42 protein-coding genes, 4 tRNA genes and 1 pseudogene (1 of these 47 running past the window's edge) are annotated in these 57,671 nt (G+C 39.3%); 22 read left to right on the top strand and 25 right to left on the bottom strand.

What is annotated here, in order from left to right; translation table 11 throughout:
* A pseudogene (locus AC1PJ9_RS09290) lies at positions 1 to 172 on the top strand (YybH family protein); it begins 302 nt to the left of the window's first position.
* Positions 173 to 251: 79 nt separating this feature from the next.
* On the opposite strand, the gene AC1PJ9_RS09285 reads toward AC1PJ9_RS09290, so the two are convergent.
* Positions 252 to 341, bottom strand: a tRNA-Ser gene (locus AC1PJ9_RS09285).
* Between the two features lie 350 nt (positions 342 to 691).
* Here AC1PJ9_RS09285 and greB point away from each other — a divergent pair.
* The 3 genes from greB (at position 692) to AC1PJ9_RS09270 (ending at position 3,979) form a co-directional block, all read left to right on the top strand.
* A complete protein-coding gene (greB, locus tag AC1PJ9_RS09280; protein WP_004699685.1) occupies positions 692 to 1,165 on the top strand; it encodes a transcription elongation factor GreB in 474 nt (157 codons plus the stop codon).
* Between the two features lie 194 nt (positions 1,166 to 1,359).
* The gene (locus tag AC1PJ9_RS09275) at positions 1,360 to 2,334 is read left to right on the top strand and encodes a 3-oxoacyl-[acyl-carrier-protein] synthase III C-terminal domain-containing protein (RefSeq protein ID WP_019456589.1); all 975 of its coding nucleotides are present in this window, start codon (positions 1,360 to 1,362) and stop codon (positions 2,332 to 2,334) included.
* Positions 2,335 to 2,866: 532 nt separating this feature from the next.
* Positions 2,867 to 3,979 (top strand): MltF family protein, encoded by a 1,113-nt coding sequence (locus AC1PJ9_RS09270; protein ID WP_263614432.1) that lies wholly within the window; start codon positions 2,867 to 2,869, stop codon positions 3,977 to 3,979.
* A 92-nt stretch (positions 3,980 to 4,071) separates the two neighbouring features.
* On the opposite strand, the gene AC1PJ9_RS09265 is transcribed toward AC1PJ9_RS09270, so the two are convergent.
* Both AC1PJ9_RS09265 and ttcA read right to left on the bottom strand, forming a co-directional pair.
* Positions 4,072 to 4,455 carry an SCP2 sterol-binding domain-containing protein gene (locus AC1PJ9_RS09265; RefSeq protein WP_001110719.1) on the bottom strand — a complete coding sequence of 128 codons (384 nt, stop codon included), beginning with the start codon at positions 4,453 to 4,455 and terminating at the stop codon, positions 4,072 to 4,074.
* Between the two features lie 208 nt (positions 4,456 to 4,663).
* The gene (ttcA, locus tag AC1PJ9_RS09260) at positions 4,664 to 5,569 is read right to left on the bottom strand and encodes a tRNA 2-thiocytidine(32) synthetase TtcA (RefSeq protein WP_107972573.1); all 906 of its coding nucleotides are present in this window, start codon (positions 5,567 to 5,569) and stop codon (positions 4,664 to 4,666) included.
* Between the two features lie 504 nt (positions 5,570 to 6,073).
* Between ttcA and AC1PJ9_RS09255 the strand changes: the two genes are divergently transcribed.
* Both AC1PJ9_RS09255 and htpX read left to right on the top strand, forming a co-directional pair.
* Positions 6,074 to 6,940 (top strand): lytic transglycosylase domain-containing protein, encoded by an 867-nt coding sequence (locus AC1PJ9_RS09255; RefSeq protein WP_311086742.1) that lies wholly within the window; start codon positions 6,074 to 6,076, stop codon positions 6,938 to 6,940.
* A gap of 257 nt (positions 6,941 to 7,197) precedes the next feature.
* Positions 7,198 to 8,103, top strand: coding sequence for a protease HtpX (gene htpX / locus AC1PJ9_RS09250; protein ID WP_002048489.1), 906 nt, complete (start codon positions 7,198 to 7,200; stop codon positions 8,101 to 8,103).
* Between the two features lie 39 nt (positions 8,104 to 8,142).
* Here htpX and AC1PJ9_RS09245 read toward each other — a convergent pair whose 3' ends face one another.
* The gene (locus AC1PJ9_RS09245; RefSeq protein ID WP_311086741.1) at positions 8,143 to 8,718 is read right to left on the bottom strand and encodes a DUF4112 domain-containing protein; all 576 of its coding nucleotides are present in this window, start codon (positions 8,716 to 8,718) and stop codon (positions 8,143 to 8,145) included.
* 72 nt (positions 8,719 to 8,790) lie between these two features.
* Positions 8,791 to 11,886 carry a multidrug efflux RND transporter permease subunit gene (locus AC1PJ9_RS09240; RefSeq protein WP_311086740.1) on the bottom strand — a complete coding sequence of 1,032 codons (3,096 nt, stop codon included), beginning with the start codon at positions 11,884 to 11,886 and terminating at the stop codon, positions 8,791 to 8,793.
* A gap of 264 nt (positions 11,887 to 12,150) precedes the next feature.
* Between AC1PJ9_RS09240 and AC1PJ9_RS09235 the strand changes: the two genes are divergently transcribed.
* On the top strand, positions 12,151 to 13,290 hold the full coding sequence (locus AC1PJ9_RS09235) for a glycerophosphodiester phosphodiesterase (RefSeq protein WP_263614436.1): 1,140 nt from the start codon (positions 12,151 to 12,153) through the stop codon (positions 13,288 to 13,290).
* Positions 13,291 to 13,334: 44 nt separating this feature from the next.
* On the opposite strand, the gene AC1PJ9_RS09230 is transcribed toward AC1PJ9_RS09235, so the two are convergent.
* Positions 13,335 to 14,297 (bottom strand): MBL fold metallo-hydrolase, encoded by a 963-nt coding sequence (locus AC1PJ9_RS09230; protein WP_263614438.1) that lies wholly within the window; start codon positions 14,295 to 14,297, stop codon positions 13,335 to 13,337.
* 108 nt (positions 14,298 to 14,405) lie between these two features.
* Here AC1PJ9_RS09230 and AC1PJ9_RS09225 point away from each other — a divergent pair, with 108 nt between their 5' ends.
* Complete coding sequence (locus AC1PJ9_RS09225; protein WP_004699662.1) at positions 14,406 to 14,780, top strand: diacylglycerol kinase; 375 nt, start codon at positions 14,406 to 14,408, stop codon at positions 14,778 to 14,780.
* 171 nt (positions 14,781 to 14,951) lie between these two features.
* Here AC1PJ9_RS09225 and groL read toward each other — a convergent pair whose 3' ends face one another.
* The 4 genes from groL to AC1PJ9_RS09205 form a co-directional block, all read right to left on the bottom strand.
* Positions 14,952 to 16,586 (bottom strand): chaperonin GroEL, encoded by a 1,635-nt coding sequence (gene groL / locus AC1PJ9_RS09220; protein ID WP_134263511.1) that lies wholly within the window; start codon positions 16,584 to 16,586, stop codon positions 14,952 to 14,954.
* Between the two features lie 58 nt (positions 16,587 to 16,644).
* The gene (locus AC1PJ9_RS09215) at positions 16,645 to 16,935 is read right to left on the bottom strand and encodes a co-chaperone GroES (RefSeq protein ID WP_000065579.1); all 291 of its coding nucleotides are present in this window, start codon (positions 16,933 to 16,935) and stop codon (positions 16,645 to 16,647) included.
* 185 nt (positions 16,936 to 17,120) lie between these two features.
* Positions 17,121 to 17,879: a metallophosphoesterase family protein gene (locus tag AC1PJ9_RS09210; RefSeq protein ID WP_263614439.1), complete on the bottom strand. Its 759-nt coding sequence runs from the start codon at positions 17,877 to 17,879 to the stop codon at positions 17,121 to 17,123.
* Positions 17,860 to 18,798 (bottom strand): diacylglycerol/lipid kinase family protein, encoded by a 939-nt coding sequence (locus AC1PJ9_RS09205; RefSeq protein ID WP_311086739.1) that lies wholly within the window; start codon positions 18,796 to 18,798, stop codon positions 17,860 to 17,862. The genes AC1PJ9_RS09210 and AC1PJ9_RS09205 overlap by 20 nt, the downstream gene beginning before the upstream one ends.
* Positions 18,799 to 19,189: 391 nt before the next feature.
* Between AC1PJ9_RS09205 and AC1PJ9_RS09200 the strand changes: the two genes are divergently transcribed.
* Positions 19,190 to 21,022, top strand: coding sequence for a phosphoenolpyruvate carboxykinase (GTP) (locus tag AC1PJ9_RS09200; protein ID WP_263614441.1), 1,833 nt, complete (start codon positions 19,190 to 19,192; stop codon positions 21,020 to 21,022).
* Positions 21,023 to 21,063: 41 nt separating this feature from the next.
* Here AC1PJ9_RS09200 and glpD read toward each other — a convergent pair whose 3' ends face one another.
* Together glpD and glpK are read right to left on the bottom strand one after the other, a co-directional pair.
* On the bottom strand, positions 21,064 to 22,581 hold the full coding sequence (gene glpD / locus AC1PJ9_RS09195; RefSeq protein ID WP_263614442.1) for a glycerol-3-phosphate dehydrogenase: 1,518 nt from the start codon (positions 22,579 to 22,581) through the stop codon (positions 21,064 to 21,066).
* Positions 22,582 to 22,734: 153 nt separating this feature from the next.
* Positions 22,735 to 24,243, bottom strand: coding sequence for a glycerol kinase GlpK (gene glpK / locus AC1PJ9_RS09190; protein ID WP_263614443.1), 1,509 nt, complete (start codon positions 24,241 to 24,243; stop codon positions 22,735 to 22,737).
* 372 nt (positions 24,244 to 24,615) lie between these two features.
* On the opposite strand from glpK, the gene AC1PJ9_RS09185 reads away from it, so the two are divergent.
* Together AC1PJ9_RS09185 and AC1PJ9_RS09180 are read left to right on the top strand one after the other, a co-directional pair.
* A complete protein-coding gene (locus AC1PJ9_RS09185) occupies positions 24,616 to 25,947 on the top strand; it encodes an MFS transporter (RefSeq protein WP_311086738.1) in 1,332 nt (443 codons plus the stop codon).
* A 116-nt stretch (positions 25,948 to 26,063) separates the two neighbouring features.
* Positions 26,064 to 26,486, top strand: a complete 423-nt coding sequence (locus AC1PJ9_RS09180; protein WP_263614445.1) for a hypothetical protein — start codon at positions 26,064 to 26,066, stop codon at positions 26,484 to 26,486.
* Positions 26,487 to 26,507: 21 nt separating this feature from the next.
* Here the strand turns inward: AC1PJ9_RS09180 and AC1PJ9_RS09175 are convergent, their stop codons facing one another.
* Positions 26,508 to 27,176 carry a class I SAM-dependent methyltransferase gene (locus tag AC1PJ9_RS09175; RefSeq protein WP_311086737.1) on the bottom strand — a complete coding sequence of 223 codons (669 nt, stop codon included), beginning with the start codon at positions 27,174 to 27,176 and terminating at the stop codon, positions 26,508 to 26,510.
* Between the two features lie 233 nt (positions 27,177 to 27,409).
* Positions 27,410 to 28,258, bottom strand: a complete 849-nt coding sequence (folD, locus tag AC1PJ9_RS09170; RefSeq protein ID WP_001229846.1) for a bifunctional methylenetetrahydrofolate dehydrogenase/methenyltetrahydrofolate cyclohydrolase FolD — start codon at positions 28,256 to 28,258, stop codon at positions 27,410 to 27,412.
* 152 nt (positions 28,259 to 28,410) lie between these two features.
* On the opposite strand from folD, the gene AC1PJ9_RS09165 reads away from it, so the two are divergent.
* Positions 28,411 to 28,484, top strand: a tRNA-Cys gene (locus AC1PJ9_RS09165).
* A gap of 11 nt (positions 28,485 to 28,495) precedes the next feature.
* Positions 28,496 to 28,581, top strand: a tRNA-Leu gene (locus AC1PJ9_RS09160).
* A gap of 100 nt (positions 28,582 to 28,681) precedes the next feature.
* On the opposite strand, the gene AC1PJ9_RS09155 is transcribed toward AC1PJ9_RS09160, so the two are convergent.
* The gene (locus AC1PJ9_RS09155; RefSeq protein WP_311086736.1) at positions 28,682 to 30,445 is read right to left on the bottom strand and encodes an alkaline phosphatase D family protein; all 1,764 of its coding nucleotides are present in this window, start codon (positions 30,443 to 30,445) and stop codon (positions 28,682 to 28,684) included.
* Between the two features lie 196 nt (positions 30,446 to 30,641).
* On the opposite strand from AC1PJ9_RS09155, the gene AC1PJ9_RS09150 reads away from it, so the two are divergent.
* Positions 30,642 to 30,727, top strand: a tRNA-Leu gene (locus AC1PJ9_RS09150).
* Positions 30,728 to 31,144: 417 nt separating this feature from the next.
* On the opposite strand, the gene AC1PJ9_RS09145 is transcribed toward AC1PJ9_RS09150, so the two are convergent.
* From AC1PJ9_RS09145 to rlmE, 4 genes are all read right to left on the bottom strand, one after another.
* A complete protein-coding gene (locus tag AC1PJ9_RS09145; RefSeq protein ID WP_004699637.1) occupies positions 31,145 to 31,459 on the bottom strand; it encodes a DUF5713 family protein in 315 nt (104 codons plus the stop codon).
* Positions 31,460 to 31,593: 134 nt separating this feature from the next.
* Entirely contained in the window at positions 31,594 to 32,445 is an 852-nt protein-coding gene (gene folP, locus AC1PJ9_RS09140) for a dihydropteroate synthase (RefSeq protein ID WP_263614447.1), read from the bottom strand.
* 134 nt (positions 32,446 to 32,579) lie between these two features.
* Positions 32,580 to 34,475, bottom strand: coding sequence for an ATP-dependent zinc metalloprotease FtsH (ftsH, locus tag AC1PJ9_RS09135; protein WP_263614916.1), 1,896 nt, complete (start codon positions 34,473 to 34,475; stop codon positions 32,580 to 32,582).
* Positions 34,476 to 34,609: 134 nt separating this feature from the next.
* Complete coding sequence (gene rlmE / locus AC1PJ9_RS09130; RefSeq protein ID WP_000235573.1) at positions 34,610 to 35,260, bottom strand: 23S rRNA (uridine(2552)-2'-O)-methyltransferase RlmE; 651 nt, start codon at positions 35,258 to 35,260, stop codon at positions 34,610 to 34,612.
* 199 nt (positions 35,261 to 35,459) lie between these two features.
* Between rlmE and yhbY the strand changes: the two genes are divergently transcribed.
* Both yhbY and AC1PJ9_RS09120 read left to right on the top strand, forming a co-directional pair.
* Positions 35,460 to 35,783, top strand: a complete 324-nt coding sequence (gene yhbY, locus AC1PJ9_RS09125) for a ribosome assembly RNA-binding protein YhbY (protein ID WP_000729551.1) — start codon at positions 35,460 to 35,462, stop codon at positions 35,781 to 35,783.
* Between the two features lie 14 nt (positions 35,784 to 35,797).
* Positions 35,798 to 36,334 carry a DOMON-like domain-containing protein gene (locus AC1PJ9_RS09120; protein WP_263614449.1) on the top strand — a complete coding sequence of 179 codons (537 nt, stop codon included), beginning with the start codon at positions 35,798 to 35,800 and terminating at the stop codon, positions 36,332 to 36,334.
* 58 nt (positions 36,335 to 36,392) lie between these two features.
* Here AC1PJ9_RS09120 and AC1PJ9_RS09115 read toward each other — a convergent pair whose 3' ends face one another.
* Positions 36,393 to 36,980 (bottom strand): hypothetical protein, encoded by a 588-nt coding sequence (locus tag AC1PJ9_RS09115; RefSeq protein ID WP_263614450.1) that lies wholly within the window; start codon positions 36,978 to 36,980, stop codon positions 36,393 to 36,395.
* A 313-nt stretch (positions 36,981 to 37,293) separates the two neighbouring features.
* On the opposite strand from AC1PJ9_RS09115, the gene carA reads away from it, so the two are divergent.
* The 5 genes from carA to AC1PJ9_RS09090 all read left to right on the top strand — a co-directional run bounded on the left by carA (position 37,294) and on the right by AC1PJ9_RS09090 (position 43,513).
* The gene (gene carA, locus AC1PJ9_RS09110; protein ID WP_191010362.1) at positions 37,294 to 38,433 is read left to right on the top strand and encodes a glutamine-hydrolyzing carbamoyl-phosphate synthase small subunit; all 1,140 of its coding nucleotides are present in this window, start codon (positions 37,294 to 37,296) and stop codon (positions 38,431 to 38,433) included.
* Between the two features lie 14 nt (positions 38,434 to 38,447).
* On the top strand, positions 38,448 to 41,678 hold the full coding sequence (gene carB, locus AC1PJ9_RS09105) for a carbamoyl-phosphate synthase large subunit (RefSeq protein WP_311086735.1): 3,231 nt from the start codon (positions 38,448 to 38,450) through the stop codon (positions 41,676 to 41,678).
* An 87-nt stretch (positions 41,679 to 41,765) separates the two neighbouring features.
* Positions 41,766 to 42,242, top strand: a complete 477-nt coding sequence (greA, locus tag AC1PJ9_RS09100; RefSeq protein WP_191010364.1) for a transcription elongation factor GreA — start codon at positions 41,766 to 41,768, stop codon at positions 42,240 to 42,242.
* Between the two features lie 80 nt (positions 42,243 to 42,322).
* Entirely contained in the window at positions 42,323 to 42,955 is a 633-nt protein-coding gene (locus tag AC1PJ9_RS09095; protein ID WP_311086734.1) for a CatB-related O-acetyltransferase, read from the top strand.
* Positions 42,956 to 43,075: 120 nt separating this feature from the next.
* The gene (locus AC1PJ9_RS09090) at positions 43,076 to 43,513 is read left to right on the top strand and encodes a universal stress protein (protein ID WP_311086733.1); all 438 of its coding nucleotides are present in this window, start codon (positions 43,076 to 43,078) and stop codon (positions 43,511 to 43,513) included.
* A gap of 37 nt (positions 43,514 to 43,550) precedes the next feature.
* On the opposite strand, the gene AC1PJ9_RS09085 is transcribed toward AC1PJ9_RS09090, so the two are convergent.
* A complete protein-coding gene (locus AC1PJ9_RS09085) occupies positions 43,551 to 44,297 on the bottom strand; it encodes a hypothetical protein (protein ID WP_311086732.1) in 747 nt (248 codons plus the stop codon).
* Positions 44,298 to 44,321: 24 nt separating this feature from the next.
* On the bottom strand, positions 44,322 to 44,651 hold the full coding sequence (locus AC1PJ9_RS09080) for an MGMT family protein (RefSeq protein WP_311086919.1): 330 nt from the start codon (positions 44,649 to 44,651) through the stop codon (positions 44,322 to 44,324).
* Between the two features lie 79 nt (positions 44,652 to 44,730).
* Here AC1PJ9_RS09080 and AC1PJ9_RS09075 point away from each other — a divergent pair, with 79 nt between their 5' ends.
* A complete protein-coding gene (locus tag AC1PJ9_RS09075; RefSeq protein ID WP_311086731.1) occupies positions 44,731 to 45,447 on the top strand; it encodes a zinc metalloprotease in 717 nt (238 codons plus the stop codon).
* Here AC1PJ9_RS09075 and AC1PJ9_RS09070 read toward each other — a convergent pair.
* From AC1PJ9_RS09070 to AC1PJ9_RS09060, 3 genes are all read right to left on the bottom strand, one after another.
* Positions 45,444 to 47,168, bottom strand: a complete 1,725-nt coding sequence (locus AC1PJ9_RS09070; RefSeq protein ID WP_311086730.1) for a CapA family protein — start codon at positions 47,166 to 47,168, stop codon at positions 45,444 to 45,446. The genes AC1PJ9_RS09075 and AC1PJ9_RS09070 overlap by 4 nt on opposite strands.
* The gene (locus tag AC1PJ9_RS09065) at positions 47,165 to 48,820 is read right to left on the bottom strand and encodes a poly alpha-glucosyltransferase (protein ID WP_311086729.1); all 1,656 of its coding nucleotides are present in this window, start codon (positions 48,818 to 48,820) and stop codon (positions 47,165 to 47,167) included. Before AC1PJ9_RS09065 ends, AC1PJ9_RS09070 begins: the two co-directional genes overlap by 4 nt.
* A 146-nt stretch (positions 48,821 to 48,966) precedes the next feature.
* Positions 48,967 to 57,671 (bottom strand): BapA/Bap/LapF family large adhesin (locus AC1PJ9_RS09060; protein WP_479762734.1); only part of this gene is annotated, 8,705 nt, incomplete at its 5' end.

The raw sequence follows: 57,671 nt of genomic DNA, 5'->3' as shown, positions 1-57,671 counted from the left end.
CTTTTGGAGTCGCTTAACTGCGGGCGTAGCTCACCCTCAGGGTCCCCATCAAATCGATACTCTCATTCTTACTGTACTCACCAAGAAGAACAATTCTTGGTACATTCAGGCGCTTGAAAATGTGACTTTAACAAACCCACGAACGGGAGAGACTATACTTAGAAATATATAAAAGAGCGTAAGATTATTCTTTAGTAATTTATAAGCATAAAAAAAAGCCCTTGTCATTAACAAGGGCTTTTTAAGAATTTTGGCGGAAGCGGTGAGATTCGAACTCACGGAGGACTCACACCCTCGTCGGTTTTCAAGACCGGTGCATTAAACCGCTCTGCCACGCTTCCAACGAGCGCTATAATATAAACAAAAATGCAAGTTGGCAAATCTTTTTATTTAAGTTTCTATCTGAATGCTCAAAATAAAAACAAAAAACCTTTAATTTTGAATTTTTATCTACCTATTACTACTTTTATGCCTAAACTTATTTTTATTTGGGAAGTGTTAATTGTCTTTAACTATCCTTCATGCTTCACATAACTATATGATACTGGTCTATCTTTTTGATAACATAGTCACAAAGATAAAAAAGCTTTACGCTTTACTCAGGGTATTCTTCCCTTTTCAATTAACGATAAGTTTTAATTCCTGATGTGGTTTCTAACGAAACTATCTATATGAAGAAAGTTTGAGCTATATGACGAACCGCAAACTATTAACGGCTGAAGGCTATCAACGATTACAAGATGAGTTAAACGATCTTGTAAGAAAAGAACGCCCAGAAATTACCAAAATTGTGTCTTGGGCAGCCAGTCTTGGCGATCGCTCAGAAAATGCAGATTATCACTACAACAAAAGAAAGCTACGTGAAATTGATCGTAGGATTAGATACCTCACCAAACTTTTTGAAGTTGCCCAAAAAGTAGAATATCGGCCGGAACAAGATGGTAAAGCCTATTTTGGAGCTTGGGTTGAATTAGAAAATGATGAAGGCGAAACTACTAAATTCCGTATCGTCGGCGATGAAGAAATTTATGGTCGCAAAGACTATATTTCTTTGCAGTCACCTATGGCAAAAGCTTGTTTAGGTAAAGCCGTAGATGATGAAATACAAGTTCAAACACCTAAAGGTAAAATGATTTGGTACATAACAAAAATAAGTTATCAGTAATTAATTCAGAGTATTCATTTTATTTTTATTACAACCAAAATTATAATATTAAAAATATATTAATATGCAAATTTATACATATTATTTTATATAAAATTAGAAACAATTAAATCTAAAAAAGTAAATAAAATGCCATCGATAATTGATCAAAATTAAAACACAATTATTTTTTATATAAAAAGAGATTATTAATCATGAAAGGTATAAAAATTTCTGCAATATCTACTTATCATCCAAGAACAATTAGAAATAATGAATATTTTTTAAATAAATTTGAAGATAAAGACAGTTTAAATAGAATTTTTGAAAAAGTAGGAAGAAATAAAAGACATGTCATTATTAACGATGAAGAAAATGCGCTCACAATGGCAGTTAATGCATCAAAACAATTATTAAAAGATTATAACATTTCACATGACAGCATTGATATTATTATATTTTCTTCTACAACATTAGAATATCTATCTCCAACTAATGCTTTACTGATTCATTCAGAATTAAATATTAAAACTGACTGTATATGCTTTGATATAAATGCTAATTGTTTAGGAATGTTCGTTGCTCTTGAACAAGCATCCGTTTTGCTCGCATCAAAAGAAAGTTATAAACGCGCACTGGTGATTGGGTCTGATCATCTAACAATGCTTGGAGATGAAAAACAGGTGATTCCTTCAACAATTGTCGGAGATGCAGCAGCAGCAATAATACTAGAAAAAAATACCGATGATTCGGGCATTATTGACAGGATGTACCAAACAGATAGTAGTTTTTGTAAAACTATTGTTTTTCCTCCTCATGGCCTAACGAATTATCACAGTAAGGAACAAAAAATTCATTGGGCACCATTTACTGGTTTAGAAAGTGTGGAATTCGCGGCAGATGCACTAGATAAATTATTGAAGAAAAATAATTTAAACATTGAAGATATTTCTTGTTTTTTACTATCCCAATTTACGAAGTCAAATATTGATATTCTTCAAGATAAAATCAATATTCCCTCTGAAAAAATTGAATACATTGGAGATCAATATGGATATACAGGAGTAAGTAGTTTTTTTATTGCCTACAAAAAAAGGTTAGAAAAATCACTTATAAATAAAGGTGATATTATTGTTTTTTGGTCTTTAGGAGCAGGTTACCAAACTGGTGTAATGCTATGGAAGATTTAATAAGATATAACTGATAAAATTATTACTTTAGCTAAAAGATACTTTTTCTAATGGTATCTTTTAGCTCTAATTTAAATGTAAACAAATTAAATAGAACTAAAAATCACTAAATTATTTTATTTTTTCAGTTATTTAATCTATATCAGTTACCTAGTATATAAATCAAATTTCACGTTGTAATAACATGATGGCTACAAAATGTAGCATTTCATACCCGATTTTCTCACACCATAAGTGTATAAATTTTCTTCCTTAATAAATTCATGGTGTTATGTTGATATATCCGATATTTAATTGTTCAAAATTTGACAAACTTTTTTTTGAATATTATGATGCGCGCATCTTAAATGTTGAGTATTTTTTAACCCAACCCAAAACTATGTAGATTTTCTACACAGTCTATTTTTTTCATTTCATGTCATTTTGAATGACGTCATGACTGCCCACCCCTTATTGAATTTATCAACTTTTAGAAGTTATGGCAGCTTTTTGTCTGGCTTTTAGGGCATAAATTATCTGTAGCGGAGACAACATGCACAGTAATTCAAGTTCTGGGTCGAGGCTTTGCCTTAACTCTTTATTTTCTTCTCTCCCATTGAAAGTTCTTGCACTCAGCACTATGTTTTTTCCCTTTCATAGTATCAATGCAGGAAAAACCCTACAGTACAATACTGTAGTTAACACAAACACATTAACCGTAGTTGCTGTAGAAAGCCCAACTACTGTTTTTAAAGAAGATCAATTTTTACATGGCTTCGGTTATGACTTGGCTCGTAACTATGCGCAAAGCTTAAATGTAAAGTTGGACTTCAAAATCGTGGCAGATAACGCCACCGCACTCAAATGGGTCCAGCAAGGTAAAGCAAATCTTGCCATGACGACCGCGAGCTTAAGCTCAATCGAGAACAAAGGTTTAATGTCTTTTTCTGCAAGTTGTGGTGACATCGTAAATTTGCAAAAAAATGGATTAAATCCCGATTTAAGCTGGGCGTTTAAACAAGCAGATGATCCTCTTACACAAACTGCCAGTGGTTTTGTTTGTCAAAGCAAGCAAAATGGTCTGACTCAACAACTGGCTTCATTTTACAACCGTAACGTTGTAAAACCTGAGTCTTGGTCTACGATTCAACGTGACATAAGTACACGTTTACCTATTTACAAAGCCAGCTTTAAACAAAGCGCGGCGAAGTACGATTTAGATTGGCATTTGCTTGCAGCAATGAGCTATCAAGAATCATATCTCAAGCCAGAGTCTGTTTCACCAACAGGCGTACGCGGGTTAATGATGTTAACCAACAGTACAGCTCGGGCAATGGGTGTAAGTAACCGTAGCGATCCAGCGCAAAGCATTCAGGGCGGTGCGAAATATTATGATCTCATGCTAAGTGAGTATGGTGATATTCCCTTCCCAGATCGTAACTGGTATGCCCTTGTGGCCTACAATATGGGTCCAGGCGCAGTCAACCAGATCCAGAAGCGCTTACAAACCCAAGGGAAAGACCCAAACCAGTGGGTAAATCTCTATGACTATTTACAGCGCAATCAAATGCGAAATGGTCGATACAAACAAGCGGTGCAGTACGTGACTCGTATTCGTGCTTATCTTGAGCATATTAAAACGGCGCAAACGCGAATCAATATCTAGTTTTATTGTTTTTAAAAGTTGATAAATTCATTGTTTGTACCAATAAAAAGCTTACCTCTTGGGGTAAGCTTTTTATATCAATTCTTTTAGACTTAAGCTGTTTGTTCTAATACTTTCTTGAACAAATCTTTTTGTTCTTGGCTTGGTTTAGCTGTTTGTAAAGCCATTAACTGAGACATGTCGCCTTGAACTTTAATTTTACCAGTCATGAATGCTTGCATAGCTGCTGCCATATCAAACTCAAGGAATACTTTACGTAAAGTTTCAGCATCCATGTTCAAAGTTGTTTTGGCATTTGAAGACAAACCTTTTTGGATTTTACCCCCATCTAACGCTAATTCGGTATTTCCAGAAGCATCTGTAACTACTAAATTAATTGCCAAATTCGCAAGAGCTGGTGGCAAATTAAGATCACCTGCTTCAGCAGTTAATTTTTCGACAGTCGCAAACCAATCATCAGTTAAAAATGCAGGCATGATTCTTCCTCAAATTTATTTGTTCAATTTCTCTAGTTAGTTGCCTATCCAGACAACATCATATGAAGCACTTCTGCTTGTGCGTTGTTATAGCATGTAATTTTAAGGTTGGGCTATGACTTTTTGTACGGAACATTCATTTTTTAGTATTTTGATACATTAAAGGCACTTGTTTATAAAGTGCCTTTAATTGACTTACTTAATCGTTTTATTCAGCAGCAAAACTTAAGTTCACTACATCTAAACGTTTTTTAAGTTCTTCAGGGTCTTTAAAGTCGATCTCACGCTGAGAATCTAGCGCTTCAAAATCAAACAAATCACGGTCCGCTAACTGAGACGGAGAAACGTTTTGTAAAGCACCAAAAATGCTGTGTAAACGTTTCGGATATTGTTTATCCCACTCACGTAGCATTTCATTAAGCATGGCACGTTGTAAGTTCTCTTGTGAACCACAAAGGTTACACGGAATAATTGGGAACTTACGTAATTCGGCATATTTGATAATGTCTTTTTCTTCAACATAAGCCAAAGGACGAATCAAAATATTCTTCTTATCTGACGACAAAAGCTTAGGTGGCATTGCCTTTAAGCTACCGCCATGGAACAAGTTCAAGAAGAACGTTGCAATGATGTCATCACGATGATGGCCTAAGGCAACTTTAGTGGCACCAATTTCTTGAGCAAAGCCATAAAGCGAACCACGGCGTAAACGTGAACACACTGCACAGTATGTTTTACCTTCAGGTGTTAAACGCTTGGTAATGGTATAAGTGTCTTTTTCCAAAATGTAATATGGAATGTTATTTTCTTCCATATAACGGGGTAAGACATCTTCAGGAAAGCCCGGCTGCTTTTGGTCAAGGTTAACCGCAACAATGTCAAAGTTGATCGGTGCAATACGTTTGAACTGCAACAAAATGTCCAGCAAGGTATAACTGTCTTTACCACCAGACACACACACCATGACCTTGTCACCATCTTCAATCATATTGAAGTCACGAATGGCATGTCCAACTTGACGGCGAAGCTTCTTAAGCAAACGATAATAGACCGAGCTTGTTGGAAGTTCAGGCTTAAAATTAAATCCTTCGTTGGACTCAACTGGCGCGTACATAGACGAGATATACCCATAAATAAAAATACCGCGCAATTTTATATGATTCGGACGGGAATCGCATCAAAAGAATAGTTTCAATTCTTGAAGTCGTCATAATGCTCAGGCATGATGCAAAAGCAGTGCTCCATTTTGACCAATGAGTTCATTTTTTGCGCAAAATGCTTACTTTTTGGACTTTTCCACAGTTTTCCACAAAACCTGTGGATAAAATTGTGGATTTCTTCGTGCTTGACAAACTGTTTTCACCTTCTGTTAAGGGTTTTATTTAAATTGATCATTTTTTAACCAATGATTTTTACCCTTACTTTTCAATTAGTTATTCAAGTCAATAGAATCATTTTAAAAATTTTTTTTAATTTTTTTTGATGATCATTCGAACAAAACAGCTTGATTTTTTAAAACAGCCAAAATAAAAAAAATTACACAAAACTTCTTTCTGTAATATTTTTTGATAAACTCTTTGACAAGTTTCGAATACCTTAAAATTGTGAATAACATAAAATGAAAAATTCGGTTCAATATCTTTTTTCTTGTTTGCTGGGGATGACCACTTTTTCGGTAGGTATAACGCCGACTTTTGCGGGTCAGATGTACGTTTATCAAGACAAAAATGGCAGTACTTTACTGACTAACCGTAAAAGCTATGACAATTCACTCAAGAAAGTAAAAGTGACTTACTATCCAGATAGTAATATTCATAGTTATACAAACTGGGGCGCTTCAGAAGCTTCTGTTCTACCGAGCTATAGCAGAAATAAAAATGCGTTTGACCATATTATTAAACAGGCCGCACAACAGCACGGTGTATCCGAAGGTTTAATTAAGGCGGTCATGCATACCGAATCCGGTTTTAATGTGAATGCTCACTCACCAGTAGGTGCTCAAGGCCTCATGCAGCTGATGCCTGCAACTGCTCGCCGTTTTAATGTATCTAACGCCTATGATCCTCAGCAAAATATCTTTGCTGGTGCGAAATATCTAGGTTGGTTGCTCAAGCGTTTTAATGGCAATACGCAAATGGCGCTTGCTGCCTATAATGCTGGTGAAGGTAACGTAGATAAGTATGGTGGTATCCCTCCATTTCGTGAAACCCAAGATTATGTTCGCCGTGTAACTAGTCGATATCAAAACTTATATTCTTCTGGGGTAAGCCTTTCATCGTTTAGTAACTCAAATATTTCTGCTCAAGCAGTAAATCCCCCTGTTTCGCCACAAGCCACCACACCTCAACAAGTATCGGCTAAGCCTGTTAAATATTCTTCTGGACGCCAAATTGTGACTTTGGCTGATGGTACCTATACCGACGCACCGACAGGAACTTATGTCACCAATAACGCAACAGCAATTGCGCATATTAGAATCGAGTAGATTTAAACAACTCATGCATTGCAGTTAATCTTTTAACGAGGCCCATTGTCTAAAAATTGTAATGATCTATTACCCACACCTCTGTGTTTAGATGGGCCGTATAAATAACTTGTTTAATTTAAATACATTCTTATCCACTAAAGAATGTATTGATTCCTTATTTTTTTCTTGAATTTTTCCCCTAAGCGCCGCATATTAGCTGAGTGATTTATAATTTATAAATCAGATAATATTTTATTTATAAGAGGATTTTCTCAATGATGCGGATTGGTTTGTTTTTGCTTACCAACCTCGCGGTACTGGTTGTAGCTGGCATTATTTTGTCACTCTTCGGTGTCGGTAGTTACCATGGCGCGGGTGGCTTGAATCTAGGCAACCTTTTAGTCATCTGTTTTGTGTTTGGTATGGTGGGCTCTTTAGTCTCTCTATTTATGTCCAAATGGATGGCTAAGAAAACTACTGGTACAGAACTGATTGACCCAAATGCTCCTCGTAACCAAGCTGAAAGCTGGTTATTGCAAACAGTCGCTGAACTTTCTCAACGTGCTGGTATTAATATGCCAGAAGTTGGTATCTTCCCTTCATATCAGTCTAATGCCTTCGCAACAGGCTGGAATAAAAATGATGCCTTAGTTGCCGTTTCAAGCGGTCTACTTGAGCGTATGAACAAAGATGAGCTACGTGCAGTACTTGCGCACGAGATCGGCCACGTTGCAAATGGTGACATGGTTACTCTCGCACTCATCCAAGGTGTGGTAAACGCCTTTGTGATGTTCTTTGCTCGTGTAGTAGGTGACTTTATCGACCGTAATGTTTTTGGTCGTCAAGACAACGAAGCCCCTGGTATGGGTTATTTCCTCATTACGATGGTTCTAGATATCGTGTTCGGTATTCTAGCTTCAGCTATTGTGATGTGGTTCTCTCGTTACCGTGAATACCGTGCTGATGAAGCTGGTGCACGTTTAGCTGGTAAACAAGCAATGATTTCTGCTTTATTACGTTTGCAAGCTGAAACAGAGTTACCTGACCAAATGCCAAAAGAAATGAAAGCGTTCGCTATTGCGGAAGGTAAAGAACAAGGCTTTAGTTTAGCTGCTTTGTTCCAAACCCACCCAACAATTGAACAACGTGTGGCAGCTCTACATCAGTTAGATTGCCCATAACACAGTAAATAAAAAAGCCTCCTTTTGGAGGCTTTTTTATTAGGTTGAATGAGCAAGTCCCCAAAGAAAACTGATTCCCCACCACATCGCGAAACCAATCAGAATAAGCACAAATACCCCTAATAAATCGGGTATATGTAACCATAGCCAACTCACAACAGGGTTACGCCAGAAAGCTGACTGTTGCTGCTTCTTTTCAAGCTTTTCGTGTAAATACGGATGAACAACATGCATATCACTTTGAATTGCATATTCTTCGCGTATGTGGGTATGAACCACATCTAATGCTTTTCTACTAGGGCGTATAAAAATATCGAAAATAGTCCCTGCAACTGGAACACAACCCACCACAGCATCGACTACAGCCAATTTTATGACTGGAGTGAGCTTATGCTGCGGTACACCAATTTGCTTGGCTTTATATATGGCATAACAAGTCAGAACAAAACCCGCTACATCACCCGCAATAGGAATAGTACTTAGCGCCGCATCGGCACCAATACCCTGCTTTGTAAAAGGGATACGGACGGCGCTATCCATAATCGTTGCGAATTTAGCCAGATCTCGTTCTAATGCAATGACCTGTTGCTGTGTTAGTTTTTTTTCTTGAGGCATCTAAATCAAATATATGAAGAGAAGTTAAACTTAATATACTTGATTTAATACCTGTTTTTAAATTGTTTGCTTTTAACTCGAAGCTTTCGATTTAAACAGTGAGCGTAATAACACGTACATAACTGGAATAAAGAATAAAACCAACACAGTACCAAACATCACACCACCTAAAATACTAATACCAATTTCTTGACGACTCACCGCACCAGCGCCCTGTGCAAACACAAGTGGAATCACACCAGCACCGAAGGCTAAAGAAGTCATTAGAATCGGTCTTAAACGCAAACTCGCGCCTTCTAAAGCGGCCTGAATAGCATTCTTTCCTTTCTCTTGAGCTAATGCAGCAAACTCAACAATTAAAATTGCGTTTTTACATGACAACCCAATCGTAGTTAGAAGTGCAATTTGGAAATACACATCATTTGGCAAACCAAAGATATAAGAGAAAATAACACTTCCCCCTACACCTAGCGGAATAGAGGTCATCACGGCAGCAGGAATGCTCAAGCTTTCATATAACGCCGCTAAACATAAGAAAATAAAACCTGCCGAAATCAGATATAACCACACCGCCTGATTTGTCGACTTCTGTTCTTCAAAAGACAAGCCTGTCCAAGCCAAGCCAATATCTTTTTGCTGGTTGACGAGTTGCTCAACATCTTTCATAGCCTGACCAGAACTGCTATTACTTGCAACATCAGCCTGTAACTGTAAAGCACTATATCCCATATAGCGTTTTACAATTTCCGGTGCCCCGCCCCAGCTAAAGTTCGCAAATGAGCTAAAAGGCACCATTTCATTTTGGCTATTACGCACAGACCAATTATATAAATCTTCAGGTTTAGATCTGTACTCGGCATCACCTTGAATCATGACACGTTTAATACGGCCCCGATCAATAAAGTCATTTACGTAAGTTCCGCCCCATGCGCTCGACAACGTATTATTAATTGCAGAGAGTTCCAAACCATTTGCCAAAGCCTGTTTCTGGTCAATCTTGATATTCAGATTCGCTTTACTATTAGTAGACTGCTTATCAAAGTTTTCGAAAGTTGAATAGTTTTTACTTTGAGCCTGTAACTGACGGAACATACCATCTAAGAAGTTTTGCCCTTGACCATTTAAATCTTGAATCCAAAAATCCAGACCATCGGTTTGACCCAAACCATTTACCGAAGGTGGTAAGGTCACGTTAATTTGAGCATTATTAAAATTTCTGAAATATTTCATTGCACGCTTTTGTATAGCGTCAGCCGAATCCTCTTTAGCCGTACGTACATCCCAAGGTTTTAAAGCAATAAAGCCTTGTGCTAAGTTTTGCCCTGTACCGGCATTATTTCGACCATAACGAATTAAAACCAGATCAACATTCTTATCTTCTTGAGTCAGAAAATACTGGCGAACTTGTTCTCCAATTTTTTTACTCTCAGACATTGGAGCGCTATCTACTAGCTTAATTTGAACACTTAAAATGCCTTGGTCTTCTTTAGGAATAAATCCGCTTTTCAAACCACTATAGAACAGTGCAAAAACAGCAATCAGCGCCACAAAAATCACAATAACCGATTTACTGTAGTGAATACTCGTTTGAACAAGCTTGATATATTTATTTTTAAGTTGATCAATTTTTTGGTTAAACCACACTGCCCAACGCATAGGTTGAGGGTTCGGTTTTAAAATTAATGCACACAATGCAGGCGTTAAAATAAGTGCAACCGTAAGCGATAACGCCATAGCGGCAACTAAAGTAATGGAAAACTGACGGTAAATCACGCCAATTGAGCCACCTAAAAAAGACATTGGAATAAAAACAGCAGTTAAAACCAATGTAATGCCGACTAAGGCACCACTAATTTCACCCATTGACTCAATTGCAGCTTCTTTAGGGCTTAAGTGCTGTTCATGCATGAGCCGCTCAACGTTTTCGACCACCACAATCGCATCATCGACCAACAAACCAATGGCGAGTACCAGTGCAAATAACGTTAATGTGTTAATACTAAACCCAAGCACGTATAAAACTGCAAAAGTACCCAAAATCACAACCGGAACGGTGATACTCGGAATAAGTGTGGCGCGCCAGCTTTGCAGAAACAGGAACATCACCAAAATTACTAAAATAATGGCTTCTACAAGGGTCTTTACAACTTCCTTAATTGACTCTTGAACGAACGGCGTATTATCTCGCGGATAAACGATCTTATAGCCTGCCGGTAGTTTCGTTGAAAGCTGATCTAAGGTTTGATGGATGAGCTTAGAGGTTTGAATCGCATTCGCACCTGAAGATAAAGAAATACTTACCCCTGCGGCAGGATAGCCGTTAATCGTATTCAAAAATTGATAGTTTTCTGCACCAAGCTCTACTTTTGCAATATCTTTTAAATAAACATAACCTGCCGATTTATTCGATTTTACGACAATATTTTTAAAGTCCTCGACTGTTTTTAGTCGAGACCCTGCGGTGACTTTCGTATTTAAATATTGACCGTCAATGACTGGTAAATCGCCAATCGCACCTGCAGCAACTTGGGTGTTTTGGGCAGTGATTGCGCTCGCAACATCACTTGGCATTAAATTATATTGCTTTAACTTCTCTGGATTTAACCAGATACGCATCGCATATTGTGAACCAAATATATCTGTTTCACCCACCCCCTCAATACGGTTCAGGTTATCGACGACATGCGTAGTTAAATAATCCGACAGCTCAATATTTCCGGTTTTACCAGTTGAGTCATATAAGCCAATCACCATAAAAGTATCGCCTAAAGACTTGGTAACGGTAACACCTTGGCGCTGAACTTCATCGGGTAAACGGCGTATGACACCACTAATGCTATTTTGAACTTGTACCTGAGCAGTATCCGGGTTGGTTCCATTATCGAAACTAATGGTAATTCGGCTACGCCCAGATGAATCACTTGATGAGCTAAAATAGAGTAAGTGATCAATCCCTTGTATTTGTTGTTCTAAAATTTGGGTAACGCTTTGCTCAACCGTTTGTGCATCTGCCCCGCTATAACTTGCCGACACTGTAATTTTCGGAGGTGCAATATCGGGATACCGTTCTACGGGCAAATGCATCACCGAAAAAATACCAAAAGCCATAACAATGATCGCCAGTACATTGGCAAAAATGGGGCGCTGAATAAAAAATTTAGATAGCATGGCTGCTCGGTATGGTGTCGTTAATTAACAGGAGAAAATGCCGCTTTGAGACCTTGTGATCATCAACGAGCGGTGTAAAAAAGACAAGTGGAATTAAAACAATAAATGTAATTAAGACAAAAACAAAGCGTGTTTCACTATTTCCAACAAAGCAATAAAGAACCAGTTAAATAGTGTCACTTAAAATTCATGAATTCTTCATCATCACGTCAAACTAAATCCCAATACTTGAGTCGTTTCAATTAAAACAATATGAGTAGAATTATGTTTAGAAAAGCACTTTTATGCTTAAGTTTAATTAGCTTGGTCGGTTGTAATGACGATGATAAAACCGAAACGACCCCAACCACACCAGAATATCAACTTCCTAAAATTTTAGTCATCGGACACCGTGGCGCAAGCGCTTTACGTCCTGAACATACTTTGGCTTCATATCAAAAAGCCATTGATGATGGTGCAGACTTTATTGAACCCGACTTAGTGTCAACAAAAGATGGTGTATTGGTTACGCGTCATGAAAATGAAATTGGTGGGACTACCAATATCAGTACCCTTGCCCAATTTGCAGACCGTAAAACCACCAAAAATATTGATGGTGTAAATTTAACGGGTTGGTTTACGGAAGACCTCACCTTAAATGAATTACAACAAGTTAAAGCACGTGAGCGTATTCCTGAGTTCCGACCAGCAAATACGGCTTACAATGACCTCTATTCAATTCCGACACTCGAACAAGTCATTGAACTTGCCGAAGCAAATTATAAAAAAACTGGCAAGATTATTGGTTTATATATCGAAACCAAGCATCCAACTTATTTTAAAAATAAAAATTTGGCTATGGAAGACACACTTCTTAAAACTCTTGCCAAATATCAATATACACGTGATATCGCACCTATCTATTTGCAATCGTTTGAAGTCAGCAATTTAAAATATTTAAAAGATCAACTTGATCTTCATAAGACGCTTAAACATGCACAAATCATTCAGTTATATGATGCAAAAACATCTCGACCAGCCGACTTTGTTGAATCTGGCGTGTCTAAAACATATGGTGATTTAGCCACAGCACAAAGCTTAAAAGATGTTGCTCAATATGCAAATGGCGTAGGTCCAAGCAAAAACTATATTCTCAGTTTCAATAATGATGGTTCAGTACAAACCACTTCATTTATTACAGATGCGCATGCCGCTGGTTTAAAAGTACATCCTTATACTTTCCGCCCAGAAAATAACTTCTTACCACAGCCTTTAAAATGTAGCGATAAACCTGCTGAACGTTGTCCAACAGGTGCTCTAAAAGAGTTTGAAGCATATTTCAAAGCAGGTGTGGATGGTGTCTTTACAGATGATCCAGCACTCGGCCGTGAAGCAGTCAATAATTTTGAGAAAGCAACTAAATAGTTAAATGCTTAATAAAAAACAGGGCATTCAATGCCCTGTTTTTTTTACTTATCAAGACTGTTATTAAAATATAAAGGAATCCACTGGTATTGTTCTGCATTCACTTTATACACATGGCCAATGCCTGGGAATGGCAAATGTGGAGCAGCTACCCATTGCTGTTTATTTGAAATTTCAGCAAACATTTTCAAACGAGTGTTAATTGCCTGCTCAGAATTTACATCAAAATCTACACCAGTTTTTGGAGCATCAAACTGTAAAGAATGTGAGTGGACAATGTCACCTACAAAGACAATTTGTTGACCTTTACTCTTCAAACGGAAGCTATGGTGACCCGGTGTGTGGCCTTGTGTATTGATCACTTCAAAACCTTGAATGACATCGCCATCTTTAAAGGTTTTAAATGCTTTTTTCGCTTCATACGGCGCAAGTGCAGCTTTTACATTTTTAACAGTGCCTAAATAATTTTCTTTTTGATTTGCTGGTACTGTTTTTTCAGAAGCTGGGTTTAACCAGTAATCTGCTTCACGTTCATGCGCATAAATAGTTGCATTAGGAAATACTGCTTTTCCATCTTTAGCAATTCCACAAACATGGTCTGGGTGTAGATGGGTTAACAAAACCGTTTTCACATTCGCAAGTTGATAGCCTGCCAGTTCAAGATTTTTAGCAATTGAACCCAACTGTGGGCCAAAACAACTTGAAGCTCCACTATCAACAAGCGTTAAACTTTTACCGTCATCTACCAAGAATGCATTTACCGAAGTTTGAATCCCCTTCTCATTAACAGCAGCGTACTTGGTTAAAATTTTAGTCTTCTCAGCCTGACTCAAATTTTTGAACAACTTAGGGTCTAAATAAATGGTGCCGTCAAGTAAAGAGGTGATGCGGTAATTACCAAATTGATGCTTATAATATCCCGGTACTTGCTGAGCTGAGGCAGGTTCTGCATAGCTTACATGTAAGCCACCCATGACAAGTCCTAATGCTACAAATAGTTTTTTCATCTCTTCTTCTCTATCAAGTTATAAAGTCAAAATCTTTAAAAAAAGATTTAATATTTTTTTTGAGGGCCGCGATATATAATGCATGAAAAGTGTTAAAAATATAAGTGAATGAATAGTTATTCTCCCTACAAAGGCAAAAGCGGACTAAAGCGCATCTTGAATGCGACAGGTTATTCAATTTCAGGATTTAAGGCAGCTTATAAAAATGAAGCCGCTTTCCGACAAATTGTTTTAATTAATGTTGTGCTTATCCCTACTAGCTTTTTCCTAGATGTGACTCGTGGCGAACATGCACTTATGGTCGTTGTATGTTTATTTGCAATTATTGTAGAACTATTCAATTCTGCGATTGAAGCAGTAGTTGACCGCGTATCACTTGAAAAACATCAACTCTCTAAAAATGCCAAAGATATGGGAAGTGCTGCACAGTTTGTTGCACTGTCTATTATTGCGGTTACATGGCTTATCATTTTATTAGGCTAAAAAAAACCATGCTTATAAAAGGATAAGCATGGTGTAACAAAAAAGAGGAACTACAGCTACTGTTCCTGACTATAAGTTTAAGAATATCAACTTAACTTTTTCTTAATTTATATAAGAAATAAAAAAAATCCCTGCAAATGCAGGGATTTTTTATTTAGACGTTGATGTTTATTACATCATGCCGCCCATTCCACCCATACCGCCCATGTCTGGAGCAGCTGGTTTGTCTTCAGGAATGTCAGTAATCATACATTCTGTAGTCAACATTAAGCCAGCAACAGAAGCAGCGTGCTCAAGTGCAGAACGAGTTACTTTAGCTGGGTCAAGAATACCCATTTCTAACATATCGCCATATTCACCAGTTGCAGCGTTGTAACCGAAGTTACCTTCACCTTTCTTAACTGCATTGATTACTACAGATGGCTCATCACCAGCATTCGCAACGATTTGACGAAGTGGAGCTTCGATCGCACGACGTAAAATGTTGATACCTGCAGTTTGGTCTTCGTTAGCACCTTTCAAGCCGTCAAGAACGTTTACAGCACGTACAAGCGCAACACCACCACCTGCAACAACACCTTCTTCAACTGCTGCACGAGTTGCGTGAAGAGCGTCGTCTACGCGGTCTTTCTTCTCTTTCATTTCAACTTCAGTTGCTGCACCGATTTTAATTACAGCAACACCGCCTGCCAATTTAGCAACGCGTTCTTGTAATTTTTCACGGTCATATTCTGAAGTAGATTCTTCGATTTGAGCACGGATTTGTTGAACACGCTCAGCGATAGCAGCAGCATCACCAGCACCGTCAACAATAACTGTGTTTTCTTTAGAAACAGTGATTTTGTGCGCTGTACCTAAATCTTGAAGAGTCGCTTGTTCTAAAGACATACCAACTTCTTCAGAAATTACAGTTGCGCCAGTCAAGATTGCGATGTCTTGAAGCATAGCTTTACGACGGTCACCGAAACCAGGAGCTTTAACAGCACACACTTTGATAATACCGCGCATGTTGTTTACAACAAGAGTTGCAAGCGCTTCACCTTCAACATCTTCAGCGATGATAAGAAGTGGTTTACCAGTTTTAGCAACTGCTTCTAAAACAGAAATCAATTCACGAATGTTGCTGATTTTTTTGTCAACAAGAAGGATGAATGGGTTTTCAAGTTCAGCAGTCAAAGTATCTTGCTTGTTAGCAAAGTACGGAGAGATATAACCACGGTCAAACTGCATACCTTCTACAACGTCTAATGCGTCTTCGAAGCCAGAACCTTCTTCTACAGTGATTACGCCTTCTTTACCTACTTTTTCCATTGCTTGAGCAATAAGTTTACCAACAGTAGTATCAGAGTTAGCAGAGATAGAACCAACTTGTTCAATTGCTTTGAAGTCATCAGCTGGTTTAGCAATAGAACGGATATTTTCAACTACAGTTTTTACTGCAATGTCGATACCGCGTTTTAAATCCATTGGATTCATACCAGCAGTGACTGATTTGATACCTTCGTTTAAAATTGCTTGAGCAAGTACAGTCGCAGTTGTTGTACCGTCACCAGCGATGTCGTTAGTTTTGCTTGAAACTTCACGAACAAGTTGAGCACCCATGTTTTCAAACTTGTCTTTTAATGAAATTTCTTTAGCAACAGTTACACCGTCTTTAGTGATGTGCGGCGCACCGAAAGAACGGTCGATCACAACGTTACGGCCTTTAGGACCCAAAGTCACTTTAACCGCATCTGCAAGTACGTTTACACCTGCAATCATTTTTGAGCGAGCTGAATCACCAAATTTTACGTCTTTAGCTGACATATTAAACTCCGAATCTTTTTAAATACTGAATCTGATAATGAATTGAGTTATGGATCGATTAGCCTTCTAATACAGCTAAGATGTCTGACTCTTTCATGATTAAGAGTTCTTCACCGTTTACTTTAACTGTTGTACCTGCATAAGTACCAAATAACACCTTGTCACCAACTTTAACATCCAAAGCACGTACGCCGTTATCAGTGATTTGACCATTACCTACTGCAATTACTTCACCTTGAGATGGTTTTTCAGCAGCAGAACCTGGCAATAAAATACCGCCAGCAGTTTTGGTTTCTTCTTCTACACGACGAATCACAACGCGATCATGTAATGGACGAATGTTGCTCATAATTAACTCCATCAGACTTAGTCTTTTTGATTAATCGTTATTGCCTTAATCCAGAGCAATAACAAAATATTTAGATGTCACTTTTGTGGGGATGAAAAAAATGGCTTCAAGGGGAAATAAGAAAAATTTTCTTCTTTTTTGAATATTTTTTAAACAATCAAATATTTAATCTCATCTAAACCAAATCAATCTGAAGTGAATTCAGCCAACTGTTCATTGAACCAGTAATGCTGAATCTTTCCTGTATTTGAAACTGTATTAAAGCTATTCGGATTGTGATGATATAAACGAGTAGAAGTTGCTGTACCCGCATGAATATCATATATAGGATGGTCTATTTCCAGATGGTAAATCTGAGTTAAATCATATATAGCCGTTTTATGAAGATGACCATGCAGCATTCCAAATAATCCGGTTGTACTCCACTTTTCTAAAGCAATTTTGCCCAAAACCGGACAATCCTTTATCCCATGCCTATTATCGGGTGGTGTATAAAAAGGTTGATGGAAAACCACCAGCTTTATTTTATCTTTTGGCGCTTTTTCTAAACGCTCATAAGTATCTTGAATTTGTTCAATCGAAATATGCCCACGTGTGTGATAACGACGACGTATGCTGTTTACCCCAACAATATAGAAATGTTCGGTTTCTAAAGTCGGTTCTAATTCACCAAAAAAATATCGATACCGAGTAAATGGAGAAAAAAAACGGTTCCAGACATGATACAAAGGAATATCATGATTTCCAGGCACTACAAGATAAGGAATATTGAGGCTATCTAAAAATTGCCGACATTTAAAAAATTGTTCATATTTAGCACGTTGAGTAACATCGCCACTCACGACAATCACTTCAGGCTTTTGCTGAATACAAAAATGTCTTATTGCTTCTAAACACTCTTTTTTTTCTGTCCCAAAGTGTAAATCAGACAGATGTAATAACATTCGGCACCATAATATTTAAAGCATTTTTTTCTACAGTGAAATTTAGAGGTGGTTTCATCTCTATGATTTCACCATCTAAAGCCACTGTGAGTTTCGATTTTTTTGCACATTCCACCACAACATGATCAGCACAAAAACTATATACGTCTTCTGCATCTTCAACTTTACCTTGAACCCATTGCCAAAGCATATGCAGCAAACTCAGCTTATCACTTTTTGTAATTACAACTCCAGCCACTCTTCCCTGCGCCGCACACTCTGCAATCCTGAGTTTCATATCACATAACTGTAGTTGGTTATTTCCAAAGAAAATTAGAGGTGCTTTAACGGGATATTTTTTACCATCTACCGTTATCGACAACTTCATTGACTTATTTTCTCTTAATAAAACATCTAAAGCTGAGGTATAAGCGTGTAAAGGAAGTCTTCCTAAATATTTATTGTAGAGTTCGCGCTTTTTAATAAAGAGTGGGTATAGACCTAAACTGGCATTATTCAAATAAATATGATCATTGATGGCGGCTATATGAACCGATCGAGGTGTACCCGTGGCAATAACTTCGGCAGCGTCCAAAAGATCTAGCGGAATATCTAAAACTTTAGCCACATAATTAAAAGTACCTAAAGGCAAAATTCCCATTGGAATAGAGGTATTTCTAAGTTTAGATGCAACAGCATTTAAAGTGCCATCTCCACCTGCTGCAACAACTACCCCTATATTTTCGTTTTGTGAATGTCGATGAATCACGTTATTCATCAGATCGTCAAACAATGTATTTTCATTTAATTCAAAAACTTGTATCTCAAAACCATGTTCAGTGAGTAAAGTCATCAGTTGCTCATAAACATCTTCATGTTTTGAAGCATGAAATCCTGATTTTTCGTTATAGATGATCGAAAGAGGTTTCAAAGGCCGCATTTTATTATCGTAAAGTGGGATGTTTATTCTATTTTGTACACAAAATCACCTATTAAAAGTCTCTTTATGTAAATTTTGAATGATCTTCATTTGTTTAATCAATAATAATTCTCAAGAAAAATTTAAGAGTTAATTTATTGATTTAAAACAAAATAATTTAAGTAAATAACACACATACAACATAAAAATATAAAAGTAAAAACCTTATAAAAAACTATAAACAAATGATTTTCATAAAAAAATGATCGGAATTCCAAATATCTAATTGTTAGTCTTTAGTCTTATTTTTTTTATGATTTTATGCTTTAATACAGCCACTTTTTTATTTGATCTTTCATTGTACCCCAATGAATAGACTTGTACGTTGTACATATTTTGAATAGGCCTCACCATGACCACAGTGAACGCACCAGAATTCGTTCGTCATCCTAAGCTTATAGCATGGGTTGAAGAAATTGCAAACTTAACCAAACCAGCAAAAATCGAATGGTGTGACGGAAGCGAAGAAGAGTATCAACGTCTAATCGACTTGATGATCGCTAACGGCACCATGCAGAAATTAAACCAAGAAAAACATCCTGGTTCTTATCTTGCAAATTCTGACCCATCTGACGTTGCGCGTGTTGAAGATCGTACTTACATCTGCTCTCAAAATAAAGAAGATGCTGGTGCGACAAACAACTGGGAAGATCCAGCTGTTATGCGTGAAAAATTAAATGGTTTATTTGAAGGTTCAATGGAAGGCCGTACGATGTACGTTGTTCCTTTCTCTATGGGTCCTTTAGGTAGCCATATTGCTCATATCGGTATCGAGTTAACTGACTCTCCTTACGTTGCTGTTAGCATGCGCAAAATGGCTCGTATGGGTAAAGCAGTTTATGACGTATTAGGTACAGACGGCGAATTTGTTCCTTGTGTACACACAGTAGGTGCTCCACTTGCTGAAGGTCAAAAAGACGTTGCTTGGCCTTGTAACCCAGAGAAATATATCGTTCATTATCCAGAGACTCGTGAAATCTGGTCTTTCGGTTCTGGTTACGGCGGTAACGCATTACTTGGTAAAAAATGTTTAGCTCTTCGTATCGCTTCTGTCATGGGCCGCGAACAAGGTTGGTTAGCTGAACACATGCTTATTCTTGGTGTAACTAACCCTCAAGGTGAAAAACACTACATCGCTGCTGCATTCCCATCTGCTTGTGGTAAAACAAACTTTGCGATGTTAATTCCACCAGCAGGTTATGAAGGTTGGAAAATCGAAACTGTAGGTGACGATATTGCTTGGATCAAACCAGGTGAAGACGGCCGCTTATATGCGATTAACCCTGAAGCTGGTTTCTTCGGTGTAGCTCCTGGTACAAATACCAAAACTAACCCGAACTGTATGGCAACTCTTCATAAAGATGTTATCTATACAAACGTAGCAGTAACTGAAGATGGTCAAGTATGGTGGGAAGGTCTTTCTAAAGAAGTTCCAACAAACTTAATAAACTGGAAAGGTCAACCTCACGTAAACGGCGAAAAAGCAGCACATCCAAATGCGCGTTTCACTGTTGCAGCAGGTCAATGTCCATCTATCGATGCTGATTGGGAAAACCCAGCAGGTGTTCCAATTTCTGCATTCATCTTCGGTGGTCGCCGTGCAGATACAGTTCCTTTAGTTTCTGAAGCTTTTGACTGGGTTGACGGTGTATATAAAGCGGCAACTATGGGTTCTGAAACTACTGCTGCTGCTGTTGGTCAACAAGGTATCGTTCGTCGTGACCCATTCGCGATGCTTCCATTTGCTGGCTACAACATGGCTGACTACTTTGACCACTGGTTAAGCCTTGGTGCAAAAGTAAGCGAGAAAGCTGAAGCTTCTGGCAATAAATTACCGAAAATCTTCAACGTAAACTGGTTCCGTCGTGATGCTGAAGGCAACTTCGTATGGCCTGGTTTCGGTCAAAACATGCGTGTTCTTGAGTGGATCATTGACCGCTGTGAAGGTCGTGCAAACGCTGTTGAAACACCAATCGGTTTTGTTCCAACATATGAAGACTTGAACTGGAAAGGCACTGAGTTCAGTAAAGAACAATTTGACCTTATCACTACTCAAGATAAAGACCAGTGGGTTACTGAAATTGAAAGCCACACTGAGTTATTCAATAAACTTGGTGAGCGCTTACCAAAAGCATTAAAAGAACGTCAAGCAGCATTACTTGAAGCTGTAAAAACTGGTTTCTAATTGCTAAATATAAAAAAGGCCGCTTTATGCGGCCTTTTTTATTATGCGGCATCATCTTTTAGTCGACGTTCAGATAAATAAGCTTCTAACACTTTTACCTGTTTCTCATTAAACGCCAAACCTAATTTAGATCTTCGCCAGAGTATGTCTTCTGCAGTATTTGCCCACTCATATTCACATAAATACTTAACTTCACATTCAAATAAATCGTGACCAAAATTTTGTCCCAATTGTTCTATACCATTTCTTTCTTGAAGCATGTTCCAAACTCTTGTGCCATATGCATGTGCCCAACGTTTGGCAAGGGATTCTGAAACTCCATTTACACGTAATTGAATCTGGTTGATTAAATCATCTACTGTGGTCCAGTTCTCAGCACCTGGTAATGGCTTATTGGCAGTCCACTCCTCTGCCATTTCACTAAAGAACGGAGACAAATGTTCTAAAGCAGCCTCAGCCAGTTTTCGATAGGTCGTAATCTTGCCGCCAAATACTGATAACAATGGTGCGTTAGTATTTTCTGCCTGTAGTGCCAAAGTATAGTCACGGGTAATTGCCGAAGGGTTATCAGACTCATCATCGCATAAAGCACGTACACCTGAGTACTGACTTACAATATCTGCTCGCGTTAACTGCTTTTTAAAATGTGAATTTGTGACTGTCAAAAGGTAATCTATTTCTACATCGGTAATCTCTACCTTTTGTGGATCACCTGTGTATTCCTGATCTGTTGTACCAATTAGGGTATATTTTTCTAAATATGGTATTGCAAACACGATGCGTCGGTCTTCATTTTGCATAATAAAGGCTTTATGACAGTCATATAGCTTTGGCACAACAATATGACTTCCTTGGATCAATCGGATTTGATAAGGCGATCTTAAATTTAGGTTTTCACTAATAATTTCTTCAACCCAAGGACCAGCTGCATTTACTAAAGCTCTTGCACGTATTTGATAAGACTCAGCTCCACTTTGTAGTTCCAAATGCCACAGTTCTTGTTCTTGATAAGCCTTCACACATCTAGTTCGTGTCACGACTTTGGCACCCTGTGCTTTAGCTTGGAGGGCATTTAACACAACAAGACGTGCGTCATCTACAGTACAGTCAGAATATTCAAACCCACGCGTTATAGCTGGTTTTAAGGGACTATCTTCTTTGAAATAAATAAGATTTGAACCTAATAATTTTTCTCGTTTTCCCAAATGATCATAAAAAAATAGGCCCGCTCGAATTAACCACGCAGGACGTAAATGTGGCCGATGCGGCATAATAAAACGCATTGGTGCAATAATATGTGGAGCTTTCGCTAATAGCACTTCTCGCTCTGCTAATGCTTCTCTGACCAGTCTAAATTCTTTATGTTCTAAATAGCGTAGACCACCATGAATTAATTTACTGCTAGCAGATGAAGTGTGACTGGCTAAATCATCCTTTTCACATAAAAATACGGATAATCCACGGCCTACTGCATCATTAGCAATACCGACGCCATTAATACCGCCACCAATTACGGCAATATCATATACTTTTGAATAATCATTAGATTGTATTTTCATTTCTCATATTCTTTTTATTGTTGATCTTATAAAAATTAAAACATCAAATTGATGAAACAACAATCTAAAAAGTAGAATAATCAAATTTGAATTGGCAAGCATTTAGCCATTAATTGATTACTCTACTTTTAATTTAACTCGTTAAAGAATAAATCAATCCTCTGCCCAGCTTTGACTGCGTTTTACTGCTTTTAACCAGCCTTTATAAATCAGATCAGATTGCTCAAGAGACATTTTGGGTTCAAATACCTTTTCTATGGCAGATTTATTTCTTAACTCATGAAGATCTTGCCAGAAACCCGTTGCCAACCCTGCAAGGAAAGCTGCACCCAAAGCGGTAGTTTCTTTCATTATTGGGCGTTCGACTGGTGTCGCTAAAATATCGGACTGAAATTGCATCAAGAAATTATTTTCCGTTACTCCACCATCAACACGGAGCGTACGAAGCTCTTCTTCTGCATCTTGCTGCATAGCATCAAGTACATCTTTTGTCTGGTAAGCAATAGACTCTAAAGTTGCACGAATAATATGTTCAATACTGGCTCCACGTGTCAGACCAAAGATTGCCCCACGAGCTGTCGGGTCCCAATATGGTGCGCCTAATCCAGTAAAAGCAGGAACGACATATACCCCATTACTGTCTTTTACACGTGTTGCGTAAAGCTCAGAGTCTTTAGCGTTCTTAATAACCTTCAACTCATCACGTAACCACTGTACACAAGAACCGCCGTTAAATACGGCGCCCTCTAAGGCATAGTTCACCTCACCGCTCGCACCACATGCAATAGTTGTGAGTAATCCATGCTCTGAACGGACAATCTTTTTACCCGTGTTCATAAGTAAAAAACAACCAGTACCGTAAGTATTTTTAGCCTGTCCTGACTCAACACACATTTGACCAAAAAGTGCAGCTTGTTGATCACCTGCAATTCCCGCAATTGGAATCCCTACTTCTTGTCCACTAATAGTATGTGTATATCCATAAACCTCAGATGAACTACGAACTTCAGGTAACATTGCTCTAGGAATATCTAAGGCCTGTAAAAGCTTTTCATCCCACTCAAGCTTTTCGATATCAAACAGCATGGTTCGTGAAGCATTGGTAAAATCAGTGACGTGAACAGCACCATTGGTTAATTTCCAAATGAGCCACGTGTCCACCGTACCAAACAGCAACTCTCCTCGCTCAGCACGCTCACGACTTCCTTCAACGTGGTCTAAAATCCATTTAATTTTTGTGGCCGAAAAATAAGGATCAATAACTAAACCAGTTGTTTTACGGATATATTCTTGCCAACCAGCTTTATGCAATTGATTACATATTTCAGTCGTCTGTCGGCTTTGCCAAACAATCGCATTGTAAATCGGCTTGCCTGTTTTTTTATCCCAGACAACTGTGGTTTCTCGCTGGTTTGTGATCCCAATTGCCGCAACTTGTTCGCTCTTAATGCCAGCTTGAGCCAATGCCTCTACCCATACCGCACTTTGTGTTGCCCAAATTTCCATAGGGTCATGCTCAACCCAACCCGGCTGAGGATATATTTGGGTAAATTCTTTTTGAGCAATACTGACAACGTTCGCATCATGGTCCAAAACAATTGCTCTTGAGCTTGTTGTTCCCTGATCAAAAGCAACAATATATTTTTTCGGGCAATTTGACATCTGAATGTCCCTTTCATTATCCACACACATCTAGTCCACAATGCCAAGACATCATGCCTAACTGTATTTATTTAAAATTTTCTTTGGAATATATCATTATTTTTAAGAGATATAGGTTTTCTTCGTCCAAACATTCCTCATTCTTTATCAGTTTTTACTACTTGGAAAAAATAATAGGCCAAAGATCCGAATAAGATCATCAAAATGAACTAATCGGCTAATTTGAAATCACATAAATATTCAACTTATTCCTTTGCTTAAATAATAAACATTGTTTTACAGACATAAAAAAAATAAAGTGAAATACTCCTCTAGATAATATGTAAAAACGGAATAAATCTTCTCTTTTTTAGCATTCAACCCAAGCGAAACATGGAGCGACTCATGGTTGATCAACCTTCTACCGCAACAACTCCACATTCTAATTTAGATACAAAAACTCGTCTAAAATCAATTTTGGGCGGTTCTGCCGGTAACCTTGTCGAATGGTACGACTGGTATGTATATGCCGCATTTACGCTCTATTTTGCTCATGCCTTTTTTCCAAAAGGGAGTCAAACTGCTCAACTTCTTCAAGCAGCTGCAATTTTCGCAGTAGGTTTCCTTATGCGTCCCATCGGCGCATGGATTATGGGGATTTATTCAGACCGTAAAGGACGTAAAGCGGGTCTTACACTTTCCGTTACTTTAATGTGTGTTGGCTCTCTACTCATTGCAGTTACACCATCTTATGAAAGCATTGGTGTATTCGCCCCATTACTACTGGTTGTTGCACGTTTAATTCAAGGCTTAAGCGTAGGCGGTGAATATGGTGCAAGCGCTACTTATTTAAGTGAGATGGCAGAAAAAGACCGACGTGGTTTCTTCTCAAGCTTTCAATATGTCACTTTAATTGCTGGACAGCTCACTGCCTTGTGTGTACTTCTCATTTTACAAATGGTACTTACAGAGCAGCAATTACATGACTGGGGATGGCGTGTACCATTTTTCATCGGGGCTCTTTTAGCCATTGTAGTGTTCCGTATTCGCCGTGGTTTAATGGAAACCCAATCTTTTAAAAATGCACAAGCAGAAAAAGACCAGCCGAAATCAGGCATGTTTGCTTTATTTAAACATTACCCAAAAGAAGCATTCACCGTATTATTTTTAACTGCTGGTGGTACTTTAGCTTTCTATACTTACACCACCTATTTACAGAAATATTTAGTGAATACTTCTGGTTTTACTAAACCTGAAGCTACTCAAATTACCACTTTAGCCCTATTCATCTTTATGTGTTTACAGCCACTGGCAGGTGCATTATCAGATCGAATTGGCCGTAAACCGCTTATGATTGCATTTGGGGTGACAGGTGTTTTATTCACCTATATTTTGTTTGATGCACTCGCAAACACGCATAACTACTGGACAGCATTCTGGTTATGTTTAGGTGGACTGGTCATGGTAACTGGCTATACCTCAATTAACGCTGTCGTAAAAGCTGAACTTTTCCCTGCACATATTCGAGCTTTGGGTGTGGCTTTACCTTATGCAATTGCCAATACTTTATTTGGTGGTACAGCTGAGTTTTTCGCGTTAAGTTTCAAAGAAGCTGGTCATGAATCATGGTTCTTTATTTATGTCAGTATTATGATTTTCATTTCATTACTGATCTATATATTTATGAAAGACACCAAGCATCATTCAAAAATTAAAGAGCATTAATATTTTACAATTAGAGCCAATATCGTCAGTCAATATTGGCTCTAAGCAAGCGAATAAGCACAAACAACACTTCTATTTTATGAGATACTTCATATAAGAAAATAAGGACGATACTGATGAATAAAAGTATTTTATGTTTGGCATTAAGTAGTATGTTTATTTTAACTGCTTGCCAGACTACACCTCGCCAATATAATGGTTCAACTGGCTATCAGATTGAAAACCAAACTAAAACTTCAGCGACTTTAGCTTATACTTTAGCTGGTCGTAGTAACCAGCAACTTGATGAGCGTAAATTACAACGTGCTTGTCAGAATGTGTTAGGTACTCAGAAAGTTTATAAATTATCAATTTTAAGTATCAACGAAATTCCAAACCCAGCTAAAGATGAGCAGTATGGAATTAAACTTGGTGAAACTCGTGCTTCTTTTGGTTTATCAAACACACCTAGTTTAAATAATGGTGAAGACTATGCGACTCGCCAAGCACTTGAAGCTCGCCCAAGCACATTAAAAGTGGTTCGTTATACTTGTTCATAACATAAAAAAGACGCTGTTCTTTTACAGCGTCTTATAAAAACTTACGTTTCTAAATTCTCTTGCTTCATCCAGATCTGGCCACGTAGTAGCACTTCTTTCTTCAATTTTTTCATATTTTGGATGACTAAAATTTTTAACTCGGCTATCTGCTACCCAAACTTCTGGTGCAAATTTTAAAAACTCATCTAAAAAGAAACGATTACATTGGTCATATAAAACATCGGCTGCCAAGAGAACATCAACTTGTTCAGCTTTATATAAATCGTCCAGATATTCGAGCTCTACACCATTAAGCAATGCATTTTCACGGCAAGCATTTAAGCTAACCTGATCAATGTCACAGCAGATTACTCGTTTTGCTCCAGCCATTTTCGCAGCAATAGCAACTACACCCGAACCCGCGCCAAAATCTAATACCACTTTATCTTTAACATGATACGGCTCTGCAAGTATCCACTGCGCCATCGCCAGACCAGATGCCCAACAGAAAATCCAATACGGCGTGTCATTCCAGATACGGCGAATAACTTCGTCATCCAATCGATCAGTTGGAAAAACAGGTGGAATCAACCATAAAGAAATTGGAGTTTCTGGCAACTGTTGTGCCATTAATTCACAATGAGGAATGACTTCATGTAAGGCTTGAAGTAAATGTTCAGGGGCTTTGGACAGTTGAAAGGTGCAGCTCATAAATAAGCTCAACAATTTATAATTACTATTTGATCATCTGCATCGCGAGCAAGACTAAAACAGTAGCTTAAAGCATGATAGTGACTAGTTACTAAAAATACGTTAGTTCAATTCCACTGTATTAATTGCTGCAACGGTTTGGTCTTGTGTAGCTTCGCTACTCATCCCGAAAGAAAAGTAGCATACGAAGTCCTAACATTTGCATTAAATGCTAGGACGCCATCATGAATAAATTAACCTAAAGCTTTTTCAGCAGCTTCTACAGTTTGACGAATCAAAGTTGTGATTGTCATTGGACCAACACCACCCGGTACTGGTGTATAAGCAGAAGCAATTTCTTCAATACCTTGTAATTGAATATCGCCAACACCGCCGCCATCACGTGGATGGAAGCCAGCGTCTACAACAACTGCACCTTGTTTAATCCAATCTTTTTGAATAAGTTCAGCTTTACCTACAGCACCAACAATAATGTCAGCTTGTTTCACAAGCTCAGGTAAGTTTTGTGTACGTGAATGGCAAATCGTTACTGTCGCGTTTGCTTGCAACAACATCATTGCCATTGGTTTACCTAAAATAGCTGAACGACCAACCACAACAGCATGTTTACCAGCAATTTCGATATTGTTTTCTTTAAGAATCGTCATAATACCAGCTGGAGTTGCTGAACCATATGCAGCTTCACCCATTGCCATACGACCAAAACCAAGGCAAGTTACGCCATCAACATCTTTTGCCAATGAGATCGCATCGAAACACGCACGCTCATCAATTTGTGCAGGAACTGGATGTTGTAAAAGAATACCGTGAACATCTGGATTGGCATTAAGCTTTTCGATTTCAGCTAATAATTGTTCTGTTGTCGTTTCTTGTGGTAATTCGATTTTTAATGAATCCATACCTACACGGCGGCAGGCATTACCTTTCATACGTACATAAGTTGCAGATGCACCATCATCTCCAACTAAAATAGTCGCCAAAATCGGGGTACGACCTGTTTTCGCTTTTAAAGCTTCAACACGTACCAACAAATTTTCTTCAATTTGCTTTGCTAATGCACGACCGTCTAAAACCAATGCCACAGCACATCTCCAAGGTAGACATGAATTTAATGTGCTAATAATACATGATAATTTCGACAATTTTATTCTAGATGCTGTTTTTATGTGCATCTTCGCTCAAAACAGTATTGTTTTTTCTGTAAAGGTTGCTAATATGTGCATCACCAAATGTAGGCGGGGTGGCAGAGTGGTCATGCAGCGGACTGCAACTCCGTGGACGCCGGTTCGATTCCGACCTCCGCCTCCAAATTTGGTAAAGCCCGGGTGGTGAAATAGGTAGACACAGGGGATTTAAAATCCCCCGCCCTCAAAGCGTGCCGGTTCGAGTCCGGCCCCGGGCACCATCTTCAAGTACTGAATATGGTGTCATAAAGAATCCAGCGTAAGCTGGTTTTTTTATACCTAAAAAAAGGGCTACGATGTAACCCTCTATTTTCTAAAATTTTAAGCCGTCTTTTGACCTTGTTTTAACGGCATCAAATTCAGATCCAATACAATATCATTTTGTCTACTTGAATCGATTTGATATTCAGCATTTTTAATAGAATCTAAAAATACCCATTCCGAGTGAACTTGTGCCTGATCCAAAGTAACTAGCAAGTATCCTCGTTGGTTTAAATTACAATAGGCCAATTCATCAATTAATGTAGTAAATGCAAATTCAAACTGCTGTAACTGTGCCAAAGGAATACTTAAATATTTTTCCAAACCAGGAGATGATACAGAGCTCGTCGCAAGTTCAACTCCAACATATTTTCCTTTTTGACTATACAAATAAGATGCCCATGCATTATGCGTATCTCCCGCTAGCACAATCATCTTTTTATTAAACTCTGCCAATTTGCCATACACAAACTCTCTCTCAGCATAGTAACCATCCCAAGCATCTAGATTGTAAGGTGCGACCGTCATAATTCTTGCTTTTTCTTGAGCTGTTAATGTTGGATCATTTTGTTGTAAACGAAGTTTTAAAGTGACCAACTCGGTAATTTGTGCGTTCATCTTAGCAAGTGCTTCAGATGAAGTTCCTCCTGAAGTAATTTGCCCTAAAGATGCCAGTAACTCGGCTGGAATCCACATTTTACTCATTAAGACTTGTTGCCCTACTACATTCCATGTTGCTGTAGATTGCTTTAATTTATCGACCAACCAATCTCTTTGCGTATATCCCATTAAAGTACGCGCCGGATTTGTTAAATCTGCTGGAAATTTTGCAATATCCAAGCCCGAGGCTGTCATGTAGTCTTTATATTCAAGCTGCTTATCACGCGCGATAATACGCGTATCTAGCATGGTTAATTGAACAAGTGAGCCAAAGTTAAACTGGCGATAAATATTTAAATGGTCCGTACTAGAAACTGGACGAATCGGCATCCATTCAAAATAAGCTTGCAGAGCAGCTAATTTACGATCTGAGAAAGGCCCTTCGTTACTTTGATGGTTTTCTGCACCATCACGCCACGCATCGTTCGCCAACTCATGATCATCCCAAATTACAATGAAAGGATGGCGCTGATGAGCTGCCTGTAAATCTTTATCCTGACGATAAAGTGCATAGCGTTTGCGATAATCATCTAATTTAATAATTTCTTTATTATTGTCAGCAGGTAACGTACGACCTAGTTTTGCAGCATCCTCTGTCGCATAGCCATCTGAACCATATTCATAAATATAGTCACCCAAATGAATAATGACATCGACGTTCTGCTTTGCCATTTCACGATAAACATAAAAGTAACCCGCAGGATAGTTCGAGCAAGAGCACACTGCAAAGCTTACTTTATTGGTCGATATTGGTAATGTTTTCGTCTGCCCTACTGGTGAAACCTTACTTCCAAACTTAAAACGGTAGTAGTACACCGTATCTGCTTGCAAACCAGTTGCATCAACTTTCACTGTAAAGTCATCAGTCTTGCTTGTTTCAACCATTCCCGTCTTTAAATTTTGTTTAAACTGATTATCGGTTGAAATTTCCCACACAACTTTTAAGCGCACTCCTAAGTCTGTAGGTGTTACACGTGTCCATAAGATGACTTTATCCTGCAAGGGGTCTCCACTTGCGACACCATGAAGAAACTCTGCTTGTATTTGCGGACTTTCATCATCGGAACCGTCATTGCAACCGGTAAAAGCAACAGGCATAGATAAAGCCCCAAAACCGAGTAGACTTTTTTGAATTAATTCTCGGCGTGAAATTTTCTCTGACATAAAATTCTCTAAGTTTTAAGCAATGAGTGCTTTAAACTTAAGTACATAAGATGAACAGCTGATCTCAGTTTGATGAACAAATCATGACAAAAATTGATTAATTTATATAAATACAAACAAGAACTGATTGAAAATAAAGCAAACTCTCTGATTTTCTCTTGCCAATCGCGCACTTGTCCTCTATTATTGCGCTCATGCCCGGGTGGTGAAATAGGTAGACACAGGGGATTTAAAATCCCCCGCCCTCAAAGCGTGCCGGTTCGAGTCCGGCCCCGGGCACCATTTTCAACTATTGAATTTGGTGCCACAAAGAATCCAGCGTAAGCTGGTTTTTTTATGCCTGTTAAAAATAACACTTATGATAAGAATATTAATATTTATAAACACATTACTCTTTATATCCATTGCAAGTGCTGGAGATATTTTTAACGGCACAGTCTCATTCAAAAATAATCAGTGGCACTTTATACGCTGTTCTATTACTCAAGATGATTATTTAATTGAAACATCTCAAGATATAATCACCCACTTAAAAGCGTTACAGCAACAAGAAAAAACTATTGGATAAACGTAGTAGCAGATGTAAATAAACAGCGGAATGGGAATTTAATTTTAGAAGTTGAGAAAGTAATTGAAGTTCATCTCGGAACATCATGTCATTTATTAGATGCAATCGAAAATTTTGAGAATCGAGAGTAATTACCACTCTCGATTCATAACCAACTCTTCCATTTCAAGATCTAAAAATCCTGCATCCTGTACCACCATCATCATTGCCTCAGCAATATAATCAGCAGCACTATCATCAAGCGATGAATCCAGATCTTCAAACTGTGGCTTCATTTCATTAATTTCATTTACAGTCTGATGAGCATATCGATAAACATCTTGATCAGCTAAAGCAGGTTTTTGAACTTTCTTGGCAAATTGTTCAATTAACTGCTTAAGTTCAGCGACCAAAATATCTGGATAATATTCATCATCAAACATCGGGAGAAGTAGGTCTTCGAACATACAAAAGATTACACAACAGCAAAAACTTGCCGCTTATAACATATTTTCACAAAAATCACGAGATTTTTACCCGACTCACTCTTCCACTTTATTTAAATAGACAATGATCCAGTCTACTTTTCCAAGATTACATTTCAAGCTTGTTGCATAGCCTGCCAAACTAAAACAGCCTCATGCATCGCTTTCACATCATGTGCTCTTACAATGGACGCCCCTTGCTGAATACTTAACAAATGCCCAGTAACGCTTCCTACAGCACGCTGATCAGCCGCAGCTCCTTTTAAAGCCTCCCCGATAAACCGTTTACGAGAAAGACCAGATAAAATTGGATAGCCCAATTCATTAAGTTTCCAAAATTCTTTTAATAGTTTTAAATTTTGCTGAGCATTTTTTGCAAAACCAAATCCAGGGTCAACAATAATGTTGTGCTTTTTCACCCCGGCAGCCAAAGCCTCATCAATGCGTTGTTGCAGCTCTTGCATCACATCAAGTGTTACATCAGTGTACTGATCCAACTGATTCATTGTGGTTGGTTCACCACGCATATGCATAATCACTACAGGGATATCTAACTCTACAGCAGTTTCTAAAGCATTCGGACGTGTTAAGGCACGAACATCATTCCAAATATGCGCCCCTGCTGCTTTTGCTGCACGAATAACTTCTGGCTGGCTCGTGTCGATCGATAAAATAATATTATGGTGCGACAAAGCTTCAACCACTGGCACCACACGGCGCACTTCTTCTTCTACTGCAACTTCTGAAGCACCAGGTCGGGTAGACTCACCCCCAATATCAATAATAGTAGCGCCTTGTTCAATCATATTAAGCGCGTAGCCAACCGCTTGGTCTAGTTGGTTATGCTTACCACCATCGCTAAAAGAATCTGGAGTAACATTTAAAATACCCATGACATGAGGCTGGGATAAATCTAACTGAAGCTGTCCACACTGTAAAATCTGCTTGGGTAAAGATATTAACTGCATAAAAAGCTCCGGTTAAAAAACAGCGACTATTTTAGCAAGACTATACGTTACATGCTGTTGATTTCTTTTCAGCTTTACCCAGTTTTAATACAAATAAAAAAAGCCACATGACTGTGGCTTTTTCATTATTGAACTTAATTCATCGCTGGTAATGGCGGTGGAGTAGATGGACCATCTTTCGGTGGTTCAAATGCCGATACCGGATTTTCAGCAATATAAACTTTAGGTGGTTGAGGCTCGCGTCCTTCCATGATGTCACGGATTTGCTCACGATCAATAGTTTCCCATTCCATCAACGCTTTAACCATAGCATGTGCGATATCTTTATTATTTTCCAAGATATCACGAGCAACTTTATATTGTTCATCTAAAATACGGCGCACTTCCTGATCAACCTGTTGTTGAGTTGCTTCAGAAATTGTACGGCTACCTACGTTACCGAAGAATCCATTTTGATTTTCATCTTCGTAAACCATAACACCCATTTTGTCAGACATACCGTACTTCGTTACCATCGCACGTGCCATTTTTGTAGCACGCTCAAAGTCATTTGAAGCACCAGTCGATTGCTGCTGAATAAAGACTTCTTCAGCAATACGGCCACCAAACAAAATTGCAATTTCGTTTAACATTTTGTCTTTATAGTGGCTAATCTGATCTTGTTCAGGTAGCTGCCAAGTTACACCTAAAGCCCAACCACGCGGCATAATTGTTACCTTATGCACAGGGTCAGTACCCGGTAAAATCTCAGCAACAATTGCGTGCCCAGCTTCATGGTAAGCAGTTGCACGGCGTTCTTCTTCGCGTAAAACCATTGATTTACGTTCTGGACCCATATAGATCTTATCTTTTGCATCTTCAAAGTCATGCATATCGACAGTGTTCTTATTACGGCGAGCAGCAAACAAAGCAGCTTCATTTACAAGGTTCGCCAACTGAGCACCAGAGAAACCAGGTGTACCACGAGATAAAACTTTAACATCTACGCCAGTGACTGAAGGTAACTTTTTCAAATGTACATTCAGGATTTGTTCACGACCACGGATGTCAGGTAAACCAACCATAACTTGACGGTCAAAACGGCCTGGACGTAATAACGCTTTATCTAATACGTCAACACGGTTTGTTGCAGCAATAACGATTACGCCTTCATTACCTTCAAAACCATCCATCTCTACGAGCATTTGGTTTAAGGTTTGCTCACGCTCATCGTGTCCACCACCTGTACCCGAACCACGGTGACGACCTACTGCATCAATCTCATCGATAAAGATGATACATGGTGCATGACGTTTTGCTTGTTCAAACATGTCACGGACACGGGACGCACCCACACCCACGAACATCTCAACAAAGTCAGAACCAGAAATGCTGAAGAATGGAACTTTTGCTTCACCAGCAATTGCTTTAGCTAATAACGTTTTACCAGTACCTGGAGGACCAACCATAAGTACGCCACGTGGAATCGTAGCGCCCAAGCGTTTAAATTTTGCAGGATCTTTCAAGAAATCTACAATTTCCACAACTTCTTGTTTCGCTTCATCACAACCGGCAACGTCAGCAAAAGTCACTTTGATTTGGTCTTCGGAAAGCATTTTTGCTTTCGATTTACCAAAACTCATCGGACCATTTTTACCGCCTGCACCACCACCCATGTTACGCATAAAGAACATGAATAACAGAATGATTAACAGTACAGGGAAACTAGCAATGAGAAGTTGCATCAAAATGCCTTGACGTTGTGGTGCTGTGCCCTCTACAACAACATTTTGCTTGTTTAAGCTTGGCATAAGTTCAGTGTCTTCAACTTGCGGACGAACAGTTTCAAACTGAGATCCGTTAGTTTTTTCACCACTAATATTTAAACCGTCAATCGTGACTTGCTTAATTTGGCCAGCATTCACCGCTGCAACAAAATCTGAATATTTCATTGCAGTAGGCTTATTGCGGTCACTGATATTACTGAAAATTAAAATCAGAACACCCAGTATTATTAGCCACAATACGGCATTCTTGAAGTAATCGCTCAAAGCTTTATTCCCATATCGATCTAATTTGATCATGCCCAATCTTGGCCGATCGTCTTAAAAACAGCAATTGTCTTGCTTGCGGATAACCTAAAAGATACAAAATGCACAATTTTTAGGAGCTTGGCAAGTAAACTTTATTGCAATGCTTTCTTACGCCCTTGTCCAACCAAAAAAACTTCTTTAGATCGTGCCCGAGAAGCTGCTGGTTTTGCTGTTTTTAACACATCAAAACTATCAACGACTTGTTTACGAAACTCATCAAATCCTGCGCCTTGGAACACTTTAACAACAAACTGTCCATTGGGACCCAAAACTTTCTGAGCAAAGTCTAAAGCAAGTTCACACAAGTAAATCTGTCTAGGTTGATCAACAGCCCTATTACCTGATGTATTGGGGGCCATATCAGAAATTACAATGTCTACTTGTCTTCCGTTTAAAATATTTAACAATTTTTCAAATACAGCTTCTTCTCTGAAGTCGCCTTGTAAGAAAGTGACATCCGGCAAAGCATCCATAGGCAAAATATCGGAAGCAATAACTAAACCCTTGCTACCAACAAGTTTCCCAGCAATTTGCGACCAACTCCCAGGAGCTGCTCCCAAATCAACCACTGTCATGCCTGGCTTGATCAACTTATATTTTTCTTGAATTTCAAGAAGTTTATATGCTGCTCGTGCACGATATCCTTCCTTTTGTGCTTTTTTTACAAAAGGATCGTCTAGATGTTCCCTCATCCACGCACGACTACTTTTAGACAATTTTTGGTTTGTGATGCGTGTTGCCATAACTCACTAAATATCAAAAAAACTTCTGATTGTTCATTGTACGTGAAAATTACTCTCATTACAGTACGGATGTAACCTAATCTCAATAACTTTTACAGTTTTTTTCCAATAATGTTGATCGATTATTTATACAGTTTTTCGTACATTTGATTTTAAGTTTTTTGCTATACTAAGTCGTTTTTAAAATCAGGTATTTTTAATGGCCGCTTTATCTATTCATGAACGTAAACGTTTACGTCAAATTGGTCACGTGCTTAATCCGGTTGTCATGATTGGTGGACAAGGCTTAACAGATGCTGTAATCGAAGAAACTCTTCGTGCTTTAAATGATCATGAACTCATCAAAGTAAAAATTGCTGGTGAAGACCGTGAAGCTCGTGCAGCTGTAATTGATGCAATTGTAGAAGCGACTGGTGCTGAAGCTGTGCAAAAAATCGGTAAAATCGTTTTACTCTACAAAAAAGCAGCTAAGCAAAACCAACACTTATCTAACCTCGTTCGTCACGCTCACTTAGCAAACTAACTTATTGACTACTTATGGCAAGTTACGAACTTTCAGCTTTTGATCGTTTTCATGCTGTTTCTGTTGTTGGCGCAATTGAACAGCAAGCCCCGCATACATTAAATGTGGGTTTTTGGATTCGTGATCCAAACCAACTTATTATCTGGCCCCAAGAAGTCTCGGCTCATCCTCGTCAAGATTTTTTGTGGGAAGAGACTTGTTTTGAAATTTTTATCGGCGTGCATGATGAAGATTTCTACCGGGAAATTAACCTTTCCCCTTCTCAAGCATGGCAAACCTACCAGTTTGAAGAATATCGATATCCGGAAAGCATGCCTCCCCTCGTTGCTTACGATATTGAACTAAATCATCTCAAGCGTACCCATTATGGTTTAAATGTAAGTCTTGATTTAGGCCAGTTTATGCAGCAGCACCGTTTGAAATGGGCAAACCTTTATTTAGGTTTAACTGCTGTTTTAAAAACAAAAGATGGTATGCAGTACTATGCAATGCAGCATAGTGGAAAAAATGCTGATTTTCACAATAAACGTGATTGGCTGCATCAGTTTTAAAAAATAAAAAAGCGAGAAATTAATTCTCGCTTTTTTATTGAATTTTAATTTTAAATCTTTAGTGATCTCTTGCTTTGTTCCAAGCCTCAACCGCATTATTTTTAGTGCGCTTTAAGCTCTCACTTAAAGAGTCTTTATGTTTTAAAGAAATCTGGCTAATGTCACCCTTAAGTTCTTTAGTCACTTTCGTTAAATCTTCAATTAATGCATTAATTTCAGCTTTCAATGTATTTTTCAATTCATTCAATCCTTCTTGAGAAGTATTGAACTGAGCTTTAATCACATCAAGACGTTGCAAAATATCTTGTTTAATCTGAGCAAACTGGTTTTGAATGTTCTGATTCAACTCTTGAGTTTCAGCCTCAATTTTTTCTTCAGTCTCGCTAATTACAGCTTTGACTTGTTCTTGAGTTTCTACAATAGCTTCTTTAACTTGCGAAGTTGCTTCATGAGCGACTTCTTTCACCTGTTCTGTTTTTTCAGCTACAACTTCTTTTACCTGTGTTGCTTTAGTACTCACTGCTTTTTTAGCTCGAGTTGTTGTTTTCGCTACAGCTTCTTTTGCTTCAGTTACTTCGGTCTTAACCGTCTCTGCTACAGACGAAGCATTCTCAGCTATATCTTTTGAAACTTGATTATTGCTCATGCTATTTCCTCATATTGTTTATTTTTTAGCTAGCATTACAATAAGTGGAATTGACTTATTTCAGCCACCAGATTGTTAGACAATTTGCTAAAAGTATCAATTTCAGACAAGCGGATGAATTTTTTTGCAAAAAGCAAGCAAGGAATTATATTTTTTAATAGAAAATAAATAGACTTTTTAGGGTTCCATGCGTATAATGCGCTGTTAAGTTACAAGCGGGCAGACCGATAGGGAGGGGCATGTTTTTTTAGAACATCGCCTATCTTTTTTAGGTCTACTCGCTTTTTTACAGCCGAAATTCAGGAGCTTTGGTTTGAGCACCCCCGCCATTTTAGCCCTCGCAGATGGAACGATCTTTAAAGGAACGTCAATCGGCGCAACGGGAAGTACGACTGGAGAAGTCGTTTTTAACACAGCCATGACAGGCTATCAAGAAATTTTGACTGACCCAAGTTATGCACAACAAATTGTGACATTAACTTACCCTCATATTGGTAACACTGGTTGCAACGAAGAAGACGTTGAATCTGGTCGTATCCATAAAGTATGGGCGAATGGTTTAATTATTCGTGACCTTCCACTACTACACAGTAACTTCCGTTCTGAGCAGTCGTTAGGTGAATATTTGCAGGCGCACAATGTTGTTGCAATTGCTGATATTGATACACGTAAACTCACTCGTATCTTACGTGACAAAGGTGCACAAAATGGTTGCATCCTTGCTGGCGAAAATATTACTGAAGAAGAAGCGATTGCTAAAGCTCGCGCTTTTGGTGGTTTAAATGGTTTAGACCTTGCCAAAGAGTGCTGTGATCCTACAGGTTTTGAATGGTCTGAAGGTTCATGGGTATTAGGTAAGGGCTTTACTCAACCTGAGTTAAAATACCATGTGGTTGCATACGATTATGGTGTCAAAACCAACATCTTGCGTATGCTTGCAGACCGCGGTTGCAAACTTACAGTTGTTCCTGCTGAAACTCCGGCTGAAAAAGTATTAGCACTTAATCCAGATGGCGTATTCCTTTCAAACGGTCCTGGTGACCCAGCGGCTTGTGACTACGCAATCGAAGCTGTAAAAACTATTGTTGAAACCACAACATTACCTGTATTTGGTATCTGTTTAGGACACCAAATCTTGGCACTCGCTTCTGGTGCAAAAACTGTAAAAATGAATCATGGTCACCACGGTGCAAACCATCCTGTACAAAATCTTGAAAACGGTACAGTGATGATCACCTCTCAAAACCATGGTTTTGCTGTAGATGCAGAGACATTACCGGCTAACTTAAAAGCAACGCATAAATCATTGTTCGATGGCACCTTACAAGGTATCCACCGTACTGACAAACCAGCTTTCAGCTTCCAAGGTCACCCTGAAGCAAGTCCTGGTCCACATGATTGTGCACCTTTGTTCGATCACTTCATCGAACTTATCGAAGCATCTAAACAGTAATTACGGAGCGAATAATGCCTAAACGTACGGATATTAAAAGCATCTTAATTATTGGTGCTGGCCCGATTGTGATTGGACAGGCATGTGAGTTTGACTACTCAGGTGCTCAAGCATGTAAAGCACTTCGTGAAGAAGGCTACCGTGTTATTTTGGTTAACTCTAACCCAGCGACCATTATGACTGACCCTTCAATGGCGGATGCAACTTACATTGAGCCAATTACTTGGCAAACTGTTGCTCAAATCATTGAAAAAGAGCGTCCAGATGCAGTCCTTCCAACTATGGGTGGACAAACTGCATTGAACTGCGCACTTGCACTTGATGAAAACGGCGTATTAGCGAAGTACAATGTAGAACTTATCGGTGCAACTAAAGAAGCGATTGAAAAAGCTGAAGACCGTAAACTCTTCGACATCGCTATGCGCAAAATCGGTTTGGAATGTCCAAAAGCTGCTATTGCTGAAACCATGGAAGAAGCATTGGAAATCCAATCTCGCTTTGGTTTCCCAGTAATTATCCGTCCATCATTTACAATGGGTGGTTCAGGCGGCGGTATTGCATATAACCGTGAAGAATTCCTTGAAATTTGTGAACGCGGTTTCGACCTCTCTCCTACTCACCAGTTATTGATTGATGAATCTTTAATTGGCTGGAAAGAATACGAAATGGAAGTTGTTCGTGACAAAAACGACAACTGTATTATCGTATGTGCGATCGAAAACTTTGATCCAATGGGTGTTCACACAGGTGACTCAATCACTGTAGCACCAGCTCAAACATTAACTGACAAAGAATACCAATTGATGCGTAATGCTTCAGTTGCGGTTCTTCGTGAAATTGGTGTTGAGACAGGTGGTTCTAACGTTCAGTTCGGTATTAACCCGAAAGACGGCCGTATGGTTGTGATCGAGATGAACCCTCGTGTATCTCGTTCGTCTGCTCTTGCTTCTAAAGCAACTGGTTTCCCGATTGCAAAAATTGCTGCGAAACTAGCTGTTGGCTATACCCTTGATGAATTGAAAAATGACATCACTGGCGGCGTAACTCCTGCGAGCTTTGAACCATCAATCGACTACGTTGTAACGAAGATTCCTCGTTTTAACTTCGAGAAATTCCCACAAGCAGAACCAGTTCTTACCACTCAGATGAAATCTGTTGGTGAAGTCATGGCAATTGGCCGTAACTTCCAAGAATCTGTACAAAAAGCATTACGTGGTCTTGAAGTTGGTGTAAGCGGTTTCGATGAAAAAATCGAAGCTGGTGCAACAAATGTAAAAGAAACCATTTTAAAAGAGCTTAAAGTTCCGGGCCCTGAGCGTATCTGGTATGTAGCAGATGCATTCCGTCATGGCTTCTCTTTAGATGACGTATTTGAAGCCACTAAGATTGACCGTTGGTTCTTGATTCAAATTCAAGATATCGTTAAGACAGAAGCTCAAGTAAAAACTTTAGGTTTTGGTGATCTAACTGCTGAAAATATCCGTTCGTTCAAACGTAAAGGTTTATCTGACCTTCGTATTGCGCACCTCATGGGTATTTCTCAAAAGCAATTCCGTAAACAACGTTGGAACTTGGGTGTTTATCCAGTTTACAAACGTGTTGATACATGTGCTGCAGAGTTTGAATCTGGTACAGCATATATGTATTCAACTTACGATGAAGAGTGCGAAGCAAATCCATCAAACCGTGACAAGATCATGGTCATTGGTGGTGGTCCAAACCGTATTGGTCAAGGTATCGAATTTGACTACTGCTGTGTACACGCTGCTTTAGCAATGCGTGAAGACGGTTATGAAACAATCATGGTGAACTGTAACCCTGAAACTGTTTCTACCGACTATGACACATCTGACCGTTTATACTTCGAACCTGTAACACTTGAAGATGTTCTTGAAATCGTACGTACTGAGAAGCCAAAAGGCGTAATCGTACAATACGGTGGTCAGACTCCACTTAAGTTAGCACGTGCTTTAGAAGAAGCTGGTACTCCTATTATCGGTACTTCTCCAGATGCAATTGACCGCGCAGAAGACCGTGAACGTTTCCAACAAATGATTCAACGTTTACAGCTTCGCCAACCAAACAACAGCATTGTAAAATCTGCTGAAGAAGGTATCTCTGAAGCTGCGAAAGTTGGTTATCCGTTAGTTGTTCGTCCATCTTATGTATTAGGTGGTCGTGCGATGGAAATCGTATACAACGAAGAAGAACTTAAACGTTACCTTCGTGAAGCAGTTCAGGCATCTAACGAAGCGCCTGTTCTTCTTGACCGTTTCCTAGACGATGCAACTGAGGTTGACGTTGACTGCGTATCTGACGGTAAAGATGTCGTCATCGGCGGTATCATGCAGCATATCGAACAAGCTGGTATTCACTCTGGTGACTCAGCATGTTCTATTCCTCCTTACTCTCTTTCTAAAGAAGTTCAGGATGAAATGCGTCGTCAAACAGTTTCTATGGCGAAAGAACTTGGTGTAGTTGGTTTAATGAACGTTCAGTTCGCAGTTAAAGGCGACGATATTTACGTTCTTGAAGTAAACCCACGTGCATCACGTACTGTTCCGTTCGTATCAAAATGTATTGGTGAATCTTTAGCAAAAGTAGCTGCTCGTTGTATGGCGGGTCAATCACTTGAATCTCAAGGCTTTACTAAAGAAATCATTCCAACTCACTTTGCTGTGAAGGAAGCTGTTTTCCCATTTGCTAAGTTCCAAGGCGTAGACCCAATGCTTGGGCCTGAGATGAAATCTACAGGTGAAGTAATGGGCGTTGGTAAGACATTTGGCGAAGCGTTCTATAAAGCCGTTTTAGGTTCAAATGACCGTTTACCAGGCCTACCAACTGAAGGCGAAGAAAAGATTGCTTTCTTATCTGTTCGTGAATCTGATAAGAAATATATTGCTGATATCGCTAAAAAGTTCGTGGCATATGGTTTCAAACTGGTAGCAACAGGTGGAACGTATAAAGTACTTAAAGAAGCTGGTTTGGAATGTGAACCTGTAAATAAAGTAACTGAAGGACGTCCACATATTGTTGACCGCTTGAAAAATGGTGAAATACACCTTATTGTCAACACTACTGAAGGCAAACAAGCTCAATATGATTCTGCAATGATTCGTCGTGCTGCCCTACAAGGCAAAGTGTATTACACAACGACTATCAATGGCGCAGAAGCGGTTTGCCAAGCCTTTGCTGTGAAATTGCCAATGGATGTATACCGCTTGCAAGATTTAACTGTAGGTTAATTTTTTTCCGATAAGTCCCGCCACCTTATCGGTGGCGGGATTTTTTCATTTTTTTAACTGTGTTTTCTCAACTTAAGAGGGACCGAAATGCAACGTTATCCAATGACCCCTGAAGGTAAAAGCGCCTTAGAGAAAGAATTACAACATCTGAAATCTGTTGAACGTCCACGTATTACTCAAGCGATTGCTGAGGCACGTGAACATGGGGACTTAAAAGAAAACGCAGAGTATCATGCTGCTCGTGAACAGCAAGGTTTCTGTGAAGGCCGTATCCAAGATATCGAAGGAAAATTGGGTGCTGCACAAGTCATCGATGTTAAAGACTTAGAACAAAACGGTCGTGTTGTATTCGGTGTTACGGTAACGATTGAGAACCTTGATACTGAAGAACGCAAGACTTATAAAATTGTTGGTGATGACGAAGCTGATTTTAAAATTAATAAAATCTCAGTGAACTCACCAATCGCTCGCGGCCTTTTGGGTAAAAATGAAGGTGATGAAGTAAAAATCACCACTCCTCAAGGCGAAGTTGAGTATGAAGTTGTAAGCGTAGAATATCTCTAAGATACTGTGCTCTTGAACCCCTCTTGCTGAGGGGTTTTTATTTAATATGGTTTAGCTCATTTTTGTTTGGATAATAGATTATGGACACGCCTCTGATTAACACACCAGTCCGTCATTGGTGCGAATTTGAGTTTATTTCCAAAACTGTAAAAAATCCGAATATCCATATTAAAGGTAATTATTCTTACTACTCAGCCTATTGGGATCAAGGTTTTGAACGTTGTGTCGTACGCTATTTACACGACAAAGCTTCGACCCCAGACAAACCTATCGATCAGCTTTATATTGGTAATTTTGTGTGTTTTGGGGCTGAGTGCGTGATTATGATGGGTGGTAATCAGCTTCATAGACCAGACTGGATTTCGACTTTCCCTTTTGATACCCGCAGTTTTTTAGCAGCTGGTGACACCATCATTGCAGATGGTTGTTGGATTGGAAGCCGTGCAATGATTATGCAAGGTGTAAAAATCGGTGAAGGTGCTGTAATTGCAACTGGAGCCGTCGTAACAAAAGACATTCCACCCTATGCAATTGTTGGTGGTGTACCAGCAACAATTATTAAATACCGGTTTCCTCCCGAGCAAATAGAAAAACTACTCGCTTTAAAGCTTTATGAATTAGATGAAAAACAAGTTTTAAAAATGCGGGAATATTTGCAAACTGATGATATTGATGCTCTAACAGTTCATATTGAAAATTTACGAGACAAATAAAATGTATTCTCAAGTTTTATTGTTTAAAATCACAAATGATTACGAGCTCGAATTTAAATCGTAAGAAAAGAAGTATAAAGTATTGAATAAATAAGCATCATTACAATAAGGAACAATCTCATGTTATATCAACATATTCTTGTACCAATTGACGGTTCTGAAACTTCTATGGTCGCGATGAAAGAAGCGATCAAACTTGGAAAAGCATTAAATAGTAAAATTACTATCGTACAGGTCATGGCTCTTGATCCAATTATTGCAGATCTTTATGTGAAGACTGGTCAAACCAATGAACTCATTGAGCGGACTAGAACATACTTACTCGATATTTTAGAACAAGCCAAACAACAATTTTCACAAGAAGGCCTTACTGTAGAAACTAAATTACTTGAAGGTTTCGTTGTTCACGAAGAAATTATTCAAGCTGCACAAGAGCTTAATGCAGACCTGATTGTAATGGGCTCTCATGGCCGCACAGGCGTGCGAAAACTTGTTTTAGGAAGTGTCGCACAAAAAGTTTTAGGTGAAAGCCATATTCCAGTTTTAATTGTTCGCTAGAAAATGCCTGTCTGGCTCAATTCAGCCAGATAGGCACTTATTTTTTAAAAGGAATAATGTCTTCTCTTGATTGCTCAACCGTTATTGTTTTTTTACTTTTAAAAGCATCCCAAGAATAATTTTTGTAATTTAACTGCCATAAATAGTAAGATTGGCCGATATCTTTAAACCTAATATTTAATATCATCCATGTTTCATCATGGCAATGCGGTGACTTCTTATACTCTTGTTCTGAAAAACATGCCCGAATCATTTTATTCGAAGAAAAAGTAATATCTTTTAATGCAACCTGATACTGCCCTTTAGGCTTAAGCTCGACAAAATCAGCGTTTTCCTCAAAACTCCCTCCTCCAGAATAACCAGTAAACCATATATTTAGCACTGCTATGGCATATTCACTTTTATTAAGCGGATAGAGTGCTGGAAAGATTTTGAGTCCATTAGGGCCTAAATCATCAGAATGTGGCTCTTTATTACTATGTTCATAATTTTTAAAGTTCCACTGATTTATTACTGTGTATTGGTTATTTCGCTTTTTAACTTGAGCAATTTGCGGAGTCTCATCTATTAAATAATAAATCTGATCTTGTGTATTTTTGGCTTTCCATAGCTTAACTTCATCGCTACATTTCTGACTCAACTGCTGACAAATCGAATGTATATCTTGTGATGAAGCTTTCACATTGATAAAAGGTTGAGCTGAAATAGCTTGCTCTGCAAAACTTGATTGCGCTGTTAAATCTAGTAATAATATGGCTACACTCCGCCATTTATAATTCTGCATTTGTATTTGTTCTCTTTAATAATTTTAAGGTTGCCATGCAAACTGCTTTAAGTTCACTTTGCCATTCAACAAATAGATTCCTTCAGCTTCAAGCTTTAACTGCTGAACATTTTCACCTTTTTCATTAAATTTACTTAGGCTAATTTTACCTTGTGAGTTAATAACACGGTACCAAGGAACTTGATGATCTGCATCAAGATGTTTAAGAACATAACCCACTAATCTGGCGTGTTTAGGTAACCCCGCCATACGTGCTATTTGTCCGTAAGTTGCTACTTTTCCATATGGAATGAGAGCGATGACTTCTAAAATTTGTCGATGTAGTTCATACTGAGTTGTCAAAATGGAATCCATAAAAATTGACATCGTTCATATCATATAAAAATTTACTTTAAATCTCTTTAAAAGAATATGCAGAGACAATGCGATGAATATGAAAAAAACCTTGCTGATGATTACAGGGACACTTCTGTGTGTTTCTTGTACGACCCGTCCTCCTCTACAAACGCCTGATTTATCAGAGGAGCCTGCCAATAATAGACCTGTAGTTCCAGTCACTTTCGTTTTTACTACTGACAATCCTTCTGCTGCACGCTTTGATAACCTGACACAAATGCGAAAAGAAGTCCGCATCTTAAATAAATATTATTTAGATGAACAAGGAAATAAAATATTTAATTTCAAATTAAACCGTTATATTTCTTACCAAGATTTTTCAAAAATGCACTGTGAACTTGGTAATGAAATAAACCAAGCTCGTCCTATTTCTATAGGCTCTATCCCTGCAAGTGCCAATGCCTGCTTCCCTAAGCGCACAGCACGTAAAGAAGTTATCATCTTTATATACGATGCATATTCAAAAAACTTAGAGTTTGATGATGTTACCAGTCGAACATTCCGTAATAACGGAAAACCCTTTATTTTATTAGACTGGAATCGTTTAAATTATAATATTCAAGCAGGTAGTATTCACGAGATGGGTCATGCTTTCGGCTTAAAACATGTATGTGCACCTAATGCTACTAAAACTACTCCGACCAATATTATGGCCAGTGCTGAATGTAAATTAGGCAGTGGTGGCTTAAGAAACTTAGGCTTTACTCAAGCACAGCTTCAAACCATTTTATCTAGTTATAAACAATATACTTAAAATTTAATTTCAATATACGCCCCCAAGCTATCTTTGGTAGTAAGGTAATCCTCATGGGCCAGTAAAGATGTCATATAAGTACTGGCCTTTGAGAAATTCTCAGTATCTACAGGATACGGTTGCCAAAAAGTTTTTAAGTTATTCGTATAAATTGGATAAAGTCGAAGCAAGTCATTTGCTAGATCTAGTCTCACTATACAGCCAAATGGCAAAGCATTTTGCTGTTCATACTCTCCATCACTATTAAACACAGCATTGCCTATACCCAACACAACTGGCTTTTGGTTGATGATCTGAATGGGTTGAATAGTATGAGCACCATGACCAATGATCAGGTCAGCCCCTGCCTGTGTAAGAATAGCGGCAAGTTTAATTTGCTCTTTTGTAGGAGGTTTAAAGTCGATTCCCCAATGGCAAATAACAATAATTTTATGCTTAGGATGAGCCTGCTTATAACGTACTATTTGCTCAAGTAAAACACCATTTAAACAAGCTACTCCGCTTCGTGGTCCTAATGCATAGAAATCGTAGTCTAGATAAGCGGTGTCTCTATGCCAGTAACCATTAAAAATCGCATAGTGCTTATTTTCAAAAGATATTTCAAAGTAATTGTGGGCATCTTTTTGATTTAGTCCAGCACCTATATATGAAACATTCGCCTGATCCAATTGTTGTAGTGTATATGCCAACCCTTCATCGCCATAATCCTTCAGATGATTGTTTGCCAACACCAAATAGTTAAGATGAACGTTATTAAACTCTTCTAATGTCTTTTTAGCATCGGCTTTTAGAATGAATGGCTTTTTATCTTTTAATGGTGATTGGTTTTCTAGAGAAAAGACTGCTTCAAAGTTAGCTATGTTTATGTCATTTTTACCTAAAAATGGCTGTATTTTTTCAAATGAATAGTGATATCCATATTGTTGCAGAGCATCTATTTTCCCTCTAGATTCACGCTTTTCGGTATACATTTCACCGAAATATGTATCTCCAAGAATATTGATGATCCCAGTCTGTGAAGTACAACTCTTCGCCTTTACGTGCTCTTCTTTGAAACAGTGATAATAAGGAACCAAATGCTCGAGACGGTGAATGTCATCTAAAAAAGAGAAAAAGCCAATGCTCTGGTTATCTTCAAGATAAGTAATATAAATTTGTCTAACTGTATGTGAAATATATAAAACCGAAGTTAACACAGGATGAGCAAGCAAAGGCGTAATGGGTTGATATGCTTTATTTTTAAAAGAAAGGTTTTTAATAAAGAAAAGATTCTTTAGCTCGGCTGGATAACTATAAATGTGCTGTACTAATAGAAAGAGTTTTTTTAATTGATGAGATGGATTTAAAGTTAAATGATAGTTTGCTGCTCTTTGAGACAAGGTCAATTGTGCTTGCTCAACTGAACCAAAAAGTATATTGCTTAAAGCATGTTTGACATCATTTGCCTGAGTAAAAATTAAGAATTGTAGGAGTTCGACAAATGTATACGTTTCATTTTTTTCTAAACCTAAATTTTGCTCACCAATTTGCTTAAGCTTTTGCTCAGATATAACATAAGTCTTACCTGCTTTGATATTTTTTTGATGAAACTGCTCTAATGCATAATCAATGAGCAATAAAGTTGAGATGTCTCCATCAATTTCAAATTCCCAAACCGCATCATCAAAGTTCGTATTATCGAGAGCTGCCAATAACTTAATTTCAAACAGAGGATCAATCATGTCTCCTCTCCTTCGAAATCTTTTACATAGGCAATATAGCCCGATAAGTTATGTTCTTGGTCATCTATTCTTACTCTAAAGCGATCATGTCTTACATAAAAAGCATGCAATATTTTATCTGGACGAGCCATATACATCGCTATTTCTGGATAGAAAAAGCCTGTAGTTTGAAACTCAGCCCGAAATGTAATGAGCTTTTTTAACTCGTGCATATAAGCTTGTTCAAAAAGTTTTTGATGGCCTTGCTCTTTTAAACGATTTACCATTTTATAAGCAGCCATGAGCATTTCTAACAAAGTGGCATACGTTGTTTTTCTATTTCGAATAAAAATAAAATGTTTTAAATAATTATTTAAACCAAAAATAAAATATTTTTCTTCAGGACATATTTTTGTAAGTTCATTGGTACAGTAACTTAACCAGTGATCATGATATTTTTCATATCTTTTATAAATAAAATTTTCAAACATTAATTTAACAGTATCTAATAATCTTTTATCCTGATTTATTTGATACAACCTGAGTAAAGCTAATGCTGCTTCTCCATCGTAATAAATGATTCTAAACTTTTCTTTTAAATCATAGCTTGGATAATTTAATACATGAGTAGTTAATCCATCTGAATCAACTAATTTTAAAATACCATTTGCGAGTTTCTCTGCATATTTTAAATAATCTGTTTTTTGAGTAATTTCCTGATATTTCGTTAACATTAAAATAGCTGCTGCGTTTGCACCTAATTTAATTTCAAACTCCCCTTCTTTTCCATCAATCATAAAAGCAGTTGTAGAATCTTTTTCTTTATAAAAGTGAGTAAGTGCATATTGGATGGCACTCACAATTTTAGGCCAGTATTCAGGTTTATCTTGTACTTCGAAAGTTTCTAATAATGCATAAAGTGATGTGCAGTGACGTACCGTATTGTAGTTGCGGATATCTCGATCGAAGGCAGGAAAATAACCATAAATGAATTTGCCATTTTCTTGAATCTGGCTGTGCAAAAAAACTGCATTTTTATCAATAAGCTCTCTAAAATGCAGCTTCTTGTTGATCGCAATACCTCTAATACCATTTGCATCATAACGGCTTGCTAAATTAATAAACTGTCCATTTTCATAAAAAGTTGCATAGGTATCGAAAGTCCAAATGACTTGCAGCTCTTGTAGTCTAATTTGTGGTTTAGTAGCGTTATATTTGTGCTTAATTGCATAGTTCAGATTGGTTTCATCAAAAAAGTTAGGTTTGTCATAACTTAAGCCCCGAATAATGGCTTTGCCATATATCTCTTGCTCAAGAAAAATTACCGAACATGCTTCATCAAATGCAATTCCTCTACGATAGTGGTTATTGTGAAATTGATGATGAACAAGTTGTTCTATTTGACTCCAACTTTGTTTTTCTAGGTTGTACGCAACATCAATTTTTATATAGTCTGGAAGTTGATCTGGAGAAAACTGTTTATCAATAAAATCGAGTAATTGTATAGTTACTTGTGAAAAAGCTGTTTTTTCGGTATGCCAGACACTACATCTTTGATCTTTAGGACCAAATGACATAAATAAAATTGTTTCTTCTGGAAGGTCTGAAACATGCTGAACGAAATGTTCCAACCAAAGTTTAAGTTGTCTTTTAAAGTCTAAAAATACCGACACTCGAATTAAGTCCCTATTCGTTATTTGTTGTTCTATAAAATTTTCAATACATCATAGCATGAAGTCTTTAAAAGCTAAGTTAACGTATTGTTTAAACATAAAAAAGAGAACCCTAGGGTTCTCTTTTTTATTTGGTTAATTATCTATTAATAGATAATTTGACCGTTGTTGAGTAGATCATTAAGCGTTAATGATGTTCTAGCTTGATCCAAATGAATCGTCAACAATTGCGTACTTGAATAAGTTAAGCCTAAGCCATCACGGTCTACACTAATTGTGGCATTTTGTGTGGCAGCGTCATAGCTTACAGATACATACTGACCAATGGTTAAACTGTTTGGATGAGTAAGTAACAAGTTACTAATATCGATCTTATCAGCTTGACTATCAGTTGCTGTATTACCTACATGGAAATCAGTCCATGTATCTACACCACCAGCAGTTGTGTTACCACCTGTTGGGCTATTCACACTAGCAGCAGTCAACGTGTTATAAATCAAGGTATCCGAGCCATTTCCAAGCGTAAATGTATCATTTGCTCCTGTACTTACAGCTAGGCTATTCAACTCTTGACTTAAGTTGATCGTTAATGTGCTAGTTGACTCTGCACCAGTCACCGATACGAGTTTGTAGTTAATCGTATCAATCGTAGCATTTGCCGCAGTATCAAGAGCTTTATAGTAGTACGAACCATCATGGTAGAGATACAACGTACCTTCACCTGTATTGATCGCCTGACCAGCAGCAATTTGGTAATTTCCTGGTGTAACTTCAACATATAGTTGAGAAGCAGCTGAAGTATCTGCAACTCCACCAGTTGTATCGCCTAACAAGATATTGCCGTGAATCCAATCAGACTGACCATCAGGTGTATAAGTATCTAGATGGGTTGTTTTGGTCGTTACAACTGAATCAAGTGACATATTACCAATTGGAAGTAAGCTAGATAAGCTAAATACCACTCTATAAGTACCAGCAGATAAATGAGATACGTCAGCTGAGTATGCTGGTGCACCTAAAATACCTGCCAAAGCGGTCGCAGAACCTGAGTAAACTGTATCAACCCACGCTCCCCCAACAAATTGTTGGATCTTATATCCAGTCGTTGGTAAAACAGACAGGCTTAAAGATGCTAAATAGTTCAACTGAACATGTACATCAGTAACAGTATTAGCTGCAACAACAAATTGGTTCGATGTCACTGTACTACTTAAAACTGGAGGTAATGTACTAAGCGATACGTTACCACTTGGTACATCAACAACTGCATCAGTCACTTGTTTCATACTAACAGTTGCATGATTAGTATCAGCATTTGCTACAGGTAACGGAATTACTGCATCTGCACCAGGGTTAGCATTGTTCCAAGTGATATTCACATCTGGAGAACCAATTTGGATATGCAATGTTGCTGTGTCTGTTCTACCAGTTACAGGGTCTGTCACGGTATAGGTAAAGCTATCAACTTTTCCTATATTTTGTGTGTTCGCTGTAGCTTGATAACTATAAGTACCATCAGCATTAATTGTTAAGGAACCATAAGCACCAACAATAACAGTTGATGAACCTACATTCACAGCCGATGTATTACCTGTTTCAGAAGACACAGAAGTCACAACTGTCGTAGTCGTAATGTAGTCTGGCGTATAGTTTGGTCCATATACAGCCGAGTTGTCGTCTGAAAGAACGTTGCCTGTAACCGGAGTTACAACCAAGTTAGGTACTTGTGTAATATCACCATTATTCAAAGTAATACTTGCAGTGACACTACCTAGAGCTGTTAGAAGCGTATTGCTTTCCATAAATAGCTCATAACTACCAGAACCTAAATTATCAACTTTGAATTTCACTTCAGAGCCGAAGATACCTAATAGATCAAGTACTCCTGTATTTGCACTATCTGCAATTACCGTACGAGTACCGTCTGGATTTACTCGTGTTAATACCACATGTAAACCATCAACAACCGTAGCTACTGAACCAAAGTTAACCGAGATGATAGCTTCAGATACATGTCCTTCAGCTACATTAAAGGTTGCTGTACCTTGTTTAGAACCAACAACAACTCCACCAACACCTAACAACCAGCTATAGCTAATCGCGTTACTAAGAACTTGTTGTGTAGTTGGGTAAACCATGTCAATTGCTGCTGAAGCAACGTTATCCATTGCATCAACTGGAACATGACCTGTAATAACCGCAGGTTGTGATGGATCTGCTGCATTCCAAGTCATAGCAACCTTGTTACTATCCAAGTGGACATACAAGATAGCTTGAGACGTATTACCTGTTGCTGGGTCTAGTAACGTATACGAGAATTGATCCACTTTACCAAGGTTGAGACCATTTGCATTTGGTGTATAGGTATAATTACCATGTTGATCAATGACTAACGTACCGTAAGTACCAGTGATTGTAGTTGTACCCGTTGCGTTAACGGCATTTCCATTCACTGCTGAGATCACTGCATTATTACTTGCAGCATCTACCGCACCATTAATACCAGCATCTTTGATGACGTTACCAGAGATCGGATCAACTGAATATCCAGATACAACATATGGGTTATACACATCCATTGTACCTGTCAATGTACCACCGATACCCACACCTGCTAAACCACTGTAGCCCATGAATGCACGATATTGTCCTGGATCTAGCCCTTCAATGACTGCGGTTGGAGTACCTCCTATTAGAGATAAGCTAACTAAAGTCGCTTGTGGGTTGTTTCCGCCAATAGATACCCATTGTCCTGTTGCAGCATCATATTTTTGAACAACAATCGAATAATCATTCAATACACCAGCGTTGAGTAAACCACTGAATGTAAATGTCGCAGTACCTTGACGGTCAGCATCCACATTAAATGCAACTGTTGGGTTACCAAGAAGTTGTAAATTTAGACCTGCTAACGATATTGCAGCTACATAACTTGCACTACCAAGTGCTACATCATTCGCAACAAGTAAAGATTCTGGATTAATGTCGGCAACTGCCAAGTTATCTGCAGCTTTAACAGAACTTAATTGAATGTTAAGTGCTGCTTGGGCCACATCACCAGTTACAGAATCTTTTAAGGTATATACAAAGTGATCGACTTGCCCAACTCCAGAAGCATTTTGATTTGGAGTATAAACGTATGAACCATCAAGGTTGATCACCAATGTACCGTATGTACCATTAATGGTTGTGCCATTAGCAAGAACAGGTTGGTTATTAACTTCACTCACAACTGTATTTGGAGTTACGACATCAGCTTGGCCACTTGAGTTAATATCTACGATCACATTACCGTCCGCAGTTTCTGTGTAGAAACTACCGATTTGAGTTGTATCATAAATATCCATAGTACCTGTTAAAGTACCTAGTAAACCAATACCTGCTAGACCGTTATAAGTCATGAATGCACGGTATTGACCTTGCTCAAGCCCATCGATAACAACACCTGGTGTAGAACCTAATAAAGTCAGGTGAAGAATATCTGCTTGACCACCACCATATATAGAAGTCCATTGACCAGTAGCTGTATCAAATTTTTGTACAACTAATGAGTAATCAGATAGAGCATTGACCCCAATTAAAGCACTGTAGGTGAATGTCGCATTACCTTCTTGATTTGCAGCTACATTAAAGCTAACCGCTTCAGAGCCAAGCTGTAGGTTAAGACCAGCAAGCGATACAAGCGCCAAGTAAGTTTTGCTACCAAGAGCTGCATCATTTGCAATTTGTAATGGTTGTGGAGCAAGAACAGCCGTATCAAAGTTGTCATATGCAATGATTGAAGAACTTGCAATTGTATAACTTTGAGTAGCTTGCAAATTACTACTGTTACCAGCAGCATCCGTAAAGGTTGCTTTTGCATCAACTGTCAAATCAGTATCAGCTACAAGCTGGCTACCAGGTACACCTATTGTCCATGTTCCACTTACTGGATCTACTACAGCTGTGTAGTCTGTGCCATTAACGTTAACAACAACCGAAGTAATAGTTGCATCAGCAGGAATAGTCACCGTTCCAGTAATATTTACTGTTCCTGCAGTCTCAACCGGACTAAGGACGTTATCACCTGTAATCGGATTAATCGCAATTGCAGCTGCATTGATATCTGGTGGCGTAGTATCCACAGTTACTGTGACATCAGTAGCATTATCGACATTGCCTTGTGCATCTACTGCTTGTGCATGGATAGTCACTGGGCCGTCTGCAGTTACTGCGATTGCTGCTGTGATATAACCATTGCTCAAGTCAGTTGCATTAACAGTGTAGTTGGTGCCGTTAACGTTTACGACCGTACCTACCGCTGCATCTGGACCTAATCCTACACGGGCATTAAAGCTACCGTCTGCGCCAAGTTCTGATGCATTGATGATGCCATCAATGTTTAAGTCATCCGGTACTGTGATCGCACTAATCAAATCAGCTGGTGTGGTATCTACAGTCACAGTGACATCTGTTGGGCTGCTGATATTACCTTGCGCATCCACTGCTTGGGCATGAATGGTGATTGGACCATCCGCTGTCACAGGAATGGCTGCAGTGATATAGCCATTGCCAAGATCAGTCGCATTGACAGTATAGTTAGTGCCGTTAACGTTTACGACAGTACCCACCGCCGCATCTGGGCCCAACGCTACACGCGCATTGAAGCTGCCGTCTGTACCCAATTCTGATGCATTGATAATGCCATCAGTGTTTAAGTCATCCGGTACTGTAATCGGACCAAGTAAGTTCGCTGGTAGCGTATCTACTGTCACGATGACATCTGCCGGGCTGCTGATATGACCTTGTGAATCTACTGCTTGGGCATGGATGGTAATTGGGCCATCCGCTGTCACAGGAATTGCTGCAGTGATATAGCCATTCGTCAAGTCAGTCGCATTGACAGTGTAGTCAGTGCCGTTAACGTTTACGACAGTGCCCACCACTGCATCCGGACCCAACGCAACACGGGCATCAAAGCTGCCGTCTGTGCCAAGTTCTGATGCATTGATAATACCGTCACTATTTAAGTCATCCGGTACTGTAATCGGGCCAAGCAAGTTCGCTGCTGCAGTATCTACAGTCACCACCGCACTGCCAGTGCCCACATTACCTGCAGGGTCGGTTGCTGTCACAGTCACAGTGTGTGGACCATCGGTCAACACTGGAAGCGTATTGTCTGCAAGTGTCCAGCTACCATTGCCATTGTTCACCGCAGTATAGTCCACACCATTTACAGTCACCACAACTGTCGCAGTTGGATCGTTCACTGTACCTGTTAATTCAGGTGTACTGTCATTGGTGGTTACATCACTTAACGCAACTGTTGGTGCAGTAGCGTCTAAAGTTACCGTCACATCTGCTGGACTGCTGATATTACCTTGCGCATCCACTGCTTGGGCATGGATGGTGATTGGACCATCTGCTGTCACAGGAATTGCTGCGGTGATATAGCCATTGCCTAGGTCAGTTGCATTCACTGTGTAGTCAGTGCCGTTAACGTTTACGACAGTACCCACCGCTGCATCTGGACCCAACGCAACACGGGCATTAAAGCTACCGTCTGCGCCAAGTTCTGATGCATTGATGATGCCATCAATGTTTAAGTCATCCGGTACTGTGATCGCACCAAGTAAGTTCGCTGGAGTTGTATCTACAGTTACAGTGACATCGGTAGGACTGCTGATATTACCTTGCGCATCCACCGCTTGAGCATGGATGGTAATTGCACCATCTGCTGTTACAGAAATCGCTGCGGTGATATAGCCATTCGTCAAGTCAGTTGCACTCACTGTGTAGTCAGTGCCGTTAACGTTTACGACAGTACCCACCGCTGCATCCGGACCCAACGCAACACGCGCATTGAAGCTGCCGTCTGTGCCAAGTTCTGATGCATTGATAATACCGTCAGTATTTAAGTCATCTGGTACTGTAATCGGACCAAGTAAGTTCGCTGGAGTTGTATCTACAGTTACAGTGACATCGGTAGGACTGCTGATATTACCTTGCGCATCCACCGCTTGTGCATGGATGGTAATCGACCCATCTGCTGTCACAGGAATCGCTGCGGTGATATAGCCATTGGTCAAGTCGGTTGCACTCACTGTGTAGTCAGTGCCGTTAACATTCACGACAGTACCCACCGCTGCATCTGGACCTAATGCTACACGGGCATTAAAGCTACCGTCTGCACCAAGTTCTGATGCATTGATGATGCCGTCAGTGTTTAAGTCATCCGGTACTGTGATCGCACCAAGTAAGTTCGCTGGAGTTGTATCCACTGTCACAGTGACATCGGTAGGACTGCTGATATTACCTTGCGCATCCACCGCTTGTGCATGGATAGTCACTGGGCCATCAGCAACCACTGGGATCACTGCGGTGATATAGCCATTCGTCAAGTCAGTTGCATTGACAGTGTAGTTAGTACCATTAACGTTTACGACCGTACCTACCGCTGCATCTGGACCCAACGCAACACGGGCATTGAAGCTATTGTCTGCACCCAATTCTGATGCATTGATAATGCCGTCAGTATTTAAGTCATCCGGTACTGTAATCGCTCCAAGTAAGTTCGCTGGAAGCGTATCTACAGTTACAGTGACATCTGTTGGGCTGCTGATATTACCTTGCGCATCCACTGCTTGTGCATGGATGGTAATTGCACCATCTGCTGTCACAGGAATTGTTGCGGTGATATAGCCATTGCCCAGGTCAGTCGCACTCACTGTGTAGTCAGTACCGTTAACATTCACAACAGTACCCACGGTTGCGTCAGAACCCAACGCAACACGGGCATTGAAGCTACCATCTGCACCAAGTTCTGATGCATTGATAATGCCATCAGTATTTAAGTCATCTGGTACTGTAATCGGGCCAAGTAAGTTCGCTGGTAGTGTATCTACTGTCACGATGACATCTGCTGGACTGCTGATATGGCCTTGGGCATCCACTGCTTGTGCATGGATAGTGATTGGACCATCCGCTGTCACAGGAATTGCTGCGGTGATATAGCCATTCGTCAAGTCAGTTGCACTCACCGTGTAGTCAGTGCCGTTAACGTTTACGACAGTGCCCACCACTGCATCTGGACCCAACGCGACACGGGCATCAAAGCTGCCGTCTGTGCCAAGTTCTGCTGCATTGATAACACCGTCACTGTTTAAGTCATCCGGTACTGTAATCGCACCAAGTAGGTTCGCTGCCGCAGTATCTACAGTCACAACCGCACTGGTTGTACTCACATTACCTGCTGGGTCGGTTGCTGTCACAGTCACGGTATGTGGACCATCGGCCAACACTGGAAGTGTATTGTCTGCAAGTGTCCAGGTACCGTTGCCGTTATTAACCGCTGGATAGTTCACACCATTTACAGTCACGACCACAGTCGCTGCTGGATCATTCACTGTACCTGTTAATTCAGGTGTGCTGTCATTGGTAGTTACATCACTTAACACAACTGTTGGCGCAGTAGTGTCTAAAGTTACAGTGACATCTGCTGGACTGCTGATATTACCTTGTGCATCCACCGCTTGTGCATGGATGATGATTGGACCATCTGCTGTTACAGGAATTGCTGCGGTGATATAGCCATTGCCTAGGTCAGTTGCACTCACCGTGTAGTCAGTGCCGTTAACATTCACGACAGTACCCACCACTGCATCCGGACCCAACGCAACACGGGCGTCAAAGCTGCCGTCTGTGCCAATTTCTGCTGCATTGATGATGCCATCAATGTTTAAGTCATCTGGTATTGTAATCGCACCAAGTAAGTTCGCCGGTGTCGTGTCTACAGTTACTGTGACATCTGCCGGGCTGCTGATATGACCTTGTGAATCCACTGCTTGGGCATGGATGGTGATTGGGCCATCTGCTGTCACAGGAATTGCTGCGGTGATATAGCCATTCGTCAAGTCAGTTGCACTCACTGTGTAGTCAGTGCCGTTAACGTTCACGACAGTGCCCACCACTGCATCCGGACCCAACGCGACACGGGCATCAAAGCTGCCGTCTGTGCCAAGTTCTGATGCATTGATGATGCCATCAATGTTTAAGTCATCCGGTACTGTAATCGCACCAAGTAGGTTCGCTGCTGCAGTATCTACAGTCACCACCGCACTGGTTGTACTCACATTACCTGCTGGGTCGGTTGCTGTCACAGTCACAGTATGTGGACCATCTGCCAATACTGGAAGTGTATTGTCTGCAAGTGTCCAGGTACCGTTGCCATTATTGACCGCTGGATACTCCACACCATTTACAGTCACCACAACAGTCGCTGTTGGATCGTTCACTGTACCGGTTAATGCAGGTGTACTGTCATTGGTGGTTACATCACTTAACGCAACTGTCGGTGCTGTCGTATCGATAGTCACCACTGCACCTGTTATCCCCACATTACCTGCAGGGTCGGTCGCTGTCACAGTTACGGTGTGTGGACCATCGGTCAACACTGGAAGAGTATTGTCTGCAAGCGTCCAGGTACCATTGCCGTTATTGACTGCTGGATAGTCTATGCCATCTACAGTCACCACCACAGTCGCAGTCGGATCATTCACTGTACCGGTTAATGCAGGTGTGCTGTCGTTGGTTAACACGTCACTCAAGGCAACGGTCGGTGCCAATGCATCTACAGTGCCTGTACCTGGTAATGATGGGTTACCTGCTGGGTCAGTCGCTGTCGCAGTCACTATTTGACCATCAGTCAAGTCACCTGGGTTTGGCGCTGTCCATTTACCATCAGGCCCTGCAACTACAGTTGCTGTTGTGCCATCAGGGAAGCTCACCGTTACGGTTGATCCCGCTTCTGCTGTACCTGTGATTGGATTAGTCGCATTGATTGGATCAAGAACCGGTGCATTTGGTGCTGCCG

Source organism: Acinetobacter sp. 70_2 (assembly GCF_056736115.1).
This window is presented reverse-complemented; position numbering and strand designations above follow the sequence as displayed.

Excerpts from the sequence above, each read along its gene's own strand:
- greB (WP_004699685.1), top strand. The coding sequence starts at position 692 with ATGACGAACCGCAAACTATTAACGGCTGAAGGCTATCAACGATTACAA.
- AC1PJ9_RS09275 (WP_019456589.1), top strand. The coding sequence starts at position 1,360 with ATGAAAGGTATAAAAATTTCTGCAATATCTACTTATCATCCAAGAACA.
- AC1PJ9_RS09270 (WP_263614432.1), top strand. The coding sequence starts at position 2,867 with ATGCACAGTAATTCAAGTTCTGGGTCGAGGCTTTGCCTTAACTCTTTA.
- AC1PJ9_RS09265 (WP_001110719.1), bottom strand. The coding sequence starts at position 4,455 with ATGCCTGCATTTTTAACTGATGATTGGTTTGCGACTGTCGAAAAATTA.
- ttcA (WP_107972573.1), bottom strand. The coding sequence starts at position 5,569 with ATGTACGCGCCAGTTGAGTCCAACGAAGGATTTAATTTTAAGCCTGAA.
- AC1PJ9_RS09255 (WP_311086742.1), top strand. The coding sequence starts at position 6,074 with ATGAAAAATTCGGTTCAATATCTTTTTTCTTGTTTGCTGGGGATGACC.
- htpX (WP_002048489.1), top strand. The coding sequence starts at position 7,198 with ATGATGCGGATTGGTTTGTTTTTGCTTACCAACCTCGCGGTACTGGTT.
- AC1PJ9_RS09245 (WP_311086741.1), bottom strand. The coding sequence starts at position 8,718 with ATGCCTCAAGAAAAAAAACTAACACAGCAACAGGTCATTGCATTAGAA.
- AC1PJ9_RS09240 (WP_311086740.1), bottom strand. The coding sequence starts at position 11,886 with ATGCTATCTAAATTTTTTATTCAGCGCCCCATTTTTGCCAATGTACTG.
- AC1PJ9_RS09235 (WP_263614436.1), top strand. The coding sequence starts at position 12,151 with ATGTTTAGAAAAGCACTTTTATGCTTAAGTTTAATTAGCTTGGTCGGT.
- AC1PJ9_RS09230 (WP_263614438.1), bottom strand. The coding sequence starts at position 14,297 with ATGAAAAAACTATTTGTAGCATTAGGACTTGTCATGGGTGGCTTACAT.
- AC1PJ9_RS09225 (WP_004699662.1), top strand. The coding sequence starts at position 14,406 with ATGAATAGTTATTCTCCCTACAAAGGCAAAAGCGGACTAAAGCGCATC.
- groL (WP_134263511.1), bottom strand. The coding sequence starts at position 16,586 with ATGTCAGCTAAAGACGTAAAATTTGGTGATTCAGCTCGCTCAAAAATG.
- AC1PJ9_RS09215 (WP_000065579.1), bottom strand. The coding sequence starts at position 16,935 with ATGAGCAACATTCGTCCATTACATGATCGCGTTGTGATTCGTCGTGTA.
- AC1PJ9_RS09210 (WP_263614439.1), bottom strand. The coding sequence starts at position 17,879 with ATGTTATTACATCTGTCTGATTTACACTTTGGGACAGAAAAAAAAGAG.
- AC1PJ9_RS09205 (WP_311086739.1), bottom strand. The coding sequence starts at position 18,798 with ATGCGGCCTTTGAAACCTCTTTCGATCATCTATAACGAAAAATCAGGA.
- AC1PJ9_RS09200 (WP_263614441.1), top strand. The coding sequence starts at position 19,190 with ATGACCACAGTGAACGCACCAGAATTCGTTCGTCATCCTAAGCTTATA.
- glpD (WP_263614442.1), bottom strand. The coding sequence starts at position 22,581 with ATGAAAATACAATCTAATGATTATTCAAAAGTATATGATATTGCCGTA.
- glpK (WP_263614443.1), bottom strand. The coding sequence starts at position 24,243 with ATGTCAAATTGCCCGAAAAAATATATTGTTGCTTTTGATCAGGGAACA.
- AC1PJ9_RS09185 (WP_311086738.1), top strand. The coding sequence starts at position 24,616 with ATGGAGCGACTCATGGTTGATCAACCTTCTACCGCAACAACTCCACAT.
- AC1PJ9_RS09180 (WP_263614445.1), top strand. The coding sequence starts at position 26,064 with ATGAATAAAAGTATTTTATGTTTGGCATTAAGTAGTATGTTTATTTTA.
- AC1PJ9_RS09175 (WP_311086737.1), bottom strand. The coding sequence starts at position 27,176 with ATGAGCTGCACCTTTCAACTGTCCAAAGCCCCTGAACATTTACTTCAA.
- AC1PJ9_RS09155 (WP_311086736.1), bottom strand. The coding sequence starts at position 30,445 with ATGTCAGAGAAAATTTCACGCCGAGAATTAATTCAAAAAAGTCTACTC.
- AC1PJ9_RS09145 (WP_004699637.1), bottom strand. The coding sequence starts at position 31,459 with ATGTTCGAAGACCTACTTCTCCCGATGTTTGATGATGAATATTATCCA.
- folP (WP_263614447.1), bottom strand. The coding sequence starts at position 32,445 with ATGCAGTTAATATCTTTACCCAAGCAGATTTTACAGTGTGGACAGCTT.
- rlmE (WP_000235573.1), bottom strand. The coding sequence starts at position 35,260 with ATGGCAACACGCATCACAAACCAAAAATTGTCTAAAAGTAGTCGTGCG.
- yhbY (WP_000729551.1), top strand. The coding sequence starts at position 35,460 with ATGGCCGCTTTATCTATTCATGAACGTAAACGTTTACGTCAAATTGGT.
- AC1PJ9_RS09120 (WP_263614449.1), top strand. The coding sequence starts at position 35,798 with ATGGCAAGTTACGAACTTTCAGCTTTTGATCGTTTTCATGCTGTTTCT.
- AC1PJ9_RS09115 (WP_263614450.1), bottom strand. The coding sequence starts at position 36,980 with ATGAGCAATAATCAAGTTTCAAAAGATATAGCTGAGAATGCTTCGTCT.
- carB (WP_311086735.1), top strand. The coding sequence starts at position 38,448 with ATGCCTAAACGTACGGATATTAAAAGCATCTTAATTATTGGTGCTGGC.
- greA (WP_191010364.1), top strand. The coding sequence starts at position 41,766 with ATGCAACGTTATCCAATGACCCCTGAAGGTAAAAGCGCCTTAGAGAAA.
- AC1PJ9_RS09095 (WP_311086734.1), top strand. The coding sequence starts at position 42,323 with ATGGACACGCCTCTGATTAACACACCAGTCCGTCATTGGTGCGAATTT.
- AC1PJ9_RS09090 (WP_311086733.1), top strand. The coding sequence starts at position 43,076 with ATGTTATATCAACATATTCTTGTACCAATTGACGGTTCTGAAACTTCT.
- AC1PJ9_RS09085 (WP_311086732.1), bottom strand. The coding sequence starts at position 44,297 with ATGCAGAATTATAAATGGCGGAGTGTAGCCATATTATTACTAGATTTA.
- AC1PJ9_RS09080 (WP_311086919.1), bottom strand. The coding sequence starts at position 44,651 with ATGGATTCCATTTTGACAACTCAGTATGAACTACATCGACAAATTTTA.
- AC1PJ9_RS09075 (WP_311086731.1), top strand. The coding sequence starts at position 44,731 with ATGAAAAAAACCTTGCTGATGATTACAGGGACACTTCTGTGTGTTTCT.
- AC1PJ9_RS09070 (WP_311086730.1), bottom strand. The coding sequence starts at position 47,168 with ATGATTGATCCTCTGTTTGAAATTAAGTTATTGGCAGCTCTCGATAAT.